The sequence below is a fragment of the Pseudomonas saponiphila genome (assembly GCF_900105185.1).
Lineage (GTDB): Bacteria > Pseudomonadota > Gammaproteobacteria > Pseudomonadales > Pseudomonadaceae > Aquipseudomonas > Aquipseudomonas saponiphila.
The window spans coordinates 1-56284 of sequence record NZ_FNTJ01000003.1 but is presented as its reverse complement, the minus strand read 5'-3'; the positions used below and the strand labels follow the sequence as shown (position 1 = coordinate 56284).

Here is a 56284-nt window from a genome sequence, read left to right as displayed (position 1 = left end):
TTCACAGCGCTGGTTCACTCCATAAAGCAGGCACCAGAGGGCTCGGTGTTCTTCCTGGAGAACGTCCACGCGCTGGCACCGCTTCCGGATTGCACCCTGACCGCTTCCCTTCGAGAGCTGCGGAACTTGGCCTACAGCCACAATTGCTATTTCTATGCAGGCTGCGCAACGGCCGGGACGTTCCCAAGCAGCGCGATCGCAGAGGGTAAGTTCCATTCTCTGCACCCTGACGTTTCAGGCAGTGAGACCTTCAGTGACTGCCTGATCAATATGCGGGTGGATGCTGATGACGATGTTGTTTTCGGCTACGCCGAGTCGCGTTGGTTTGCATGGTCTGAGGTTACACTCTGACGGTCGCTGTGCCTCCGGTACCTCACACAAGTGAACATCTCTTCTGACAAGGACTAAAGATGGCAAATCAATACACGATCAAGAATTTGCGCCCGACTACGACCGCCCTGCGAGCAACCTACTGCACGCTCTTCATCTTGATGGTGGCTTCAGTGACCTACCTGGGTTTTACTATTGCAGTTCAACCGGAAGGGACGGAGATCTACAAGCACGCCATCGGCGTTTTCCCAATTTGGATGCAAATAGTCGTGGCGGGAGTAATTGCGATCACGCTCCTGTTATTGGGTCTTTTCAGCTGGCAAACACTACCAGCCCCCGCCAGCAAGGTTGCGGAGCTGAATGCAACAGCAGACAGCTTTCTGTCAGAGCACATCCAGCGTCTATCCAAAGACCGTAGCATTACCCGCAGCGAGCTGAAGCTACTGCGCAGCTACCAACCACAGGCCTGACGCAGCACCAGCGCCAGCACCGGATACTGACTGTTCTCGATGCGTTGAGACAGTCAGTCCCATCCCCCAAGCGTCACCCACACTCCCCCGCCTCGCTCCCTCTCGCGATTGCCTTCTACGCTGAAGCGCTACCAGTTTCGCCCGCCCTGCACCGCTCGATTCCGCCGTTACAGTGACTATCACTTCAGTCATAAACGCCAGAGGGCACGACCATGAATGACATGCGCAAGAAAGGCCTGGCAGCGGCACTGTCTGCTGTCGAGAAACAGCTGGGCAAAGCCCCCATCCGTTACACGACCAGCGATGGGTCAGTAAAGCGTCCGCTGGTGTACTCCACCGGCTCTCTCTCTCTGGACATTGCTACCGAGTGCGGCGGCCTACCTGCCGGGCGCTTCGTGGAAATCTATGGGGGCGAATCCAGTGGCAAGACTACCTTGTGCCTCCAAGCAATCGCTCATGCACAACGCCTCGGCGCAACGTGCGCCTTCATTGATGCCGAACACGCTCTGGAACCCAGCTATGCCCAGCGAATCGGTGTGAACCTGGAAGAAATGCCTGTCATTGCTCCTGATACTGGTGAGCAGGCTTTCCAGATCATCGAGACCCTGATCCTTTCGGGTAGCGTGGACATTATCGTGGTCGACAGTGCTGCCGCCCTGCTGCCCAAGTCGGAGGCCATGCACATCACCCCCGAGATGAGTTCAGCTCAAGCAACCATGATCGGGTTCGCCGTCAAACGCCTGACCCCGTTGGTGGCACGGCACAACACTCTGGTCATTTTCACAAACCAGATCCGCTCGCACTTCGATGGTATCGACGGAGAGACAGAGGTGACCCCATGCGGTCACGCGCTGAAGCACTACCTGAGCATGCGAATCTGCATGCGCGCAAATACACAGCAGCACAACAAACCTCTGCCTGGCTCCGAAGTCCTGTGCACCATCGTGAAGAACAAGCTTGGACCGCAGTTTGCCGAGGCCACGCTGTACCTCAACTATGGGGTTGTGCGTGAGGTCGAGCTGGCACGTATCGGCCTTGAGTACGAGGTGCTGACCAAGAAGCACGGCGTGCTCTACTACGGGGACGTGTGCCTGGGCAGCAAACCAAGCGAGATGCGGGCTGCTTTGGCTGAAAACCCGCAGGTGGCCACCCAAATCGAGATGGATATTCGAGATCGAGCTGGGATCACCGGCGATCTCAAGGAAGCAGCGTGACAAGGGGGGCAATGCCCCCCTTTTCTATTCAGAAATCACGTTGTTTGTCGTTATCTATGTCTCGATCAGGGCCTCCAAACTTCGCGTCTTTCTTCCCATCGTTGTCCAAGTCCGTATCCCAGCCGCCCTTGTCCTTGTCGATTTTATTGTCGTTATCAACGTCACGGTCATACCCGCCGCCCCAAAATCCTGCTTATGATCATTGTCGAGGTCGCGGTCATTTCCTCCTGCCCCGTGATCGGTCTTCCCGTCATTATCGAGGTCACGGTCTGAGCCGCCGAACTGATAGTCCGTGCGACCATCGTTATCGAGGTCAACGTCCGCAGCGAATGTGGGCAACGACATAGCGCACACCAGCATGGCAAGGCTAATTAAGCGCAGCATCAACAAAGACTCCTTCCTGAATATCCGTAATGTCTGACACCGGTTATGCATGCTCGTTCGTTACTGTAAAGTTGCGTTTTCAGAAAGCTTTCGCCTGGTGCCACGCTGAAGCATCAGTCTTATCGGATAGGGAGTATCGACATGGGTTTGCGCTTTTCCAAGCGAGTGACATTGCTGCCAGGTGTGCGGGTCAACCTGAGCGGCTCTGGAGTTGGGCTTTCTTTGGGCCCTCGCGGCGCTTCTGTAAGCGTCGGGCGAAGCGGGGTTTATGGAAACCTTGGCATCCCAGGAACAGGCCTTTCCTACCGTACCAAGTTATCGGGCGGCGCTGCTCAGGGACGCTCTTCCTCCAGGCAAGCCACTCAGCCGGTTCAGGTCATCGTCACACTCAGCGATGATGGCGAACTCAGTTTCAGAGACGAGACTGGTGCGCCGGTACCACCAGCAATCGTTAAGCAGTTCAAGGCCGAGAATCGGGATGCTCTCCAGGGCATGCTTGAAGCTGCTGCCGTGCGGATGAATGAAGACCTCGAAGCCTGCCTGAATATCCACATGGGCACCCCGGCCCCTGGCTCCGTCGTCCCGGCTCCAGCGGCCTTCGATGAATCGAGCAAACCGGTAGAGCCTCCGCACCAGAAGATTGGCTTCTTCGATCGATTGTTCGGCAAGGCTGCTGCCATCGAAGAGCTTAATCGTCAAATCTCCCAGGGCTATCAGGAGAATCTTTCTGAGTGGTATCAGGAGCAGCGGGCGCATGAAACGCGCCGGGCTCAAATCGTAGATGCGATGAAGCGACTACCTCAGAATGATGTTCCGGCAATGGAAGTCGTCGCTGAGTACCTGCTAGACCGGATCACCTGGCCGAGAGTGACAAACATCGGCTTCGGGATTTCAGCTTGTGGCCGCGTAGTAGGCATCGACCTTGACCTTCCGGATGAAGACGAGATCCCAGCCACCTCAGCTGTGGTAGGAAAAGACCGACTCAACTTCAAGAAGCGCTCAGAAGCTCAATCCCGGCGTGATTTCGTTTTCCTCGCCTATGCCTCTGCATTCCGTGTAGCTGGCGAGCTTTTTGCCGGACTGCCGACCATCGATAAGGTCGTTATCTCCAGCTACGTCCAGCGCCAGTGCACCGGTACCGCTCAAATCCGCGACGAGTACGTCATGTCTACCATCATCGACCGAGATGGTTGGAGCCTGATCAACTTCAGCCAACTGAGTGATATCGACCCGGCCTCTACCATTGGGATGTTCCCGCTGCGCGTGAAGCTGGATCGGTCATCTCGGCTGCAAGAGATCACGCCGTTCGAGATGTCCGACTCTTACGCCTGAGCCAGCAAGCGCTCAATTCTCAGCGCCATCTACAAGCGCCCTGCTGCCTCCACTTGGCAGCAGGTTCTCTACCCCGCGCCATCCCAATCCGCCCCTGCGCCTGAATCCCTTGCCGTTACTGTATGGCTAGGACTAGGACTCACCGCGATTTGGCAACCCCCACTTACGTCGTGGATTGCGGATTTCGGAGCACCGTGACCGGCCGTTTCGGTTGATCGTGACCGGTCATTTCGCTAACGCGTGACCGCTCATTTCGGTAGCAACGTGACCGATTTTCCGCCTGTTCCGAAACAGGTGGTCACGGCTTACCGAAATCGCCGGTCACGACTTAGCGAAAGCCTTCCCCTTCGTTGCGCATGACCTGATGCGCCGCCATCCTCGACCGATTTCGGGAGAGGAAGATGGCGGCGCCGCGAGTAGCCATGCGAAACATCAAAGAATGTCTGCGCCTCAAGTTTGAGGCCGGCTTGTCCCACGAGAAGATTGCCCGTGCCTTGCAGCTGTCCAAGGGCGTGGTTAGCAAGTACATCGCGGCGGCGCGGGTGGCCGGGCTGGACTGGCCGGCGCTGGTGGCCATGGACGAGGCCGCGCTGGCGGCCGCCTTGTTTGCACCGACGTCGACGAACAAGCCGCGCGGTGAGCGAGTGCTGCCCGATGTGCTGAGCATCCACCGCGAGTTGCGACGCAAGGGCGTGACCTTGCAGCTGCTGTGGGAGGAATATCTCGCCGCGCATGCGGGCCAGCCGACCTACCGCTACACCCAGTTCGTCGAGCACTACCGGCGCTACGCCCAGACGCTCAAACGTTCGATGCGTCAGCTGCACCGTGCGGGCGAGAAGCTATTCATCGACTATGCCGGGCCGACGCTGCCGGTGGTCGACCCGGCCACCGGCGAAGTGCGCCGGGCGCACATCTTCGTCGCCGCCCTGGGCGCCTCGAATTACACCTATGCCTGCGCGACGCCAGGCGAAACCCAGGTGGACTGGCTGACCTCGCTGGGCCAGGCTCTGACCTACTTTGGCGGCGTGCCGGAAATGGTTGTGCCGGACAATCCGCGCGCCCTGGTCGCCCAGCCGGATCGCTACGAGCCGGGCCTGAACCGGGCCACGCTGGAGTGCGCGCGTCATTACCAGACGGTGATCCTGCCGGCACGGCCACGCAAGCCTCAGGACAAGGCCAAGGCCGAGGTGGCGGTGCAGGTGGTCGAGCGCTGGATCATGGCGCGGCTGCGCCATCGGCAGTTCTTCAGCCTGCATGCGCTTAACCAGGCCATCGCCGAGCTGCTGGAGGATCTGAATCGGCGCCCGTTCAAGCGGCTCGATGGCTGCCGGCGCGACTGGTTCGAGCGCCTGGATCGCCCGGCCTTGCGAGCGCTGCCGGTGCATCCCTACGAGGTCGCCACCTTCAAGCGCTGCAAGGTCAGCATCGACTACCACATCGAGGTCAATGGCAGCTTCTACAGCGTGCCCTCCGCCCTGGCCCGGCAGAACGTGGACGTGCGACTGACGGCACACACCCTGGAAGTGCTGCATGGCAACCGGCGGGTGGCCAGCCACCTGCTGCTGGGGCGACGCGGCGCTTACAGTACCCAGCGCGAGCACATGCCCGCGGCGCACCAGGCGCATCGCGAATGGACGCCACAACGCCTGCTCGACTGGGGCGCGCGGATCGGCCCCTACACGCGCCAACTGATCGATCACCAACTGACCCACAAGCCGCACCCGGAGATGGGCTACCGCGCCTGCCTCGGCCTGCTCTCGCTGGCCCGGCGCTATGGCAATGCACGCCTGGAAGCCGCTGCCGAACGTGCCGTACACCTGCGCGCCTTCACCGGGCGCAGCGTGCGCAACCTGCTCCAGCAAGGCCTGGATCAACAGCCGCTGCCCCAGCGTGCCGCCGAAACGACCTTACCCGGCGACCACGAGAACGTCCGTGGCGCCGACTACTACCAACCCCCGCAACAGGAGCTGTTCGATGATGCCGCAACACACCCTGAATCAACTGCACCAGCTACGCCTGGACGGCATGGCCCGCGCCCTGGAAGAGCAATGGACGCTGCCGGCCAGCCACAGCCTGAGCTTCGATGAACGCCTCGGCCTACTGCTCGACCGCGAACTGGCCTGGCGTGACAACCAGCGCCTGGTACGGCTGCGCAAGAAGGCCAAGCTCAAGTACGCCAACGCCTGCCTGGAAGATCTCGACCGCCGCACCGGACGCGCCCTGGACGAGCGTCTGATCGCCACCCTGGCCAGTGGCGACTGGATCCGCCAGCAGCACAACCTGCTGCTGACCGGCCCGACCGGTGCCGGCAAAACCTGGCTGGCCTGCGCCCTGGGCAACCAGGCCTGCCGCCAGGGCTATAGCACCCTGTACCTGCGCACCCCGCGCCTGCTGGAACAACTGCGCATCGCTCATGGCGACGGCAGCTTCGGCCGTACCCTGCAACAGCTGGCAAAGGTCGACGTCCTGGTGCTGGACGACTGGGCGCTAGCCCCGCTGGAGGAAGGAGCCCGGCATGACCTGCTGGAGGTGATCGACGACCGCGCTGGCAGCCGCTCCACCATCCTGACGAGCCAACTGCCCATCGAGCACTGGCACGGCTGGATCAACGACCCGACCCTGGCCGATGCCATCCTCGACCGCCTGGTGCACAACGCCTACCGACTGACGATGAAAGGCGAGTCGCTGCGCCGAAAAAAAGCCGAGGAACAAGCCGCATCGTGACCGATGCGATTACAATCCAGAACCCGCGCAACCGGGGTGGAAGCACCGGTCACGTATTAGCGAAACGCTCGGTCACGTTCACCGAAATCCGCAGTGGATCGCCGTCAAAGCGTGAGATACTTAGAAAAGTAGGGTTTTTTATGCGAGCGGATGAAATGATCTGGTTTCTACAGGGACAATCGAGTCAGCGTGATGTTATTGCTGGTGCCATGGAGGCCATTCAGGGGCGCGTCCCCGTTATGGCATCGCACCGCCAAGTCCGCCCCGAGGTAACCGAAGGTGCGGATATCGTCCTTAAAGAGCCTGACAGCGACAGTGATCGCGTCCAGTGGGCCATCGATGTCGCCAAGCACCGCGGCGTGAAGGTCATGCACGTAGGTCGCGCAGGGCGTGAGTTTGAAGATCGCCGGGGCGAGTTCGAATCCTTGGGGATTGATCTGGTAACTGGCGGGCTCTCGATCAAGACATTCGATCAGGTTGATGACAAGTCGGTATTCACTGCCGAAGCCGAAGCCGCTGGGCTGGCCGTCATCCCGGCAGTGACCGTCAGCAATGCTGCTGAGCTCAAGGCTGCAATTGATAGCATGCGGGGCAAGCACCAGGTGTGCGTAAAGCCAGCTCGCGGCATCTATGGCATGGGCTTTTGGCGGCTCGACGCAGAGGCTGATCCTTTCCGTTGCTTTGCCAACGCCGGCGATCACACCGTCAATGAGTCGGTCTTCGTACAGGCCTATGGTGACAGTGCCAACCAGAAGCCTCTGCTGGTCATGCCCTATATGGCTGGTTCCGAGTGCTCTGTGGACATGGTGCTGCACAAAGGGAAGGTCATCGCCTATTGCGGGCGTCGCAAGGAAGGCATGTACCAAACCTTCAGCTTCGAAGGCCCGGCCGTAGAACTTGCGATTCAAGCTGCCGAGCACTTCGGGTGTGATGGGATTATCAACGTCCAGACCCGTGATGATAGCGAGGGCACTCCCCACCTCCTGGAGATCAACCCGCGTTACTCGGGTGGTATCGGCTATACCCGGCTTGCCGGTATCAACCTGCCAGGCATCTTCGCGGCCTCTCGGCTGGGGTTCGATCACCCGCCTGTCGAAATGCTCACCGGGGTGATGCTTAAGGGCATTCCTACGCCTGTTCGCGTAGATAACCTGTTTCCAAAGTCAACTTTGACTGCATAATGCCAGTACAGGTTGGCACCATCGTGTCTAATTCGATTAGCTAGAGAGTTCAGGGAAGATGCTCAATTTGCCTGCCGGCGCAAATGCGCCAGTCAACACCTCTGCCATAACATTTACGCTGAGCAGCCAAGATCCCCAAGCCTGGGATCGAGCTGGGGTCGCCCTAATCCCTGTGGATGAGAAGCGTAACCCCTGTGGGCCGGCAGCTTTGCTCGCCTCCGAGGCGCATTGGAATGACTGGTTCGAGAGTGCTGGCAACGTCGGGTGCAACTTGCGCCTGGCTGAGCTGCCTGCTGAAGCCAGCCGGGTTCTGGTGGTGGTCTACACCTACGACGCTGCATGCCCGTTGGAGTTTGTTCGAAGCCTCGAACTCAAAATCAATGAAACCATCAGCATCCAGAACTCGCTACAAGGGATGGGCGAGGCTGCGCTGATCATTGCTGAGTTCTACCTGCGCAACGACCAGTGGAAAGTCAGATCGCTGCATGAGGCCAGCGCCTATGGCCTTGCTGCCTTTGGTCGCCGGATTGGCCTGAGTGTGGATGACTCGCATCCCTCTAAAGGCAGCTCTGGCCCAGGCCGACCGCGCGACAACGAAAGCTGCGCCTCTGCTACAGGCACTGGTTTCGCCGTCTCCAAGAACCACATCATGACGTGCGCCCACGTCATACGAGATATGCGCCGTTACCGGATGCGCTCTCTGGCTGGCAACTATGACCTGGAATACGTCATGGTTGATGAAACCAACGACCTCGCACTGCTTCGAGTCGTTGGCAAGGTGGACCTTGAACCTGTCGTGTTCAAAGATGGGCCTAGCATCAATCTGGGCGAGGCAGTGGTAGCCGTGGGCTATCCGCTCTCTGGGCTCACTGGTGGATCTGTTGCCGTGACTCAGGGCGGAATTTCGGCCCTGACCGGCGTCCGTTCTGACTCCAGCGTCTTGCAATTCACAGCGCCCATCCAGCCTGGGTCGAGTGGGAGTCCTCTGTTCGATATGGCTGGCCAGGTCACGGGGATGGTCACATCGGCTGTGACTGATGCGCAGAACATGAACTTCGCCGTGAAAGCCTGCCTGGCGATGTCCTTCCTCGAAGCGGCACATCTTGTACCTCAGCGATCACACTCTGGGCCCAGCATGGCCGCCCATGAGCTGGTCCGGAAGGTTCAGTCATCTCTCTGGATGATCGAGGCTCAGGCTTAAGTAGCCTCCCTTGAATTGAGATTGGCCGCCGTTACGTTCATTGAACACCCATTTTGGATGTCTGCTGTATGAATGAAGTTTCCCACAACGCACGAGTGCTAAGCGCCGACCTTTTGAGAGGCCGGCTCTCTGTGCGAGTCACCGCCGCAGATGCTTCGCCTGAAGCCCTGTTCGGTTTCGCTGAGCGCCGCAATCCAAAGCGTGCCTTTCTATTCGTGTCCAAAGTGCTTGGCCGCCATATCCCGGTCGCGCCTTCGGTAATGCAATCGAGCTTCGAATCGCTGGCGAAGAAGATCCCATCTGACCTCCCTGGCCCTGTTCTGTTTATCGGCATGGCAGAAACTGCCGTTGGCCTTGGTGCAGGTGTTCATCGCGCATATTCCAAAGGTCGAGATGACACTCTGTATTGGGTCAGCACCCGCCATCCGGTAGGGACTGAGCTGTTCGCTCGATTCGAAGAAGAGCACAGCCATGCGAGTGCTCACCTGCTCCACATGCCGATCGATCCCGAGCAGCGTGAGTTGCTGATGTCAGCCCGGTCTGTCGTTCTGGTCGATGATGAAGCCTCAACTGGCAACACCTTCATCAACTTGCTCTCGGCACTTCAGGAGGCGGGGCTCTCTCAGGTAGAGCGAGTGGTAACCGTCACCCTGACGGACTGGTCCGAGGGCGCTGTAGCTCGCCGTATCGGCTCTCATGCCGAATCGGTGTCCCTGATGTCGGGCTCGTTCCAGTTCGACGAAGATCCGGAAGCACCAATGCCGGAGATGCCCGAGGTTGGGACGGTTGCAGCCGGGGAATGGCCGCTGGTCCCATCAACAGACTGGGGCCGTCTTGGTGTTACCCAGCACATGGACACCCTCGCGCCTGATTTTCGTGCAGCGTCCGGTGAACGCATCCTAGTGATCGGCACCAGTGAATACGTCTGGCGGCCATTCCTGCTGGCAGAGCGCCTTGAGAAGCAAGGTGCACAGGTTCACTTCGGTTCCACAACCCGTTCCCCTATTGCCCTGGGGCACGCCATTGGCCATGCGCTGTCGTTCTCCGACAACTATGGGCTGGGCATTCCGAACTTCATTTACAACGTGGCACCCGGTCAGTACGACAGGGTGATCATTTGCTGCGAAACCCCTGTGCAATCAGTCGATCCGCGACTTGTTGAGACACTCCAAGCCGAGGTTATTTCTGATGGCCAATAACAAACCGCTCATTTTCGTCGACCTGGACGATACCCTTTTCCAAACCGCCCGGAAGATGGGCCAGGGAGAGCGTTTCCCGGCAACTCTGGACGTTGATGGCAACCCCAACGGCTACATGAGTTCGGTGCAGAAGCAATTCGTTGAGTGGCTGATCGCCAGCGCTGATGTTGTTCCTGTAACAGCCCGTAGCGTTGAGGCCTACAGCCGCGTCAAGCTGCCATTTACACAAGGTGCCATCTGTTCTCATGGTGGGGTGATCCTTACTCCAGATAACCAGCTGGACGAGCAGTGGCACGCCCAGATGGAGAGCGACCTCGCGCACATCCAAGGTCGCCTGCAAGGGCTCAGCGACACCACCTTGCAGATTGGTACCGATCTGGGCCATTCACTGCGTGGCTGGGTGGTTGAGGAAGCAGGCCTTGAGCACTACGTAGTGACCAAGCGCAATGGCGATGACGATGCAGTGCTTACTGAGGTACTAGGGGTCGTTAAGTCCCGCGGGCTCCTGGAAGATTTCTATGTCCATGGCAACGGCAACAACCTGGCCTTCCTTCCCCATGCCCTGCAAAAGCAACGCGCAGTTCAAGAGTGGATTTCCCGTGATCTGAAGATCAACGGTGAACGCCCTCGACTGGGCTTCGGTGACTCCGTTTCTGATCTTGGTTTCATGACCGAATGCCACTGGTGGGCAACGCCGCGTGTTGGCCAGCTTGCAAGCCGAGTTGTGGAGGCGCTTATCCATGATTGAATTCGCAACTGTGGGTTCCGGCTCCTATCACCCGTCTGACGTTCACTTTCTGCTGCGTCCGATGCAGATCGACGCAACGCCGGTTGAGGAAAAGGAACGCCTGATCCAGACCAATCAGCGCCACTACTCGGAAATGATCAGCACTGAGTCTGCCCCTACGCAGACTCACATGGACCTCTATGCCCGAGCCCTTGCCCAGAATGGGCAGAGAATGGCGACCGATGTGGTATCCCTCGCTATGGCGCTGAACGCGCTATACACCGGGCCCACGATTGCACTGGTCTCCTTTGTGCGTGCTGGCCTCCCGCTGGGCGTGCTTCTGAAGCGCTGCCTCAATGATCTGGGCCGCGATGCCTCTCACTATGGGTTGAGCATCATTCGGGACCGTGGCATCGACACGGTAGCCCTCGAAGCGGTCATCAAGAAGCATGGTGCCGAGAACATCGTCTTCGTAGACGGGTGGACCGGGAAGGGAGCTATCTCTGGCGAAATTCGCCGCAGCCTCGCGGGTGACGCCCGTTTCCCTGCCGATCCACGCCTCGTTGTGCTGGCTGATCCTTGCGGTAAGGCCTGGCTGTCGGCATCTGCTGAAGACTGGATTATTCCGTCTGGCATCCTGGGGGCGACTGTCTCAGGTCTGGTGTCGCGTTCGATCTGGCCACAGGACGGTGGCCTTCATGGGTGTGTGGTCTATGAGCACCTGAAAGATTGCGATGTCACCCGCGGCTTCGTTGATGACATCCATGCGCTGACCGAGAAGGTAGAGAGCGCTCCCGTATCGATGCCGTGGACTGCCGAGCAAGCTCAAGCACTCCAAGCCAGTGCGCTAGGCGTCGTTAATGGCCTGGCTGCCAACCATGGCATCACGAACCTCAATCGCGTAAAGCCGGGCATCGCTGAAGCTACGCGAGCCGTCCTCCGTCGCGTTCCTGACCATGTACTGGTCCGGAGCCGAGATGATGAAGACGTTCAACTGCTGATGCACCTGACGGAAAACGCGGGGATCGCGGTCGAAGAAGCCGGTGAACAGCTTGGGCCTTACCGGGCAGTGACGATCATAAGGAAGGTGAACTGATGAAGAAGGTATCCCCATTTGCACTGGGTGCCACCCTGTACATGCCCGCTACTCGCACCGACCTGCTCAGCGTGGTGATGGGTGAAAAGCTGCAAGGCCTGCGCTCACTGGTTGTCTGCCTGGAAGATGCCGTATCTGAGATCGACCTGGATGTAGCTCTGGCGAACCTCGGAACGCTCCTGATGGATATTGACCGCCGCGGCGGGCGTCCAGAGGATGGTCCGATGATGTTCGTCCGCCCTCGGAATGCTGATATGGCTGCGAAGCTCTCCGCCTGGCCGCTCATGCGCCATGCAGATGGCTACGTCATGCCGAAATTGAACCTCAACAACATTGACGCATGGGCAAAGTCGGTCGAAGGCACCGATCTGTATCTGATGCCTACCTTGGAAACCAAGGAGGTGTTTGACCCAACCGCAATGGTAGAACTCCGAAATGCGCTTCTGGAAACCATTGCTGATCGCGTCATCGCTCTCCGCATTGGCGGGAACGATCTGATGGGTTGCCTTGGCCTGCGCCGGCCGCAGTCCACCACCCTCTACCAGACCCCGATGGGTTATGTCATTCCCATGCTGGCTGGTGTTATGGGGGCAGCCGGCTTCGCGCTCACCGCCCCGGTGTTCGAGCAGATTCACTCCCAGGACCTGCTCAAGGCGGAACTCGACCTGGATATGGCACACGGCTTGGTAGGCAAGACCGCCATTCATCCGAGCCAAGTAGCCATCATCCATCGCGCCCTGCAAGTCAGCATTGATGACTTGAACAGCGCGAAGGCGATCCTCAGCGATGCTGCGCCTGCCGTCTTCCAGTTCAACGGGGCGATGTGCGAGCCAGCGACTCATCTGAAGTGGGCAGAAAATATCGTTGAGCGTGCCCGCTGGCATGGGCTCCGGACGGATAAGACTGCCAATCTCTCGGGCGCACCCCTGACTCTGATCGAGGCAGCTGGCTAATGCAGTATCAGCAGCCCAATAAGCCGGTTCTATCGGTGTTCGATTTCGATGGGACACTGACCTACAGAGATAGCTTTACGCTGTTTCTCAGGAGGGAATTTGGCATCCGCACTTATGCAATTGGGCTGCTGCGAATGACATTGCCTTCGCTGAAGTTTTTACTAGGTATTTCAAGTCGGGATGAATTGAAGCAGCGGCTGATCAATACCTTTCTATGCGGCATTTCGGCCGATAGCCTGGCTCAGCTTGCTGAGGATTTTTGCGAGAAATCTTGGCCGACTCTCATGCGCAGCAAGGCTTGCGCTGGTGTTAGCGAACAGGTGAACGCGGGGGCAACTGTCACCCTGTGTTCTGCCTCACCAGAGATTATCCTTCGGCCATTTGCACGAAGACTTGGGGTTGAGTTAATTGCAACCCGCCTGGAAGTGAGTAATGGAATTCTGACGGGCTTAATTGACGGGCAGAATTGCCGGCAAAGTGAGAAAGTATCGCGTCTAATTTCGGCTTATGGTGACCTGAAGAGTTTCCATATTCGGGCTTGGGGAGACTCTGCCGGCGACAAGCAATTGCTTGAAGCCGCAGACGAGCCTTATTACAGGTGGTTTCACTGAATACCGCTGCTTTTATGTGGGGAAAGCGGCACTTGCATCGTCCCACGCAATGGAGAGCAATAAAGATGGCACTTACTCTGACCAAAAATCAGTCGATCTCGCTGGCCAAAACCGCTGGTTCTTCTCTGACACAAGTCAGCATGGGACTGGGTTGGGACCCAGTGAAAAGCAAGGGGCTTCTGGGCAAACTGCTGGGCGGTGGCGGTGAGATCGACCTGGATGCTTCCTGCCTGCTGCTGGATGGCAACAAAGACCCGATCGACGTTGTGTGGTTCCGCCAGCTGGCCTCTAAGGATGGCTCCATCAAGCACAGCGGCGACAACCGCACTGGTGAAGGCTCCGGTGACGACGAGACGATCCATGTGGATCTGAGCCGTCTCCCGGCCGGCGTTCAGTACCTGATGTTCACGGTCAACAGTTTCACTGGGCAGACGTTCGACAAAGTAGAGAACGCTTACTGCCGCCTGATGAATCGCTCGAACAACACCGAGCTTGCCCGCTTCAATCTGAGCCAGAAAGGCAGCCACACCGGCGTCCTGATGGCTTACCTGTCGCGCAATGGTGGCGATTGGCAGCTGACCGCCCTCGGCAATGTGGCTTCTGGCTTCACTGTCCAGGAAATGGCCTCTGACGCTCGCCGGTTGATTGCGTAATGGCGTCCCTGGTACCGGGGGGCAATGCCCCCACTCCCAATGGCGAGCTAACCGTATCGGTCACTTACACTCCGATCTCTGGGGCTGACATTGATGTGTCGGCCTTCCAGTTGACCGGTACCGGCAAGGTGCGTGGTGATACCGACATGTGCTTTTACGGCCAGAAGAGCGTCTCGAACGGAGCGCTCACTCTGGTCGAAAGCAGCCCTGGTCGGGCTGTGTTCAAGGCGAACCTACAACGCCTTGATTCAGCCATCGAGAAGATCGCCCTCACTGCAACCATCTACGAGAACCGGGCCAAGTTCTCGGCCTGCCCATCGCTGAGTCTTCGGATCGAAGGCTCAGCAGGTGGTGAGCCTATCGACGCCTCCCTGACTACCACCGGAATGATGGAAACCGCCCTCATCTTGGGCGAGTTCTATATCCGCAATGGGCAGTGGAAGTTCCGAGTGGTTGCTCAAGGCTTTGCTGGTGGGCTGGAGCCTTTGGCCAAGAATTTCGGCATCGAAGTAGCAGCGGAACCCGCGGCTCCAGCACCTGCGCCAGCGCCAAAGCCTGCTCCTGCTCCTGCTCCTGCTCCTGCTCCTGCTCCTGCACCGGCACCGGCACCGGCACCGGCACCCAGCAAGATCAACCTCAGCAAGATCAGTCTCGACAAGAACCAGCGCTCGATCAGCCTGGAGAAGAAATCCGACTTTGGCGAGATCAAGATCAACCTGAACTGGAACCGTGGCAATTCAAAGGGCGGCCTGTTTGGCCTCGGCAAGGTAAAAGGCATCGATCTCGACCTTGGCTGTCTATTCGAGCTTCAAGATGGCTACAAAGGCGTCGTTCAAGCCCTGGGCAATGCATTTGGCAGTTTCAGAGATGATCCTTTCATTGAGCTAATGGGGGATGACCGTACCGGTGCTGTTTCAGATGGGGAATGGCTCCGCGTCAACGGCAAGCACTGGAACGAGATCAAGCGTATCTGTGTATTCGCCTACATCTACGAGGGTGCGCCGAATTGGGCATCCACTGATGGTGTTGTGACGATCTACATCCCGGATCAACCTCCGATCGAAGTTCGCATGAACGAGGAAGGTGGTCGTTTGGGCATGTGCGCTGTCGCACTACTTGAAAATGATCGAGGGGCCGTTAAGGTCAGTCGAGAAGTACGTTTTGTCAAAGACCACCTGGTGCTCGACAAGACCTATGGTTGGGGCCTGCGCTGGTCGGCCGGCTCTAAGTAACTGAACTGCTGAAAGGGGAGCTCATCCCCTTTCGGATGATGAGGAAGAAACATGCTCGATTGGCTGAAAAACAACGTCGAATCGGCCCGCTCCAAGCTCGCCCTTGAGGTCACTAAGTTTAAGAACCGTGACTTCATGGATGCTTTGGTTGCCGGTTGTGCTCTGGTCTCTGCTGCTGACGGGAACATCAGCGCAATCGAAAAGCAGCGCATGGCCGGGTTCATTCAAAACTCGGATGAGCTCAAGGTCTTCGATCTGAAGGACGTAATCACTTCCTTCAATGGCTTCTGCCAGAAGTTCGAGTTCGACGCCGAGATTGGCAAGGCTGAAGCGCTCCGTGCTGTAGGCAAGATCCGTAACAAGCCTGACGCCGCTCGCCTGCTTGTGCGGGTTTGCTGCGCCATTGGTAGCTCTGATGGACAGTTCGACGAAAGCGAGAAAACTGTCTGCCGCGGCATCTGTGTAGAGCTGGGTCTTAACCCCGCTGACTTTGGACTTTAAGGACTCATCATGGAAACAACTAGCACCGCTATCGGCTTTCCGCCGGCGACCCTTGCGGTATTCATCGGCCTGGCTGTGATCGCTCTTGCGATCGACCTGCTGACGCACAACAAGGACAAGCCCGTCACTCTTGCCAACGCCTCGATGTGGTCGATCTTCTGGGTTGCCATTTCGATGGTCTTTGCCGGTTATCTCTACATGACTCACGGGCCGGCAGTCGCGAGCCTGTTCGTCACTGGCTATGCCCTTGAGAAAGTGCTGTCCGTCGATAACCTGTTCGTGTTTATGGCAATCTTCGCCTGGTTCAAGATCCCTGACGGCTTGCGTCATCGTGTCCTGTACTGGGGCATCATCGGCGCAATTGTCTTCCGTGGGATCTTTGTGGCCATCGGTACCGGGCTGCTTGCTTTCGGTCCGTGGGTCGAGATTGTCTTCGCGGCAATCGTCGCCTGGACTGCGGTCATGATGCTTCGCTCTGGCGATGATGAAGACGAAGAAGAAGACTACTCGCAGCACATTGCCTACCGTTTCGCCAGCAAGCTGTTCCCGGTATGGCCGAAGCTCTACGGACACAACTTCTTCGTGAACCGCAACCAGCTTCAGGTTGAGCTTCAGAAGCCTGAGAACAAGGGCATGACCCTGGTTCAGAAGGGTTTCTGGTTCTCTACCCCGCTGTTCCTTTGTGTCTGCGTCGTTGAGATCTCGGACGTACTGTTCGCCTTCGACTCGGTACCGGCAATCATTGCCGTCAGTAAGGAACCGCTGATTGTTTACAGCGCCATGCTGTTTGCGATCCTCGGCCTGCGTACCATGTACTTCGTGCTGGAAGCTCTGAAGCGCTATCTGGTGCACCTGGAGAAGGCTGTGATCGCCCTGCTGTTCTTCATCGCTGGCAAGCTGGCGCTGAACGCAACCAATCACATCTGGCACCACGGTTACAGCATTGATCCGAATACCAGTCTCGCAATTGTCATGGGTGTACTGGCGATCGGTATCGTTGCAAGCGTTCTGTTCCCAGAGCGCGAAGAAGAAGCGAAAGAAAACGCTTAATCACAACAGCCATGTAAAGGAGTTGTTTCTATGGCACTTTCCCTGCAAAAAGGCGGCAACCTGTCGCTTGATAAAGTTGCCCCTGGCCTCGTAGAGATCATGGTCGGCCTTGGCTGGGACCCGCGCGCCACTGATGGTGCGGAGTTCGACCTCGACGCCAGTGCATTCATGCTCGGCGCGAACGGCAAGGTTACCGCTGAATCCGATTTCATCTTCTACAACCAGAAAGAATCGGTCTGTAAGTCGGTGATCCATACCGGCGACAACCGTACCGGTGCTGGTGATGGTGACGACGAAAGCCTGGTGATCAACCTTCCGAAGGTTCCGGCTCATGTTGAGAAGATCGTTTTCACCGTTACTATCCATGACGCTGATGCCCGTCGTCAGAACTTCGGCCAGGTAGGCGGCGCGTTCATCCGCGTCGTGAATCAGCAAGGCGGTGCCGAACTGGTTCGCTTCGACCTCGCTGAGGACTATGCAACCGAGACCGCCATGGAGTTCGCCGAGCTGTACCGTCATGGCGGCGAGTGGAAGTTCCGTGCCGTTGGCCAAGGTTATGCCGGCGGCCTGAAAGCCATGTGCGCTCGCTATGGCCTGAACCTGTAACACAACCGTACTCAACAAGGAGCAACAACAATGGCAGTAAGTCTGAGCAAAGGCGGTAACGTAAGTCTGTCCAAAGAAGCCCCTGGCCTGACCGAAGTGGTCGTTGGCCTGGCGTGGGATGCCCGCTCCACCGATGGCGCTGAGTTCGACCTGGACGCTTCCGTGTTCGTAGTCGGCGAAAGCGGCAAGGTACTGAACGACGGCTCCTTCATCTTCTACAACAACAAGAAGTCCCCGTGCGGCAACGTCGAGCACATGGGTGACAACCGCTCGGGTGCCGGCGACGGTGACGACGAGCAGGTCAACGTGAAGCTCTCCGGCCTCGCTGCTGACGTTAAGCGCCTGGTCTTCGCCGTGACCATCCACGAAGCAGAAGCTCGCAAGCAGTCCTTCGGCCAAGTATCCAACGCTGCCATCCGCGTCCTGAACAAGGCTGACGGCAAGGAACTGGCTCGCTTCGACCTGTCCGAAGATTCCGCTCTGGAAACCGCGATGGTCTTCGGTGAGCTGTATCGCAACGGTGATGAGTGGAAGTTCAAGGCCATTGGTCAGGGCTTTGCTGGCGGCCTCGGCCCACTGGCTTCGTCCTACGGTGTGAACCTCGGCTAATTGCCTGAAGTACAAAAAACTCCCCCACACCGGGGGAGTTTTTTTTGGGAGTACGCAATGTCCAGATTCTGTTACTCAATTGCTCTGGCAGGCCTTGTAGCTCTGTGCGGCCATCTCCAGGCAGCCAGCTTTGATTGCTCAAAAGCATCAACCTTTCAGGAAGATACGATTTGCCAAATCGAGACTCTCAGCCGCCTGGACGAACAACTCAGCGCCGCGTTCAAAAATGCGTTGGCGGTGAGTGATGACCCAGAGGCCCTGAAAAGCTCTCAGCGCGGCTGGCTTCTTGAGCGCGATCAGTGCTTCAACGAGATTTGCCTTCGGCAAGTAATGGAGTCGCGCATAGGAACGCTTGAGCGTCAGGTGGCAATGAAGCAACCGGCACCTGAGCCTGTAGTGACCGAGCCTGAGATCGCGCCCCCAATGCCAGAACAAGAGCAGCCTGTAGAAACCCACCAGCCGACACCCAGTCCATACCAGGCACCTGCAATCAGTGAGGGTCAGGACTACGGCTACTCATCAAACCTTCCTCCGGAAGGACACCAATCAGAGAAGATGCCGCTGGCGCTCAAGATATTCTTGGTCTTCATTGCGGTGGTCTCTATTGCCTCGATTATCTTGCACCACCAGGGCCGCCTGACCATCTATCAGGACTACACGGACGCTACCTTCACAAGCCTTATCCCTCTTCTGTCAGTCGCCCTAATGTGGCTCCTGGGCTGGCTCGAAGTGCCTTCACCTTACGGCACGTACGCGGGGTACGGCCTGGGCATCATCATGGCGATAGTGGTGATCCGAGCGACCTATCTCGCGAATGGGCCCTCACTCTGGTTTGTCATGGCACTGATCACCAAGACGACCATGATCTCGTTGTTCTATCTACTGATGATCGCCCTGATGGCTGGCAATTCTGCGCGTAAGCCGGGTGAGTCGAGACGCGCTTTCGAGAGCCGCAGTCGACGTGAGTCACGAGAGCGCACCGCGGCGATGATCGCCATCACCGCCCTCTTCACTTGGCTATCTGCGTGGCTTTGTCGAGACAGGTACTTCTCCCCGCTGGGAGACTACCTGGCAGGCCGTAATCAGCAACAAGGTTAAAACGATGACCACTTCATCTCAGTTAGCGGTAGCCACCCAATCCAAGGAAGAGTTGCTTCAGTCGCGCCTACGGCATGACATATGGGCAACGGCAGCTGCTTGCCTGGCGATTGTCTGCGGGGTTTCCATGGGCATGCTCAAATCCGGCATGCTCTTTGGAGTGGCAACGGTCGCACACGTAATTATGGCGTATGCCTTCGCAATGATCATGGACTCTGGCAACCAGGTTGAAGGGAAGCTCAGAGCCCTCAGACGCGCCACCGCTCCAGATTATTCTGGCGATCAGGATTTGAAGCACGAAGCCTGCGGCGGCCTCTAATGTGCCAATCTTCCGCAATGCGGAAGAAAAAAACGCACCGAGGGTCCCCCCCCGGTGCGTTTCTTTTATTGGTCCAACCAGTGTTACTTGAATGTCAGCCCGATGTGATCTCGGCCCGTTGTAAGCGACTTGATCCAAGCTTCCTGTTCGGCTCTGGACGGGAAAATCTCCGCATCAGAACTCAGGTAGCTGTACCAGTTCTTACCATCACCAAGCGGCTTTCTGCTAACCAGTAATCCTCGCGCGGTCACTGTGTAGAGACGGCCGTTTACGGTGAGGTCGACTTGCCGCTTCAAGGGGTTGTAAGCCGGAACCCCAGAAATTTCCGTCACCCAAGATCAAGCCCCGCCACGAGAGCATCGAGGTCGATCATCTTGCCATCGCTCTGGAAGGTGTAGTGCCCGTTCAGCAGGATGTGCCGCCATGCCGCTGGCGATATCTGGGTGATGAGCGCGAGTACCTTGGCATTGGCGCTCGCCTCGTACTTCATCAGCAGCCGCGACAGGATGGCCGAGTTGTAGTAGATGACCGCGCTGGCGATCAGCCTTGCGCACTGGTTGCTGATTTCGATCTCGATGTCGGTGCGCCCGGTCAGCTCCTTCTTGCCGCCAACTTGGGCAATGGCCCCGCGTAGCTGGTGGTAGGACTCGATCCGATTCTGTGAGCGGTGCACATTGCGCTCCAGTTGTGGATCGCGCAGGTAGCGCAACGTATAGATGCTGCGGATGAGCTTGTCGAACTCGAACACCGCCCGCCGCGTCGGGTTCGACGTGGTGTAGGTGCACAGCTTGCGGATCAGCGCGCCCTGCGTCATCTCCTTCAGCCCGAGCGTAGCCACGATCTGGTCGAGGTTTGGCTTTTCGCTGACGATGAGTTGCCGGTCGACTTGGCCGATCGGCTGGATCAGGCACTTCTCGTACAGCGCCGGATCGTCGGCGCAATACAGTTCCTGCAACTGGCCTTCCATGTCGGTAAAGCGCGGCTCGAAGCGCAGGCCGAACCAATGCAGGATGGCGAAGTTGGCTTTGTTGACGCTGTGCATATCGCCGGTGATCGCAGTCGGCACGATGTCCGACGTGTTGCGATACCAGATGTCGAACACGTGATGGGCCTCGTAGTCGTGCGCGCCGATCAGGTAGCCGTTGAGCGGCACATGGTTGCACAGCAGCGTGTAGGCAACCACGCCCTTGCCGCGCCCGAAATACTTTCGGGAGTAGCGTGCCTTCACGGTCGGGCGCTCGACACCGAATTTCTGACCATCGACGGCACCGTACAGCACATCGAGGTCGAACGAGTAGTGAGGGAATATTGGTAGCGCGGCGATGGCGTTGCTGATGCCGTCGTTGGCCGCGTGCAGCGTTGCGTGGCGCAGGTACTGCTGGTAGGTGCTCTCCAGCACGTGATACGGGATGTCGCTGGTGCGCGCCATGACCTGATTGCCGTGGTTCATCGCCTGCGCGATGATGACCGCCATCAGGCTGTCTGCGTCGGCGACCTTCTTCGCATAGCGCGGCTGCAAGGGCGTCAGCACCGACAGGAACTGGCACTGGGCGTTGACGAAGCGGAACACGTCGGCCACGTCGCAGAACGGCAATTGCTCGTAGAACACCTTCTCGCGCGCCTTCGGGTTCTCACCCTTGGGCTTGCGCCAGGTCAGCTTCTGCGTGTCCTTGTTGTATTCCAAGTGCGTCAGCTTGCCCTGCTTTAGTTCGCGATTGAAGGCCAGCCATTGCGTGTGCAGCTCAGCCCCTAGCGCATCGAGCTGGGAATTGACCGGCTGCCGCAGGAATGGGATGTCCATCTGAGCGAGCACGTCGGCCTTCTCGTCCATCGAAACCAACTCGTCGGAGAAATGTCGGTGCTGCAAGCTGTCGTCGAGATAGAGTTCTCCCGACTGAAAGCGCTTCCTGACCTGGCGGTACAGCCAGAACTCGTAGCGGTCGGCGTGCAGGCCCGTTGGCTTGCCATCGGCATCGAATGTCAGCAGGTACGACCGCAAGCGTTTCGGCAGTGTGGCCGCTGGACATTCGGCGAGCGGCCGTTGCGACAGGCGCTGCTGTTTGGCGAACACGCCCTTAGTCCAGGCCAGCGCTGCGAGCCACGGGCTGTCCGGATCAGTGCTGGCGAAGTCAAGCGCGACGTACAGCGGCCGTAAATGGCGGCGAATGCGCTCGGCCAGGATGTCCACTGCCTGCCAGTGCAGCGACAGCTTGCTCACAGGCTTGACGCTCATGCGCTGCGCGGTGCTCTGCAACGCGTCCTTGGCCATGATTTTGTACGCGCGCTGGCGCACCTCACCGAACGGCGTCGGATCAGTCACGCTATCGTCGACGTACAGTGACAGTAGGCGGCCAACCTGCGGTGTGTCTTGCTGCCGGCGCGCCTGCTCGGCGACGAAGGACTGCTTCGCGCCCGCGCTGCTTTCGTCCTCCAGTTGTTTCATGTGGTATGCCATCGCATCGACCAGGTTGTCGGAGAACTGCCGGTAGCGCACCCAGGCATAGCACAGCAGATAGAGGTGGGTCTGATCGGCCTTCAGGTAGCGCAGGTCGTGGATGGTGTAGAAGTTCGCCAGGCTCGCGTAGTAAAGCAGATTTTGCTGCGAGATGCCGAGCTTGGGCAGCAGCGCCTTGGCGATGCTATGCAGCGGTTCCAGCGTGGCGCGCTTTTCCCGTTCGCGGGCCATCTGCCGCCAGCCGAAGTCCTTGGCGTCCTGCTTGAGCGCTGCCAGTTGCGAAAGGGTGTCATCTCGTACCAGGAGCTGGCCAAGCGCAGTCTTGGCCGGTTCGTCCAACACCTCCGCCAGCAGGCCACCCAAGCGCCGACGTTCGGCGGACAGGGCTTCGCTGACCAGCGCTTGCAGGGTGGTGTAGCCCGGCCGGATGATCTTGTGCTCATTGAGCCAGACGATCAGTTCAGCGGCGATGAACCCCGGCATCACGTCGCGCCGCACGGTCTGGGCGGCCTGTTGCGCGAGCTGGGGCAGGAAACCGGCCACCCACGACCGGTAGCCGAACAACTCCGCGATCCGCTCGCGCTGGGCATAATGCTCGTGTTTGGTGATCGGCTTGTGCTCGAATGGCTCACTGTGGAAATACTGGCTCAGTACGAAGGCGCAATCGTCCACAACTTCGCTCCAGGCGAAGCGAAAGAAGGCGTGCTTGGCCTTGAAGTAACCGATCTGCAAGATGCAATAGACTTGGGCAGGAAGGCCGGGACGGCTGCTGGCAAACGCCAGTTCCGTTTCAGTCAACGCCAAGTATTCCAGCCGCTGGACGTCATCGAAATCTGGCAAACCGTACAGGGCTTCCTGCTCGGCGTCCGAGAGGACGGTGAGCAGCTTATTCTTGTTGCTCATCGGCAGCCTTTCCCGCGCCACGCCAGCCCACTCGCGCCAAGGTTTCGATCAAGGTGGTGCGCTTGACGCTGAAATTACGGCACACCGCTGCCTTAGACATGCCGCCATCGAGCGCGGCGACGATAGCATCCAGCTTCTCGCCGACGATGGCGGGTGGGCGTCCGCCGATCCGGCCACGTTTGCGGGCGGCGGTTAGTCCCGCGACGACGCGCTCCTGGATCAAGGCGCGCTCGTATTGTGCGAGGGCGCCGAACACCTGAAACAGGAACTCGCCCGATGGCGTCGTGGTGTCCAGGTTCTCCGTCAGCGAGCGGAACGCAACCTTATTATCCTTGAGCGAGGTCACGATACCGAGCAGATGCGACAGCGAGCGGCCGAGCCGGTCGAGCTTCCAAACTACCAGCACATCGCCGGATCGGACGAATTCGAGGGCCCGAGCCAAGCCTGCGCGGTCATCCTTTGCGCCAGAGGCTCGATCCTCGAACAGGTGCCGAGCATCGACGCCAGCGGCGAGCAGCGCATCACGTTGCAAGTCCGTGCTTTGGCGGTCGGAATCCGACGACACGCGCATGTAACCAACCAACATAGGCGGATAACCATCAAAAATAGGTTTCCGTATGGTAGTGCATGGCGACATGGTTTTCCGCACAATTTTGAGGCCATTCAGCGGGAGGTGCACACGACTGTTGAGGGTGTGTCGTAAAACAAGTGTTTTACGACACCACAAATGCGCCTTGCGTTAATGCAGTCGTTGTCGAATAATGATTGCATCGAATGCATTATTGCGAGGTGATTCTATGGCGATGCTGACAGTACGCAATTTGCCCGACGACGTGCACCGCGCATTACGGGTGCGGGCCGCACTACATGGGCATAGCACCGAAGCTGAGGTGCGGGAGATTCTGGCGGTAGCGGTCAAGCCAGAGTCACGTGTTCGCATGGGTGAAGCCCTCGCAGCACTGGGTCGTACAATCAGTCTGACAAACGAGGATTTCGAGGTATTCGACCAAGTGAGAGACAAGACGCCGGCCAAGCCGCTGGGGTTTGAATGATCGTCCTCGATACCAACGTTGTTTCCGAAGCGATGAAGCCCGAGCCGCACCCGGCCGTGCGAGCATGGTTGAACGATCAAGCCGCCGAAACACTGTACCTGACTAGCGTAACACTGGCCGAGCTGCTGTTTGGCATCGGTGCGCTTCCAGCCGGTAAACGCAAGGACATGCTGGCACAAACCCTTGACGGTCTGATGGGGCTGTTCAGGGATCGGGTATTACCATTCGATACCGATGCAGCACGACGCTTTGCCGAGTTAGCTGTGACAGCCAAGAACGGTGGGCGAGGATTCCCAACGCCTGATGGCTATATCGCCGCGATTGCGGCTTCGCGAGGGTTCATCGTGGCGTCACGTGACACAGCACCTTATGAAGCTGCCACCGTGGCCGTCATCAATCCGTGGAAAGTATAAGAGCATCGGAAATGCTGCAATGCAATAGATACCCAGGGTTGGATGCCAATGAGATTATTCGTCTAACTTCGGCAATCGGCCAGCTGCGGACATAGCGACAGTGAAAAATCGTCAAGCTCGAACGACAGGTAACTGATCCCTAAGCCGCCATCAATCACTTTATTTGTCAGTCTCTTGGTCGGCCAAAGTGGTCAGTCACGGCAATAGCCGACAGCGTCCGCTCTCGCTCAAGAAGCAGCCTGTCACCGACTAAGAGGGTTGGCTCTACGTTTGAGTTCAGGGACGGCCCGTCGGTGTCCAACCACTGTTAGGCCATATCCGCTCGGATGTGCCTGCCCTACTCATCGTTACCGAACCTGCGCCGTAGTCCCTGAATGATTGATTGATAAGTATACATTCTAGAATGTATACTAAATGACTCTGCAACTCTTGGCACTAAATATGACAACCCCAAAAGGCCGACGGTGGACCCTCCTTGTGACCGTCGCAGCAGCGCTTCTTCTGCTTACCCTGGACAACTCGATCCTGTACACCGCGTTGCCCACTCTGACGCGTGACTTGGGGGCCAGCAGCCTGCAAGCGCTGTGGATCATCAACGCCTATCCACTGGTGATGGCCGGGATGCTGCTCAGCACCGGAACGCTTGGTGACCGCATCGGGCACCGGGAGATGTTTTTGGGCGGGCTGTGCGTGTTCGGCCTTGCGTCAATAATAGCCGCGTTCGCGCCAACTGCCTCCGTGCTGATTGGTGCGCGTGCGTTGCTGGCTGTGGGTGCGGCAGCCATGATGCCCTCCACGCTAGCTCTGATCTTCATCACTTTCAGGGATGAGCGCGAGAGGAATCTGGCGCTCGCCATATGGGGGTGCATGGCCATTGTCGGAAGCGCGCTCGGCCCCATCGTGGGTGGATTGTTGCTCAATCACTTCTGGTGGGGCTCGGTCTTCCTGCTCAACGTACCGGTGGTCATCGCTGCACTCGTCAGTGCATTGGTCGTGACGCCGCGAGTGAAGCCAGATACATCCAAACCATGGGATCTGATCTCTGCAGTGCAGGCCTTGTTTGCACTGTCCGGTCTGGTTGTCACCATCAAAGAGGTTGCCCATGTGCGGATTTCGGAGCACCGTGACCGGCCGTTTCGGTTGATCGTGACCGGTCATTTCGCTAACGCGTGACCGCTCATTTCGGTAGCAACGTGACCGATTTTCCGCCTGTTCCGAAACAGGTGGTCACGGCTTACCGAAATCGCCGGTCACGACTTAGCGAAAGCCTTCCCCTTCGTTGCGCATGACCTGATGCGCCGCCATCCTCGACCGATTTCGGGAGAGGAAGATGGCGGCGCCGCGAGTAGCCATGCGAAACATCAAAGAATGTCTGCGCCTCAAGTTTGAGGCCGGCTTGTCCCACGAGAAGATTGCCCGTGCCTTGCAGCTGTCCAAGGGCGTGGTTAGCAAGTACATCGCGGCGGCGCGGGTGGCCGGGCTGGACTGGCCGGCGCTGGTGGCCATGGACGAGGCCGCGCTGGCGGCCGCCTTGTTTGCACCGACGTCGACGAACAAGCCGCGCGGTGAGCGAGTGCTGCCCGATGTGCTGAGCATCCACCGCGAGTTGCGACGCAAGGGCGTGACCTTGCAGCTGCTGTGGGAGGAATATCTCGCCGCGCATGCGGGCCAGCCGACCTACCGCTACACCCAGTTCGTCGAGCACTACCGGCGCTACGCCCAGACGCTCAAACGTTCGATGCGTCAGCTGCACCGTGCGGGCGAGAAGCTATTCATCGACTATGCCGGGCCGACGCTGCCGGTGGTCGACCCGGCCACCGGCGAAGTGCGCCGGGCGCACATCTTCGTCGCCGCCCTGGGCGCCTCGAATTACACCTATGCCTGCGCGACGCCAGGCGAAACCCAGGTGGACTGGCTGACCTCGCTGGGCCAGGCTCTGACCTACTTTGGCGGCGTGCCGGAAATGGTTGTGCCGGACAATCCGCGCGCCCTGGTCGCCCAGCCGGATCGCTACGAGCCGGGCCTGAACCGGGCCACGCTGGAGTGCGCGCGTCATTACCAGACGGTGATCCTGCCGGCACGGCCACGCAAGCCTCAGGACAAGGCCAAGGCCGAGGTGGCGGTGCAGGTGGTCGAGCGCTGGATCATGGCGCGGCTGCGCCATCGGCAGTTCTTCAGCCTGCATGCGCTTAACCAGGCCATCGCCGAGCTGCTGGAGGATCTGAATCGGCGCCCGTTCAAGCGGCTCGATGGCTGCCGGCGCGACTGGTTCGAGCGCCTGGATCGCCCGGCCTTGCGAGCGCTGCCGGTGCATCCCTACGAGGTCGCCACCTTCAAGCGCTGCAAGGTCAGCATCGACTACCACATCGAGGTCAATGGCAGCTTCTACAGCGTGCCCTCCGCCCTGGCCCGGCAGAACGTGGACGTGCGACTGACGGCACACACCCTGGAAGTGCTGCATGGCAACCGGCGGGTGGCCAGCCACCTGCTGCTGGGGCGACGCGGCGCTTACAGTACCCAGCGCGAGCACATGCCCGCGGCGCACCAGGCGCATCGCGAATGGACGCCACAACGCCTGCTCGACTGGGGCGCGCGGATCGGCCCCTACACGCGCCAACTGATCGATCACCAACTGACCCACAAGCCGCACCCGGAGATGGGCTACCGCGCCTGCCTCGGCCTGCTCTCGCTGGCCCGGCGCTATGGCAATGCACGCCTGGAAGCCGCTGCCGAACGTGCCGTACACCTGCGCGCCTTCACCGGGCGCAGCGTGCGCAACCTGCTCCAGCAAGGCCTGGATCAACAGCCGCTGCCCCAGCGTGCCGCCGAAACGACCTTACCCGGCGACCACGAGAACGTCCGTGGCGCCGACTACTACCAACCCCCGCAACAGGAGCTGTTCGATGATGCCGCAACACACCCTGAATCAACTGCACCAGCTACGCCTGGACGGCATGGCCCGCGCCCTGGAAGAGCAATGGACGCTGCCGGCCAGCCACAGCCTGAGCTTCGATGAACGCCTCGGCCTACTGCTCGACCGCGAACTGGCCTGGCGTGACAACCAGCGCCTGGTACGGCTGCGCAAGAAGGCCAAGCTCAAGTACGCCAACGCCTGCCTGGAAGATCTCGACCGCCGCACCGGACGCGCCCTGGACGAGCGTCTGATCGCCACCCTGGCCAGTGGCGACTGGATCCGCCAGCAGCACAACCTGCTGCTGACCGGCCCGACCGGTGCCGGCAAAACCTGGCTGGCCTGCGCCCTGGGCAACCAGGCCTGCCGCCAGGGCTATAGCACCCTGTACCTGCGCACCCCGCGCCTGCTGGAACAACTGCGCATCGCTCATGGCGACGGCAGCTTCGGCCGTACCCTGCAACAGCTGGCAAAGGTCGACGTCCTGGTGCTGGACGACTGGGCGCTAGCCCCGCTGGAGGAAGGAGCCCGGCATGACCTGCTGGAGGTGATCGACGACCGCGCTGGCAGCCGCTCCACCATCCTGACGAGCCAACTGCCCATCGAGCACTGGCACGGCTGGATCAACGACCCGACCCTGGCCGATGCCATCCTCGACCGCCTGGTGCACAACGCCTACCGACTGACGATGAAAGGCGAGTCGCTGCGCCGAAAAAAAGCCGAGGAACAAGCCGCATCGTGACCGATGCGATTACAATCCAGAACCCGCGCAACCGGGGTGGAAGCACCGGTCACGTATTAGCGAAACGCTCGGTCACGTTCACCGAAATCCGCACCCATGCACCTTCTTCCTGGGCACTTGCCGGGACGGCTTTGGCCGTCACCGTTGTTGCGGGCATGCTCTTCGTCCGTCGCCAGGCGCGTCTTACTTACCCTCTGCTGGATTTCGCTATTTTTCGCAATTCAGCGCTTATGGCAGGTGTGTTGGCCTGTGCATCTGCCTTGTTCGGCGTTGCCGGTCTGCAACTGATCGTTACCCAGCGTTTTCAGCTTGTCGCAGGGTTTAGCCCTCTGGAGGCTGGACTGTTGGTGTCAGCCGTTGCACTAGGAGCACTGCCCAGCGTAGTGCTCGGTGGCGCATTTGTGCACCGGATCGGCTTGCTTGTGCTCATCGGTGGTGGTCTTGCGTTGGGTACTGTAGGTGTCTTCTTGACCAGCTTCGGCTTGCATGTCAGCCTGGGATGGGTCATTGCCGGCCTGGTAGTGACCGGGTTTGGACTGGGTTCGGTGATGTCAGTCGCCTCCAGCGCGGTCGTCGGTAATGCACCCTCTTCGAGAGCAGGCATGGCTTCTTCAGTCGAAGGCGTTTCCTATGAATTCGGCGCGTTGTTGGCGGTCGCACTGCTTGGCAGCTTGTTGGCGGGTCTTTATTCTTCTGGCGTGGTTTTGCCCGCAGGCGTCTCCGATAATGCGCGTGACAGCATGGACCAAGCGCTCGCGATAGCGGCCCAAAACGGCACAGATAGTGCCGCCCTCATTGCAGCCGCCTCCACAGCGTTTGATCGCAGTTTTGAGATTGTTATCGTTGTCATTGCCGCCGTACTGAGCATCAGCGCATTGGTGACGTCTGTCTTGCTCCGAAACCACGGACCGGGGTCGTCAGCCTTCAGCAGCGATTCACACTGAAAGAAAGAGAAGACCATGCGCCCCAGCAATCGCAGCAAAATTTTGGATGCCGCCGTACGCGTCATTCATCGTGACGGCTTGATCGGCGTCACCTTTGATTCCGTTGCGGCGGAGGCCAGCGTGACGCGGGGCGGAATGATGTACCACTTCCCTTCGCGGGAAGCGCTTGTTCAGGCAATCCACGAGCACTTGGCCGCGCAATGGGAGGCCAGCCTGGAATCAGTCGCAGGCAGACCGAAGTCAGAGGCAACACCCACAGAGCGGGCCATTGCGTATGCACGTACTAGCGCACGAAGCGCTAATCGCGCGGAATTGCTTTCTGCACTTCAATCGAGTGAAAGCACTGCGACAGCGGCTGCCTGGGACACGGTGCTTGAAGGCTGGGCTTCTCCAGCGCCGGAGCATCTCGACGACCAGGCCGTTCTTGATCGATTCATTGCGCGACTCGCAGCGGATGGACTCTGGGTATATGAGTCATTGACGGGGAAGAAATTGCCAGACCAGATCAGGGATGCTATTGCCGCGCAAATCGTGAGCGTCATTGAATCGGCTTCGCTCAGGGTATCGAACAAGTAATTCGGTAAATGCACCGTCCGTTTTGCGGCTCTGATTTTGAACACAGCAGCTTCCGCTTTGAGTCGATAGCGGCAGTCGTCGATTGTCACCGCGACAGGCCGCTTTGGCCGAGGTGCTGACGGATTACTGGTTCAGGTGAGCGGCTGGTTTAGGTTCAGAAACCTGCCGTAGCCCATGAAAATATCATCAGGCCGTTAAGGGCACCGAAGCGACGCTCGGGCTGCGACCAATATCAAGTGTCACTCTCTATCGCATTGCACAATATAAAATTCCATTAGCTTTCAATGCTCTATATTTCCCGTATTCTGAAACAACCCACTTGTTTGGAGTCAATAGCACGGATTAACTCAATGGCGGCTGGTGAAACGACTGTTAGGTCTACCCCTGCGAGCGGGTAATGCGACGGTGACGGAAATTTCTGGGGTTCCGGCTTACAACCCCTTCAAACGGCGCTCAAAGAATCCCTGGAAGAGGCTAGGGGTTTCGTTGAACTGGCTTTCACTCGCAGCTATAGCTAATTGCATTTTCTCGCTCCTGAGGGAGCCACCCCATTGGGCGGCTGTCCCAATGGGTTGTTCGGTTTCCCGAAGAGTTGGTTTGTCGAGTGCTTACAGTCAGCAGGGAAGCTCGAACTCTGCTGCTCCGAACCGCTCCATCAGCGCGCTATCGTGCTTCTCTGCGCTGTATGGGTTGGCCGGCCCGTACTTGATCCCATCTTGCGTGAAGCAGCCGTTGTAGCCATCCAGCCACGCACGATGAATCTCGGTGCGCGCCAGAAGTCTGCGGATGCTTCGTGGGATTTGCTTCTTGGCATAGCCGGTGAAATACGCCTGCTGGAGCAGACGGACCTTCAAACGGCAGTACAGGGTAGAACTAGGTTTGGTTGGAGATTGACTCTCCAGTTTGTCGTCCATCGATCAGCTCCAGCACCTGTTGAGCAGCAGGTAATTTTTTGGGGATCACCAAGTGCTCAAGGGCTTGGTGTGTTGGGTTAAAGACACACCAAGCCAGGCCTGCGGGCAGGCCTGGTAGGTTACTGAGGGAAAGCTTCCGGTGTTACGCCGCCAACAGATAGTCTTCGGCGTGAGCAGCAATCCAACTTGCCGGATCAGGCATTTCGGTTTGCGCATCAACGCCTAGCTGGCAGATATTGCCAAGACCACAGTTTTTGCCGAGATCACCGCACACCTGACCACAGTAGCTGGTTAGCTCACCGAAGTTCAGGGTGTACTGGAGCATCATCCCTACAGCAAAGGCGAACGCCTCGAACTTCGCGAAAATCACGCTTTGGCCCAGGATCTCGTGCATCACGGTTTCGGAATTACCCTCCACCATTCCGTACGGGATCGTCTTAGCCGCTGCGTGCTCCTGCGGCGTGAACAGACGGCTAAGCGCCGACTGAAGGGGATGGATCAGCATCGGCTCGGTAGACCGATACTTGGCATAGGACTTCCCGATTGTTCCGCAAGAAGCTTCATCACCAGTCAGCAGCTGACGGGTAAATCCTTTCCCTGCGGCTTTATCGCGCTCTTCCTTCTCCGCCAGATAAGTCAGATCCTTCCAGCGATCAGAATCCAGAGGAATGTCCTCCATAATCGCTTTCAGGGTTTCCGGCTTCTTGCGAAGAGGCACCACATTATCGAACTCAAACTCATCAGCAATTCCCGGAGTTGTGGCAAGCACAACTAGCCGCTCGCGACTTTCAAGAGAACCGAAATCGGTACCCTGGAGAACTGCTTCTTTAATTCGATAACCGAGCGAAGTCAGAACACTGCGAATAACCATCATGGATGCCGTGGACGCATATTGCTTCACGTTCTCCAAGATAACCATTGCAGGATTACTAGCCTTGACCCAATCCAGCATATCGACGAACATAGAACCAGCAGCAGAGTGTTCCTCAGCACAACTGATCTTATTTTTTGAGCGACCTGCGACTGAAGCTCCTGTGCAGGGCAAACCGGCCACCAGGATATCCGCCTGCGGGATGTTTCCACCTTGCAGATTGATCTCCTTAATGTCGCCACAAATAGCGATCGATTCCTCGCTCCAAAGTTCTTTGTTATTCCGGAGTGAAGACTCCAGATAAGCATCTTCCAGTTCAACACCAACCTGGATAAAAGAACCCACACCGGCTTTTTGTAAGCCGCTATGAATGGACTTGTCGAGCACCCCGCCGCCGTGGAACAAACTTACGGTTGCGAGCTTCTGGCCATTCTTCAACTTTTCCATAAAGCGCTTAACGCGCTCTGCAATCTTAATGTCGATTTGCGAACGAGTAATGATGATCCGAGCATCCCGGATAATCACCCTCAACTTAGCCGACACCTCGAACAACTTACGGAAAGTTTCGGAACGGATCTCGAACAGCGGGAAAACGATGCCGTTCTTTTCACGCCGACTGACCGTGAAGGTCTCGCCAACGTAGTTTTCCGGAACGGGGCGAAGCTCAAAACGCTGGAAGCCTTCCTGCATGTGCAGGGCATAGCGAGCACCAACATTGACACCACCGCGGGATAATTTCTGACCTTCCAGCCAGACACGAGCCACGTTGCGGTTTTCACCCAGTTTCGTATTGATGATGGACGTTGCCATTTTTTGTTACTCCGTCTGCCGAGCACAGACACAGGTTTGATAAACACCTGGGCTCGGGGCCAGGTGTTGAGTGCGAGAACTCAAATACCTAGCCGAATGGCGAGATATGAGTCTCGCCATAGAGGGAGTTGGTTGTGCTCGATCCGAAACGGATGAGCTTTTGGTTGGACCTTGTTGTCGACCCGTTTGACGACGCGAGTGCGCGGAATCATCGGGTCCCAGTGAACAGCCCTAGAGAGCTAGTCCGTACACTGGGTGCCAAGACATACGTCAGAGGCAGAGAACGGTTTGAGTATATCAGCCGCCTGGTGCGCGTCTATCCAATGCAAGCACTCGTTCATCACCACACTCCCCTAGCGACAGATCTGGTACCGAGGCACTGTTTCGACACCCCACTTTGGCTGGCAATGCTGGAGGCTGCCCTTATCCTGATCACTCAAATCCAGTGCCCCGGCCAAAAGGAGCAAGAGCACATGAGACCGATGGAAGTTGATGTCCTCTATGTTGGGGCCGCCCAGGTCGAATGCCCGGAGTGTGGCGCTCGCACAAAGCTAGCCGGAGACAAGCTCCGCGGGGTGGAAGTGACGTGCACTAACTGCAAGGTCAGCCTCTACGTGGCAGAGGATGCAGATATCGAAATGTCTGAGGACGAATTGCTCGATGCAGACAGCAGTGAGGGGTAACTCGATGGGGGCCTGCCAGGCGCACGCCTCAAGAGATGTGGATATGCCATTGCTGGGCATTCTGGGCGACTCATTCATCGAGGCGTTTGGTGAAGCGCCTGATCGCGACCGCGCAATGAGAGTCGTGATCCTCGAAGGGATGAAGCAGGGTCTATCGCTGTGCGCCCTACGACCTCAGCATAAAGCCGGGCCAGCGGCGGCGCTGTTTAGTCTTAAAACCCAAAACACCTTTCTGGTTACGCGCGAAGGGGTGTCGATCGCCTCAGAGACACCAACCTCTTCAGGCTGGGAGCCGGTGCGCGGCCAGACGGACCTTCAAGTGGTATTCCGCGTTCTGTTCAGCGCCAGCAAGGTCAGTTGAGGTAAGTACGTTACCAGTTCAGCAGTGTCATCCTGGAAGCCCCAATGACTGGGACTCCCAGGATGAAGTCAACAGGAAGAATAGAAGCATTCGACCTGCTGACGGTTCCAAACCGCCTATGCGGCGGCGTGCTGTGCATCTCACTTCTCTAGCTATCAACCGCCTGTTCGGCGGCAAGATGATCAGCGAACGCGGTTATACCACGAAAGAACCTCGTACTCGCCGGAGCCCACCTTCAGAGGCAGTCTGCACAGGGCAAGCAGCGCGGGCTTGAGTTCAGGGGTCTTCTCAAAAGCTTTTTGCAGCTTTTTGTTCTCACGCTCCATTTTGGCTTCGTCGCCGATGCTGCTGGCCAGTTGCCGCGACTGGAATGTGTGGAGCGCAGTCGCAATGTCCTTCTTCCAGTCCAGTTCGCCAATGATGGCTACGGCTTGGCGAACAATGCCCAAGTCAAAATCGAAGCCGGAGCTGGCCTCGCAAAAACAACAGAGCGCGAGCGGGTGTGACACCTTCATGCTTGCGTTCGGGCTGGCGTTTCCGATCACGCCAATCATCCAGGGCTCATCCTCTGGAGCGTGGTTCACAAGCCACTGCGCGATGTACTTCTCACCGCTGACATCTTCACTCGGGACGAATTCAAGGCCCGGCAGGTTAGGCATTTCGATCTTGCCGATCAGAAAGCTCTTCCTCTTGCTGGCGATGTAGTAAGCATCGATACCCGCTCCGAGCGTGTGCTGTCCAACACCCTTTGTCATCCGAGTCATGACGCCAGCTTTGGTGGAACTTGCTGGGTCGCTTTCAGGGGCCAGGTACTGTCCGATGCATTCGTACCAGAGTTCTATTTCTTGCATATCACTTCTCTAGGGGATAATTTGCTGTTAGATTACTCACCGACTCCCACACTGTCCACCTGGAGAACGAACAAATGACCGTGACTCACTATGTACTCGAAGGCGAAATCAAAGCAGAGCAGCCGCTCGCCACTTGCAGCAAAGCACTGAAAGATGCTGAAGGCGGGAGCGATCTGCCAATCCCGGTACCGCACATGATGACTCCGGAGGGCAACCGTCTGTATTTCCCCGCAACCGGCATTCGCGGAAAGCTGCGCCGGGCCCTGCGCGATGTTCTTCGCGAGAACGAAATCAAGCGCACAGGTAATGACAAGCCCCTGTCACTTGATCAGCACTATCTGCTGACCCTCGGCGGGATTATGGGAGAGGACAAGAAAGATAAGGCCACTGTCGATCAGGAGGCCATGTGGCGCGAGCGCAATGTACTGCTGAGCCTGTTCGGCGCGGGTGATGCGGGCTATATGGGCATGGTCCATGGCCGCCTGGCTGTCGGTAACGCTATCTGTGAGTCGGTCAGCCAGCCTCACGTATTCAGCGGTGTTCGCTCGGACGACCTCTACCGTGACCGCAGCCAAGTGGCTTTCCTGTCTCACGAAGACATCAATGCCTTGATTGCTCAATCTGAGGGCAATCGTGATGCCTCAGCGATCAAGAAGGAGATCGCTACGCTCGACAAGGCGCGAAAAACCGCTCGCGCTGCGAAAGACACTGACCGCGTTAATGAGCTGAGCGACAAGATCGAGCAGCTCAAAGCCAGCATTGAAGCCGTCAAGGTTGAAACCGGAGCAAAAAATTCGGTAGGCATGCCACTGGCAGGCTGGCAGGCAATCCCAGAAGGCGCTGTGATGCGTCACCGCTTCATGATCAACAATGCGAATGAAGTCGAACTGGGCGCACTGCTCGTGAGCCTCGACCGTTTTGCTGCGATGCCGACACTGGGCGCTCACATCGCAGCAGGCTGCGGTCTGATCAGCGCACGCTGGGAGCTCTTCGAGGTAGTGCCGGGTGCTGGCAAAACCTCACTGGGGGTGCTGGTGCTGGAGCCTTTCGTCGGACTGAATGTCGACGCGCCTCCTACTAGCGAGATTTTCAGTGCTTGGCAGGCATTCCTAGACTACCTGGCAGGGGATCAGTTCAACCTGTCGATTCCGAGCGCAGCCGCATGCTAATAACTCACTACGCTGACCTTGCCCCCGGCTCTGGCCGGATTCTGTTGGAGGTCTACGGGCGAATTCTCATGGTCGTTCACCTGACCGCGAAAGCTGGACTCCCCGTAGTCGTGGACTGGCCGATGATGAAGGATCAACGGGGCGGCTTCGGGCCGGTTATGCGCCTTCTCGGTGAGCAGGACGCAGTTGAGCGCTGCCTGGGCTGTCTCTCTCCGCTGGTTACGGCAGGTCTCGTGATCAAGCTCAGCGGGACTGAGCCAGTGCCAGCTGATGCCACGTTTACCTACGGCTATCGCCGCAGCCGCAAGGCCGACAAGGGCTCTCCCAGCCACCTGCGCCGGCTTGAGCGTCGCGCTCTCGCTCGCGGGGAACCCAGTCAAGACATCAGCTGCGACTGGATTCAAGCGCGGTACGCGGTACCGATGCAAAGCCGAACCTCCGGCCAGAACTTCCACCTTTTCATCAAGCGCGTACCGGCAGCCAGCCTTACTGAAGGCAACCCCTGCTCATACGGGCTGGGTGTGCTTATTCCACGCTTCGACGGACGAGGTGCTTGATGGACGATCTTGAGAAGAGACTGCTGCACGTCGTCGACAGCGTGCTGGGACCGAACGGCAGAATGGTGCGCGGCCGGTCTGGTGACGGCGAAAAACGCACTTATCGCTACAACAGCAAGCAACACGAGTTCGCGAAGGTCGCCGCCCGCGGCTTCTGCCGATACGACGAAGCCGAGAAAGCTGCTGCGGTGAACATGCTGCAAGGCGCTACCGGTACGGGCAAGACGCTTGGCTACCTGGTGCCCGCTTTTGCTTACGCCGCGCTTACCGGCGAGCGCGTGATCGTTTCTACCTTCACGAAGGCATTGCAGCAGCAGATCATCAACAATGATGCGCCTCGTGCGCAGCGCTGGGTGAATGACGAGCTGGGTGTAATAGTTCGCTATGCGCGCCGTGTCGGCCGGAGCAACTACCTTTCGCTGTCGTCGTGCCTCAACCTAAAAAGCATGCTCGACAGTAAAGATGACGACGATGTAAAGGCATTCGTCAATGACCTGACTGAATGGCTGAAACGCGATCATCACACCCTGCCGACAGTCGAAGATTACCTTTCAGAAGTGGGCAATGGCTGTCAGCTGCCTGCCGGCCTGGATGCCAAGTCGCTCTGCCTGTGCGCCGACTCACCGACTGAGGAAATCGAGGCTTACGAGCTGGCTCTCGAAGAAAGCCACAACGCAGACGTTCTGATCGTCAACCACGCACTCGTAATGCTTGACGCCTCGCGCTGGACGAAGATCCTCAACCCGTCGCGCCCGGCGAGCATCCTGATCTGCGACGAGGCTGACCGGATGACGGATGCTGCGGAGTCGGTGCTGGGCGCTGACGTTTCGATGCACCGCTTCAATGGGCTGACCCAATCCGTTGCCGACGCTTTCAACCTGCCCGATATAACTGGCTGCGTCGGAAACCTCTACTCGGCGGTCCAATCTATTGATCCAGGGACCGCGAAGATGGCCGCGCTCAACGAAAATATCGCGAAGCGCATCGATGGTGTTTTGTCCGCTCTTGAGCCGCACGTCGCCAAGTTTGCCGGCATGCTTTCCTCTCCACAGGGCGAGCTAGAAGACCACTCGAAGGCGCTGCTTGCTGATTTCTGCGACAGCTATAACGATCTGGCCAATGTGCAGAAAGCAAGCCGGTCGAAAGGCAATACAAGCATCATCAGCTGGTCGCCTGTCCGGCATTTCCCTTCACTGCGCGTTGGCCATCCAGAGCCCGCGCGAATCATCACGCGCATGCTCGCCCCTATGCAGTGGGATGGCGAAGACAATGAAGACGTGATGCCGCCACGCAGTTACCTGAGAGCTGCGCTGTTCACTTCGGCGACACTCGCGACTCCAGGCAGAAGCTTGCCAATCGCTTTCGACGCTTTTGCCGATTCGATCGGCGTGGTGCGCCATTGCAAACGTGGCATGACTCGCCCGATTCACAACGTCACTGCTGATCTTTACCGGATCTTCGATGCGCCGCCTGACTTCGGTGAGATGTTCTTTGTGCTGCCAGCGCCGAACGCCCCCCTCCCGACAGGGCTGGCCGCAGAAGATGAGGATTACGCCACCGCCTCCAACCCCGCTTGGCTCGATTACGCCGCAGCAATGGTTCGTGAAGCTGCCGCCGGCGACGGGAAAACCTTGGTCCTGACATTGAGCCACGCCGACACGCAAGCCATCGGCGAAAGGCTCAAAGACCTCGACGGCCTGATTGTTGCCAAACCAGGTGACAACATGAGCATGCTCAAGCAGCAATATCAGTCGCGCGATAACGCCGTCATGATTACGCCAGGCGGCTGGGAAGGCCTCGACCTGCCCGGTGAAGTTCAGAATCTGGTGATCACCCGGCTCCCGTTCGGCTCGATCAACAGCTTCCGCCTGAGCCTCAAAGAAGCGGTGCTGCGCCATCGTGGCTACAGCGATGACAAGATCCAGAGCATCAAATTCGCAGAGCTAAACGCTGACGCCCGTCGTCGCCTTGTGCAAGGTCTGGGTCGTGGTATTCGCCAGCGAAGCGACCGGGTTGAAGTTTGGATCGGTGACCCCCGCTTCCCCTACCCCGCGTCGTTCGCGACGGCACTTGATGACGTGCTGATGATTCGTCGGCCGCGGGTGCTCAAAGCATTCTCCGGTTGCATCCCCGAGCGCTTTGAAGACAGCTTCAATGCCTCCCGGATATTCCTCACGGACGGGTCACTTCACACTGCGGAGCTGGTCTGATGTCGACTGCATTCAAACTCGTGATCAAGCTGGCCACCCCCTTTGTCATGAGCCGCCCACGGACAACTCTCGATAGCCTGCTGTCCGCAGCTGTGTTTCGCGAGCAGGGCCTGATGGGGGCTGACACCATTGCGCATATTCCGCTTGAACGCGAGGACGGCATTTTCAAAGCGAGCTGCGCCTTCGTCTCCGGCGGCTACAGCCACACGGTTGTTCAGCGCATCATGAACTTGCGGGGCCTGGCCGACATGACTGACGAGCATTTCGCTCCCCAGTCACGCGGCAAGGTGAAGCGCTACCTTGCAGTTACTACTCAGCGCGGCCCGTACAAAGCAAACATGAGCAGTTACGCCGGCATTGACGCAAAGACTGTTGTTTTCTTCGGCAAGGGCGACCCTGAACGAGTCGTCGAGATGATACGAAACAACATCCCAGGGCTCGGCCGGAGGGCCAACGCCGGCGCGGGCGAGATCCTTGATGTGAGTTGGGTAAAGATGCCTGCTGAGCGTGACTGCTCATGGATCATGCCGAACGGCACGCCTGCACGGCCACTCCCCCTGGACGTTTGGAACCGGATCAGCGGCCACCGCAAAGTTCCAGTAGCTGAACTGACGGTGCAGGTGCCGTACTGGTCAGGTGATCTGGTTCCAGCGGTTTACCCAACCGACGTATCTGCTTAATTCGCCGCCGGACAGGCGGCTTGAAGGCTGAGGGCTTTGCCGCCGTATAGGCGGCTTGAAGGCAGTTGATCATGTCTACCCGAATATCCTTGATTGTTTGCCGCCGCGCAGGCGGCTTGAAGGTTGATCATAGGGTCCCAACTGCATCGATTGAGGTTTTGCCGCCGTACAGGCGGCTTGAAGGATTGAAGGTGCGCTGCCGCGTACGCTGCCAGGATTTGCCGCCGCATAGGCGGCTTGAAGGAGTCGTACCCCGCCACGTCGGCGTAAACATCCATTTGCCGCCGAACAGGCGGCTTGAAGGTTCAATCTCACGCATCACTTCACGTATATGCAATTTGCCGCCGTATAGGCGGCTTGAAGGAGAGTTCTGCATCGCGACCTCGATGCGTTCGAGTTTGCCGCCGTATAGGCGGCTTGAAGGCCACCAGGAGCGCTCACCCGCCGCCCGCTCGCGTTTGCCGCCGTATAGGCGGCTTGAAGGTCAAAGCATACGCCCCAAAACCCGCATAAATGGTTTGCCGCCGTATAGGCGGCTTGAAGGTGTGCCTCACGCTCGCGCGCAGCTTGCTCTGAGTTTGCCGCCGTATAGGCGGCTTGAAGGGCCGCATCGACTCACGCACGCCAAGTCGGCACGTTTGCCGCCGTATAGGCGGCTTGAAGGCTGGAAGTGCGATTTGCTTGCTGACAACCTGCGGTTTGCCGCCGTATAGGCGGCTTGAAGGGACATACGCGGGCAACAGCGTGTTGAGGTCGAGTTTGCCGCCGCACAGGCGGCTTGAAGGTATATGGGTTACTGCACGAGTGTTTGACTCGGGTTTGCCACCGTATAGGCGGCTTGAAGGAGTTGTTGCGCTTGTCGCGGGGGACATGCACCGTTTGCCGCCGTATAGGCGGCTTGAAGGTATAACCAGTTCACGCTAATGGAGCTGAGGAAGTTTGCCGCCGTATAGGCGGCTTGAAGGGCCCGCAGGGCTGCCAGCTAGCCTGTATCGAAATTTGCCGCCGCACAGGCGGCTTGAAGGTGAATTCGGCCTAGCACCTGCCGACGCTCATCATTTGCCGCCGCACAGGCGGCTTGAAGGCAGACCTGCGAAGGCCTCACCTCGCCGCCGTAGTTTGCCGCCGGACAGGCGGCTTGAAGGGCAGTGCTAAATGACTGGCTGAGCGCCTGTCCGTTTGCCGCCGTGTAGGCGGCTTGAAGTATCAAGGGTGCGCTTCGTCTCGATCCTCACCTACTCGCCACCGTGTAGGTGGTATGAAAATCAAGGTGGGCGATTGACGATTGCCATGTTCGAACATGCGGTGATGTCAAAGAACGCAGAGGAAAACACTTCACATTGCGCCGTTACACTGAATCTACCGACACCACAACGCAGAGTTTGAAGATGAGAAACGCCGCAATCGATTCGATTTATGGGCCAGCAGCACACAGCCTGGTTGACCACCTCGACTTCCTGACCACGCGACAGACTGGTATCAGCCCGACAGCCTGGAACGTGGTTGTCGACGACAGCGGCGTCAGCGTGATCGTGCCATTGGCGTCGACCGTTGAGGCCAAAGAAAAATTCGAAACCCTGAATCACACCCTGAACTTCCGGAAGGCGGTTCAGCGATCTATCGAAGCAATGAGCTCTGTAGGCTGCACTGCGGAAGACTGCCCGGCCCTGTGGGAAGCGGCGACCAAGCTGGCAAACAGCCAGGCGTCCAAACCTGATTCAGCATGACTTGCGAGTGCTATGATGTTGCTGAAGAACCGCTCCATGCAGGAGAGAACAGACATGCGCAATCAACACACTGAAGATGATTCCACCCCGGTCGTTCAGGTTGGTCCTTTCAGTTTTACGCCTAACCTGATCATGGCCCTGATTGGCGCTTTGAGTGTGCTCGCGCTGGTGATCGCCCAGATGCTCGGTTCTCCGGCAGGAGCTGACGGCTCCCTGATCGAGCAATTGACCGCTACGAACGTGATCTGGACCTTCCTGGTCATGTGCTTCTGCCTGCCCATTGCCCACCTGTGCAAGAAGGCTGAGATGGAGTTCTACCCGCAAGCCATCCGGCTCATGGGTGTAGGACTGTTCGCCGGTAGCATCCTCTCTGCCGTGATTTGACGAGTCCGACTTGGCTGGGATGACATAAGGCTGCCATTTATCATCCGGGCGCACCCCTGCCCCGGACATTGAATGAACGCCAAAGCCCCGGCCTCTGCGGCACCTTCCAGCAGCCCAAAACTTGCGACAATCACAGCGTACCTGGCCCAAAGCCCCGGCCGTCTTTTCCTCTTCGCTTTAGCCTGGGGTGCATATCTCGCCCTCTTTGGCCTTATCCCCGGCATTCTTCGGGATGCATCGCTTGTATCGATCACCTTCGACCTGCGCGACTATCTACTGCGCGCATTCGTGGTCTTCATGGTTGCGCACCTGATAGCCAGGCAGACCACCCTGCTGCTACTCGCGGCGATCCCACCGGCGACATTTATCCTGTGGCAGGCAATTGATGTCTATGACTTCTCCGAGTGGTACTCACAGAACTACCGGGTGAACCTCCATGAATTGAACGCACAGCTCTTCGTCGTGCCAATCCAGGTCGCGATCGCCATCGCCGGCCTTTGCCTGTGCCTGAAGCGCTCGACCAAGACGACTTCGCGGGTCTTCGCAACGATCATGATCTGGGGCAGCTTGATCAGCACCCTCATGTTCCACCTATCGATCGTCGAAGTCTCATACAAGCCGGTGGAGACAGTATTTGCTGACATGCTCGAACGTACCGCCACTGCCGACGACTATGCAGCGACCTGCAAAACCATGCGTTCGGCCTGCGCTGCCAGCCCCGTCGATCAGGCCAAGTTCGAAGAGGCTTGGGCCCTAGATCCGCAGTTGCGAATCCACCTCCCCTATGCGCTGCGCATTCTTGCAATCGACCACATGTGGGTAACACGAGACGCTGATGGTGTCATGCATGCGGGACTGGCCTCAGTGAATGGCAAGCAGATCCGTTACTCCGAAGACCCGCTTCCTGTCTCGCTCACCATGCCGATGGAGCGCTATGCACTAGACGGTGCAACCTGCCCTGCTGGGGCCGTTTGTCACGGTGACGTGGCGGACATGAAAGCAAGTGCATCGAGCAGGCTACTGGCGACGCTCGACACAGCTGCTCAAACTGAGTTCTTTGCGCACGCCTGGATCGAAGGAATGGAAGGTGAGGATGCCGGTCTCTGGCTCCGCATTCTCGGTAAAGTTGATGATCAGTTCCGACTGGTATCGACCCCGCTGGCCGCACATACCCCCATCTTCCCATCACACACCAGCAGCGACTGTGACGGTTCAAGATGCAAATCAGCCGAGGCCGAAAGCCTTTCGGTCGCTACAGGGATAAGCCCTGGCCTGCGCGACCTCGCACGCACGGTAGCGGCAGGGACGTATCAGCCACTCTATCTGCCATGGGTTGATAAGGCCCTCTCCCGCAACCCGGTCAAATACATTGATCGCCCGGAGTTTCTTCGCGCCATCACCTACCGGGATGGGCAGATGCGAATGACCACCACGCCTCCAAGCTTCAGCTCAATCACCCTGGACATGAAGGTCACCTTCAACTTGATCATCACAGTCTTCTCGACTTCGTGGCTGATCCTCGGGGTGTATCTGATCCTTTACCACACCCGCAGAGCCTTGGCTTCCGGAAGGGCTATTTGAGTTGGACTTCTCGGCCTGCTCGTTATACTCACCCTCGTTCAACACAAACACTCAGGAGTTACCCCTATGAACAAGTCCGAACTGATCGATGCCGTCGCGGCCAAGACCCAGCAGAGCAAATCTGCCACTGGCGAGACTCTGACCGCCCTGATCGACGTAATCACCGATGCCATGAAGAGCGGCGATTCCGTCACGCTGATCGGTTTCGGCACCTTCCATGTCAAAGAGCGCGCAGCTCGCGAGGGTCGCAACCCCTCCACCGGCAAGCCGATCTCCATCGCCGCCGCCAAGGTGCCTGGCTTCAAAGCCGGCAAGGCCCTGAAGGACGCTCTGGCGTAACTTCACACCCTCGCCGGTCATCAAGAAAAAACCCGCTTCGGCGGGTTTTTTCGTTCAACATGGGTCGTTTTGGACACTACAAAGACACTATTAAGATTAACCAAGTCTGGTAACGCACCCATGCAACTGATCTATACGCCAGAAGCTCAAGCCTTCGTATTGCCGCGCTTTGAAGATGAAAAGAGCCGGCCGCCAATGCTCGGATACTTCCTCAGCTCAGCGACTGGCCTGATGAGTCGTAAACCGCTGAAAGAGCAGAAGGTCATCGCCTCACAGGTTATGTGCAAGGTTGAAGACCGGCATGACCACATTCTCCGCCTGCTCCGACCATTCCTGTTCGCCAATGGTGACGGGCTATTTGACGGGCTCAGTGGGATTCCCGCTTTTGATGATCACCTCGTGATTAGCCACCTGGTCATGCCGGCTGTTGATCTGGTAGCGGACTACGACATCCTGGTCGCGCTCATTCGCCGCTACCCCGATGTGCATGCCGATAACGCGGCCGTACTGGATTCAGCTCAACGAGCCGTGTTTTCCGCGATCAAATCGACGAAGAAAGCGGCCCGCAGCGTGAACAGCGGCAGACTGCTCGGCGATGGGCACGAGGACTGATTGAGCATGTCGGATATCGGGGGCATTGGAGCTGAGCTTTCGCAGGAGCGTGGCACCTTGGTTGAGATCATCTACAGCGACCCTGACAGCCCGTGGTCGATATGCCGCTTCAAGCGCACTGACGGCAGCACCTTCACCGCCATTGGTGATTTCGGCATGCCAATCCTCTACGAGGACTTTGTGCTGCAAGGCAAGTTCGAACCTGACGCGCCGAATGCCGACTTCAATGCACGTCGCTTCAGCTCCATGCCACCGTCTTCGGTGGAATCCTTGCCAGGGTACCTTTCTTCACTGGCCAAGCTCTCGCGCTCAGTGACGAACAAAGTCGTCGGGTTCTTCGGCGAAGACGTGATCAACATTCTCGACCGCCACCCGGAAAGACTCACTGAGGCGGGGATATCCGAAGCAGACGCCCGAAAGCTTGGTGATATCTGGCGCGATCAGAAGGCGGATCAACTGGCGCAGGCCAAGATCGATATCGAAGGCATACCGGAAGATAAGCTGACGGGCCTACAGCGGATTATCGGGTTTACAGAAGACCTCAATGAGCGCCTCAGAGCTGACCCGTACCTGCTCTACGTCCACTTCGACGACATCCTCTTCGCGACTGCACTTCGCCTGGCTCACCGTTTTGGCGTGCCTAACGCTTCGCTTTCGGCAGTGAAGGGAGCCGTTGTTGCTGTCCTTCGCCGTGACACCTGGGCCGGTCATAGCTACGTCGAGGCCCATCCACTGATCGCCGGCGTGATGGAGTTGCTCAACCTCAAGCGCGAGCAGGTGCGCCCGCTGATTGCTGATGCCGTGAAAGAGCTTGCAGTGGCTGGCGTGATCACCGTGGCTGACAGCAAGTGCCAGTTGAAGAAGATTTACCAAGCAGAGAGAGGCCTGATTGCCCTGCTCGATGAATGGAGCACATTCACGACAGAAGACTGCGACGACCTTGTTCCCTCGAACAACATGGCAATCTCCCTTCTCGAACCCCTGATGAAGGGCGCAGCTGCAAAATCTCTCGCCGCCGGTCTCAAGACGATGCTGAGCGAACGCCTTGCGTTGGTTCAGTGTGAAACCATCGAGGACCAGTTCGCGATTGCCCGCGGCATGACTCTCTGGATGAAGGCTTATGGCGCTGACCTGACGATAGCCACATATACCTCCGAACTGGCCCGAGAGTTGAGCAGCCAGGTCGGCGATGACGCGCCGGTTGTCACCTATGGCGCACTGGTCGGACTAGACCCGACATCAGGGGTTCCTGCATTTCACGACAAGCGCCCAGTCGAAACCGATGTTCTGCTTCTCGTGGGAGCTGATTCCTTCGGTACCGAAGAGCTCTACAGAACCATCCTCGCGATGCCCATAAGCGGCCGCATCTATATGCTGGGCCTCCCCCGCGATTTGCCAGCTCCGACGATTGGCCAACCGTTCGAGACGATCTTCGAGCAGCCCAAGTACAAGACGCTCCAGGCGAGCTTTTGGCTGCCGGCCAGATCGGATAGAAGGCTGATTGCAAACCGTCTTTGGAGTGGTGCACTTGGGCAAACCGGTGGCGAGTTTGACCCACGCCGGCCACTCAGCTGGATTGAGGCCCAAGCCGACCTGATTCCAGAGGTCATCCCAGAGCTGCTCAAGGCATTTGCCGATCAGCTAGGGTGCGACCCATTGCTCGACATTCGAACTGTCGTACCCAGCGCGAAGGCACAGTCAGTCGGTGGCGACCTCACGCAGTGGCTTGCGAGGCCAATCGCCAAGGCATTCACCAGCAACGACACGCCCATTGCCTTCAATGGAAAGGAGCTTTTCCAAGGCTTGCCTGTGGTCGTGAAGCAGGTGTTCTGCCATGAGAACCACCCGGCCTTCTCGGTATTCAAAGCAAATTCGATCACCGGCGAAGCTATCAGCCTTTCTGACAGCAACGGCCAACAGTTTGACCTCTCGGTGCGCAAGCGAGTCGACGTATTCCAGGGCGCTGTTGTCCCTCCGAAATTCGTCCGTGGCCGGATCTATGAAGTGGTCATCCTTGTCGTGCTCAAAGAGCACCACCCGCTTATCAGCCCCGAGCTTCTGGCATCCCTGATCAACACCACGAAAACAAGCCTTGTCGTCATCGGCGAGCTCGATGGGTTGGAAGTTGGTTTTGCCGATCGCAAAACACCTCGATGCCGCACACGCATCCCTGATTGGATTGAAAACGATGTCGATCAAGTCGGTACGCAAAGACACGCTGAATAAGGAACTGGCGGAACTCAATCGCCAGCGCAATATCGCAATCAGCTTGCCTCTGGTCGGTGCGGCAGTCCCGTTCCTGCCCCTCCCTATCACCCTGGCCGTTGCCGCCGCCACAGCGTTCTGGGTTCTGGTGCTGGACCGGAAACAGGCGGAAGCCGAGAAGCCGGTCGTTTGGGACAAGTCCTACACAGAGGACGAGATCCCCGACTGCGACATTCGCCGCTCAACCTTTCTTGGGCGTGCTATGCCCTGGTCTGAGTGGAAATCCAAGATCGAGGAAATCAACAACGTAGAGGGTGCCGCAACGGCCGACTCCGTGCGCAAGACCCTCATTGAGGCGTATCCGAGCATGATCCCCTTCATGCTCACCGACGACATCATGACGCGGCATATGGCGCTTCTGGCTGCCACGGGTACCGGTAAGACCGAGCTGCTGTTGGCGATCATCCAACAGCAGATTCGCAAGGGTGCCGGCCTAATTTTGGTCGAAGCAAAATCAGACTCCGACCTTTCAGGTGCCATCTACGCGATGATGAAGGAAGCGAATCGGCTGGACGAACTCCAGCTGATCAACTTCGAGTTCCCCGAGGTATCACACACCTACAACCCGTTCTTCTACGGCGGCACGCGGGCCTCGATCTCGACGGCAATGCGCCTACAGGCCAACTCCAAAGAAGAATTCTGGAAGGACATCGCCCGCTATTCCCTGACTGCGGCGATCCTCACTATGAAGCTTCAGCCAGGCGCTCCGGCTTTCCACATCAAGGACATCATCGCGCTGCTGTCTGATTTCGACATTCTTCTGGACATGATCAGAAGCATCCGCGAATCCGACTCACCAGCTCATGCTGACGGCAAGGAATGGTTGCACTCGTACTTGCGCTACTGGCGTGACGAGGTGAAGGAGCAGTGGAACCTAACCCAGTTCAAGAACCTGCTGGGCGGTCTGGTTTCCAAGCTCTCGGCGTTCGCACACTCCGAATACTCGCGGATCGTGAATACCTACAGCCCAGATGTAGACATCAAGGAATCGATCCTCTCCAACAAAGTCGTCGTGCTGTCGATGTCATCTCTGGCTGACAAGGACGGCGTGGAGTTGTTCGGCAAGCTTTTCATTGCTGACCTGGCCCGAGCAGTCGGTGAAATCCAGCTCTCCAAAGAGAAGCCACTGACCATGTGCCCGGCTATCTTCGACGAATACCCGAGCTTCATGGACGAGGGCCAGGTATCGCTGTTCCAGCTCGCTCGAAGCGCAAACGTGCCGATTATCATCGCGTTCCAGGGCGTGGGCTTCCTGGAGAACATTTCAGCCCCCTTCATTGAGATGGTGCTGGGCAACTGCTGGACCCACGTGTACTGCGACATCCGCGATTCCAAGACACGGAAATTCGCCATTGAGCTCGCCGGCACAATGGTCAAACGGTTTGAGTCGGAGTCCACAGGCTCAAGCACGGGGCAAAGCTATGGATCAGACCAGACAGGTGCACTCACCAATGACAGTGAAAGCGCCAGCGTCTCGACCGGATACAAGGCAACGCGAGAGGAAATCCTGCAACCGGAGGACTTCTCCACTCTGGACCAGGGCGACGGGATCATTGTCGCCAAATCCGGCACCTACCGCGTCCGTATGCCACTGGTTCGTAACGACTTCCCATCACCGCACTTCTCCGAGATGCGCCTAGTGAAGAGGCCTTCGCGATCACGCCCAGGCATTCACGCTTGGGACAGGCTTTATGAGAAGAACCGCCATTTGCTTGCAGAACGATAGTGAGGATGCCTTATGGGCTGGCAGGACAAGCTTAGAAACTGGAACTACGACCTTGGCCCTATCTGGGAGTGGTTCCTTAACATCACCGAGTTCCACGTCACCCGAATCGGCTGGCCGGCGTATCTCGGCATTGCGTTGACCATCATCGGGATCGGCCTCGCTATCCCAGCTACCCGCGGCATGACGGCTCTTATCGTCAGCGGGACCATTCGCATGGTCTTTACCTACATCCAGATCGTCGTTTCCCTGCTAACTGTTCAGCTGGCCGGTTACCTGGCAAAGGTATTCCTCTCTCAGCTCAACCGCCTCAAGCGCTGGTTTGCTGATCACGTCGGCAGCCGCTGATCCTCTGCGGGCTGTCATTCACAGCCCGCAACCCCCTCTCACCTCTCCGTCTATCTCTGGTCTTTCAGGCCAGGGTGCCTTCTGCTGACTTTTTTTCGAATACCTGCCCGTTTTTGTTCAGTTCGTTCTCGCTATTACCTGTAGGAGGACGAATCCGAATGAACAAATCCCGTCTCAGCTGCACCCTCGCCATCACGTTTGCGCTAGCAGGCACCTGCACTGCCAGTGAATACGTGATCGATCAGCGTGACAGCAAATACCAAAAGGCTACCGAGCACCTTGCCAATGCGCAGCGTGCTCTGGCTGTCGCCCAGGCCGAACTGAAACTGGCTGAGGCGCAGCACCCACTTCCTGGGCTTGATCTTGTAAGGATGCTTAGCCAGATCAAGCCCGTGGAGGAAACCATCAGCGTGATTATCTGGCCTGAGCAGAAACGCTTGCAGTACCAGACGGCCACTCCTGATGGGCTGTTTTTTACCCCCACTCGCGCTGGAGAAAAGTGATCATGATTCAAACCTATCCTGGCTGGATAAACACGCAGAGCGCGGACTTCCGTCGCTTCGCACAAGTTGCGGATTTCGGAGCACCGTGACCGGCCGTTTCGGTTGATCGTGACCGGTCATTTCGCTAACGCGTGACCGCTCATTTCGGTAGCAACGTGACCGATTTTCCGCCTGTTCCGAAACAGGTGGTCACGGCTTACCGAAATCGCCGGTCACGACTTAGCGAAAGCCTTCCCCTTCGTTGCGCATGACCTGATGCGCCGCCATCCTCGACCGATTTCGGGAGAGGAAGATGGCGGCGCCGCGAGTAGCCATGCGAAACATCAAAGAATGTCTGCGCCTCAAGTTTGAGGCCGGCTTGTCCCACGAGAAGATTGCCCGTGCCTTGCAGCTGTCCAAGGGCGTGGTTAGCAAGTACATCGCGGCGGCGCGGGTGGCCGGGCTGGACTGGCCGGCGCTGGTGGCCATGGACGAGGCCGCGCTGGCGGCCGCCTTGTTTGCACCGACGTCGACGAACAAGCCGCGCGGTGAGCGAGTGCTGCCCGATGTGCTGAGCATCCACCGCGAGTTGCGACGCAAGGGCGTGACCTTGCAGCTGCTGTGGGAGGAATATCTCGCCGCGCATGCGGGCCAGCCGACCTACCGCTACACCCAGTTCGTCGAGCACTACCGGCGCTACGCCCAGACGCTCAAACGTTCGATGCGTCAGCTGCACCGTGCGGGCGAGAAGCTATTCATCGACTATGCCGGGCCGACGCTGCCGGTGGTCGACCCGGCCACCGGCGAAGTGCGCCGGGCGCACATCTTCGTCGCCGCCCTGGGCGCCTCGAATTACACCTATGCCTGCGCGACGCCAGGCGAAACCCAGGTGGACTGGCTGACCTCGCTGGGCCAGGCTCTGACCTACTTTGGCGGCGTGCCGGAAATGGTTGTGCCGGACAATCCGCGCGCCCTGGTCGCCCAGCCGGATCGCTACGAGCCGGGCCTGAACCGGGCCACGCTGGAGTGCGCGCGTCATTACCAGACGGTGATCCTGCCGGCACGGCCACGCAAGCCTCAGGACAAGGCCAAGGCCGAGGTGGCGGTGCAGGTGGTCGAGCGCTGGATCATGGCGCGGCTGCGCCATCGGCAGTTCTTCAGCCTGCATGCGCTTAACCAGGCCATCGCCGAGCTGCTGGAGGATCTGAATCGGCGCCCGTTCAAGCGGCTCGATGGCTGCCGGCGCGACTGGTTCGAGCGCCTGGATCGCCCGGCCTTGCGAGCGCTGCCGGTGCATCCCTACGAGGTCGCCACCTTCAAGCGCTGCAAGGTCAGCATCGACTACCACATCGAGGTCAATGGCAGCTTCTACAGCGTGCCCTCCGCCCTGGCCCGGCAGAACGTGGACGTGCGACTGACGGCACACACCCTGGAAGTGCTGCATGGCAACCGGCGGGTGGCCAGCCACCTGCTGCTGGGGCGACGCGGCGCTTACAGTACCCAGCGCGAGCACATGCCCGCGGCGCACCAGGCGCATCGCGAATGGACGCCACAACGCCTGCTCGACTGGGGCGCGCGGATCGGCCCCTACACGCGCCAACTGATCGATCACCAACTGACCCACAAGCCGCACCCGGAGATGGGCTACCGCGCCTGCCTCGGCCTGCTCTCGCTGGCCCGGCGCTATGGCAATGCACGCCTGGAAGCCGCTGCCGAACGTGCCGTACACCTGCGCGCCTTCACCGGGCGCAGCGTGCGCAACCTGCTCCAGCAAGGCCTGGATCAACAGCCGCTGCCCCAGCGTGCCGCCGAAACGACCTTACCCGGCGACCACGAGAACGTCCGTGGCGCCGACTACTACCAACCCCCGCAACAGGAGCTGTTCGATGATGCCGCAACACACCCTGAATCAACTGCACCAGCTACGCCTGGACGGCATGGCCCGCGCCCTGGAAGAGCAATGGACGCTGCCGGCCAGCCACAGCCTGAGCTTCGATGAACGCCTCGGCCTACTGCTCGACCGCGAACTGGCCTGGCGTGACAACCAGCGCCTGGTACGGCTGCGCAAGAAGGCCAAGCTCAAGTACGCCAACGCCTGCCTGGAAGATCTCGACCGCCGCACCGGACGCGCCCTGGACGAGCGTCTGATCGCCACCCTGGCCAGTGGCGACTGGATCCGCCAGCAGCACAACCTGCTGCTGACCGGCCCGACCGGTGCCGGCAAAACCTGGCTGGCCTGCGCCCTGGGCAACCAGGCCTGCCGCCAGGGCTATAGCACCCTGTACCTGCGCACCCCGCGCCTGCTGGAACAACTGCGCATCGCTCATGGCGACGGCAGCTTCGGCCGTACCCTGCAACAGCTGGCAAAGGTCGACGTCCTGGTGCTGGACGACTGGGCGCTAGCCCCGCTGGAGGAAGGAGCCCGGCATGACCTGCTGGAGGTGATCGACGACCGCGCTGGCAGCCGCTCCACCATCCTGACGAGCCAACTGCCCATCGAGCACTGGCACGGCTGGATCAACGACCCGACCCTGGCCGATGCCATCCTCGACCGCCTGGTGCACAACGCCTACCGACTGACGATGAAAGGCGAGTCGCTGCGCCGAAAAAAAGCCGAGGAACAAGCCGCATCGTGACCGATGCGATTACAATCCAGAACCCGCGCAACCGGGGTGGAAGCACCGGTCACGTATTAGCGAAACGCTCGGTCACGTTCACCGAAATCCGCACACAAGTTGCGTTCTTCCTGCTGCTGACTGCTCTGTTCACCCTGGTACCCGGCGTTTCTGAAGCCGCTACCACCGGTGGCAAAGGCGGCGGCTTCAACGGCCAATTCGGCCCTGACACCACGCTGGTGACTAATACCTCCGATTCGTTGAAAGGTTGGTGGAAGGCAATCGCCACCTGGGGTCTGTGGCTCAGCATCGCTGGCTTCCTGTTCTCGATCATTTTCGCCGGCGGCCGCTGGTGGTGGATTCCGGTCGCTGTGATGCTCATCTGCCTGTTCGGCGAGCCGGCAATTACCAAAGTCGCCGAATGGGCTGACCTGAGCTAAGGGAAGGAACTTGTCGGCATGCGCCTGAATGTCACCAGCGAGTCAGACACATACGCGATGGCAACCTCGCCACTCAGTTTTGGCGGGATTTCCAAAGAGGACCTTTTGTTTTGGATGATCCCAATGGGGATCACCAAGCAAATAACCGAGGGCAGCATCCTTGCTTTCGGGGTTGGCCTCTTCTGCTTGTGGCTCTACAAAAAGGCGACTGCCGACAAGCCTCAGGGGCATTTGATCCTGAGCATCTCTTTGAAGATGGGGGAATGGGAGCAGTCCGATTTCGTGACCAGAACGCCCCCACTCAAGGTAACTCTCAGAAAGCTGAACAAGCTACTTGCCTCTATTTGGCTAGAGGTGGGGCTTATTCCCTCCCCTACCTTCTGCAACAAATACGAGCCTTGATATGAAAAATACGCATCCGGAAGTCCCTCTCAAATTCTTCAACCTCCTTGGTGCGAGCGAACTTCGCTCTAACCGAGCAGTTGTGACTTTGATTGCCGTCTCTGTGGTTCTGGGCCTCGTGATTTACCAGCTCGCCAAGATGAATATGGATCTGCAAGAGACCAACAGGACTCTGCAAAACGAAAGGGTCATGTACGGTTTCCCAACGGCGGAAGGCGTATTTGTTAGCTCCAAGCAAATCCCCGAAACGCACATGAAGGGGTTTGCAAGCGTCTTCGTGGACAACTACTTCAACTTCACACCCGAGTCTGCGCATACCAATGCCGAAGAAGCACTGCGGATGATGTCGAGTCGCCTGCGAGCCTTGCAGGAGGACAAGCTAAAGACACTTTCAAAGCAGGCATTTGAGCAGCAGATCACCCAGGTATTTGCTAAAACGGGCGAGTACAAGATCGAGCCCTACAAGAACCTTGGTTACGTTCTGTCTTTTCCAGCGAAGCGACATCGCGTGACGCTGAACGATGTGTACGACAAGCGCACATACGTCGTGAAGTTGCTGATCAAACCAGTGAAGCCTTCCAAGCATTTTGAATGGGCCGTCGTTGTCGACGACTTCCAGATTGAGGAAACAAATCAGTGAAATCAGTCACCCTGGCCGCGCTGGTTGCCGCGGCCATAGCCACGAACAGTTACGCCGAAGAGGAATGCAACCGCTCGCCTCGCACCGTTATTTATCAGAACTCCCCTGTCGAAGTGTTCATCTCAAATGACAGCCAGCGGGCCGAGGTGACTTTCCCGGAAGAGTTTCTGGAAGGCATTTACGTCGAAGTTCCTGATGGGATGAATTTCTATCGCACCCCCATTCAGAACAAGCTGGCATTTCAGTCATCAGACCCTCTCTATACCGGTCTGGTGACTATCGATGGCCCCTCCAAGGCTACATACATCATCAAGCTGGTGACTCGCCCTGGTTGTGCTGATAGCCAAGTGACCATCCAGCATCAGCCCCTGGCGGATAGATCCAGCTTGGATAGGGACGGCAAGGGCCGAATCAAAGGCCTGATGAACTACCTCTTCGACGGTAAGACTCCTTCTGGCTATCGAGCGGTTGATTTCAAGAGCCTCAGTAAGGAAGACAAGTTGGTTTTCCGCCAAGGGTCTGTTGAGTTCTACCTACAGTCTCAAGTGGTTGGCCCGAAGTACATCGGTACAACCTACGAAGTGGTCAACACCGGGCGTACAGCGACCAAAATCGCTACAGACCAGATCGACTACTCCAATAAGGCCATCCGCGAAAGCCTGGGTGTAGCTCGCCAAGTGAGCATGCTGCCGACCTCGCGCATTCTCGGACCGTCCCCTGAGTTCATCACCGAGGTCTACGGCGACTCGCATCGCGGCCTGCTCTTCATTGTGTCGGAGAAGAACTAATGGCCGATCAGCAGAACCCACCAAACAAGAAGGTCATCTTTGCTCTGGCAGGCATCGGCATCGCATTCCTCGTGTACAGCATGATCTTCGATGATAGCGGCGATGAGAAAGGCTCCGAGGGCGGTGCTCCAGTAGCAATTGAGCGCGGCTCAGAACCCGATACTGACATCTCTTCCATTGACCGTGACGCTGCACTCGCCCAGTTCGCGAAGAAGTTCCAGTCCCTTGAGGAACAGTTGCAACTCGCTGAGCGGCGCAACGAAGAAGACCGCAAGGAATTTGAGAAGCGCCTCAGAGAGCAGTCCCAGCAGAACAACACTGAAGTCAGAGCACTGGCCGACGAAGTGGCTGCTCTGCGTAAAGAGCGTGTAGACGATGCGTATAACGCGCTGAACCAGGTTGATGGCGGTACCAACATCGATACACCTGGCAGCATCCCGGACTCTGGCCTGAGCATCGATGACTTCAACCTGAATGACGGCTCACAAGATGCTGGTCAACAGCAGGTCCTGAGCAATCCCTACGGCCCGAACTACTTCATCCTGAACCCAAAGCGCCAGGGCTTCCAGAGCACCCCAGCAGGGGGTTCGGAGATCACCGCGACCGAGGACGACCTCTTCAATTCGTTCTCAGCTCCGGACACCAAAGCCTTTGAGCGCGCCGCAGTGAACTCGGACAACAAAATGACCGAGGCCATGGATGAGATCCACAATCGCCCGAAGCAGGCCGCAAAGCCTCTCCCTGAGGCCGCCCCGGTCACCTATGACGCAGACGGTAATCTCGTTCAGCGCGAGAAGTACGTTATTCCGGCCTTCTCCTATGTAGAGGTCACCACGCTCCATGGCGCGGCCTGCCCGATTGGTGCCAGCTCGCCAAATGCGCGAAGCGCTGATAACGAGACCGCCCTGCTTGCTCGCCCAATTGTCCTCCCTGTCCGTGGCATTTTCCGCGGTCCAAACGGTGCGGAGAGAGACCTGGGGAATATCCACCTCGCAGGACTCTGCTCGGGTAATCGCACCAGCAGTTCCAGCACTGGCCGCGCCACCATCCGTGTCGAGCAACTGAGCTACTGGGATGAATACGGCGAGCCTCAGCATGTAGCTGCGCTCGGCTACATCGTGGATACCCGCGATAACGCACAGGATGTCTATGGCCGACTGGATCAAGCGAGCGGCAGAACGCTTGCCCTTCAGTCAGCAGCGGCTGCCGCAGCGGCTTATGCAACAACCCTCTCCCAAGCCGAGTTCACCAACAGCACGACCATCGGTAACGAAGGCAGCACCACCAGCCAGTCGACCCTTACCGGCGATGCCAGCAAGGCGGCTGTTCAGCAGGGTATTGCAGCAATGTTCACCAAGATTTCGGAGCGCTTCGAGCGCGAGGCTAACGCTATGGTCGACACCATCATTGTTGAGCCTGGCATCAAGCTCCAGTTCATCACTGAACAACCGATCGAGGTTTACAAGCCCTCCGAACCCTTCGATATCGATGCAAGCCGCTACGACGTGCTGATCTAAGACTTACTGGAACCGACCATGAGAACGATCACTGCCCTTGCCCTGCTCGCCCTTCTGACAGGCTGTGCCCAAGAAGAGCCATTCCGTAATGCTGCATCGATTGACGAGATCTACAACGCAGTCCATGGAACCGCTTCCCGAGAAACGGTCTCGCTACTGCGTGAAGGCCTTCGAGCCCGCCCCGAACTCGGCTCCAATGAACCCTACTACCCGATCCGTCAGCCGGACGTAGTGGCCCCGGTGTGGGTGGTCCCCTACGCGGACAAAAAGACCGGCATCAAGCATGGCGGCCGTTGGGACTACATCGTGGTTGAGGAAGCAGATTGGGCAAACTGACTTTTGCGACCCTGATCATCCTGCCCTTGTCGTGCCTGGCCAGCGATTTGCCACAGGCATACAAGGACGGGATACGGGAGCACCACACGCAGCGCATCCTCGGTACGTCTGAAGAGATCACCAATCTTCAGCCTGACGTAAGGCTCTACCGTGAACTGTTCAAGAAGCCCAACGTGGTTGATCGCCGGGAGACCCTTCCGCCAGATCCTGTTCCTTGGGCGCAACTCTTCAAGGGGAGCGATCTAACCCTGGGCGAAGTTATCAGCCTTGTTGGTGGGGCCTCTGGCTATGACCCGAAGTTTGATCCGCAGGTCAACCAGAACCAACTGGTCAAGCTCAACTCGCACCCCAACAGCCTCTCAGACATTGCCGAGTATCTGACGCGAGTAACAGATGCTCACGTGATGCTCTATCCGGATTCCCGCACCATCACCGTCACTAGGAAGGTCCGCTGATGTCCGTTGAACACCTGCACTTGTTCGATTCGGAGCTTGAGGGCCTTGCTCGGCGAGGCTACCAGGGCGGCATGCCGATTGAGCTGCTGAGCGACGCATTCCTGTACGAGCCCGAAGGCGAATACTTCCATACAGTGGACGGTCGTTTTGCGAAGATTTGGCGCATCTCTGGCATTGACCATGCACTGTTGAACGACGACGACTTCACGGTCATTTCTAGGCAATTCGCCGAGGTGCTCAACAAGTACCCTGAGGGCTCATCTGGCCAGTTCATTCGTCACACCCATCGTGACATTCGCCCAATCCTGTCCCTATTCAGAAATGGCGTTGACCCAGAAGCCGGTGAGTTCGCCCTGGAGATCGCAGACTCCATTGTCAACCGTCAGTCTGACGCTGCCATTTCACCAAATGGCTTTTTCTCGCGGCTCTCCACTGCAACCATTGAGAAGATGCAGAAGGACATGCTGGAGGAAATGGATGACGAAGAAATTCGTGAACACGCCAGCGTTACCATTCAAAGAGAACTGCGCGAAGGTCGTTTCCCCTTCGTAACAGATCTGTACATGGTGATCTATTGGAGCCCTGAGTACCTGTTCGGCAAGATGATGGACTCCGTGATCAAGACAACTCTGTCTTCTGTCGGCTTGATCGATCCGAACAAAGTGGCGCATGAGGCTTACAACAAGCATGTAAAGCAGTTCCACCAGGTCTGCTACGACGTTTCGCAAGCCATGGCAGCGTTCAACTTCCAGCCGGAAATCATTACTGGTCGTGGCTTCATGAATCTCGCGTACCAGATCATGAACCCCATCCGTTCTTACCTGATGGAAGCGCCGGCATATCGACCAGACCTACCGGTATTGGACGCCATTTCGAATACTGGATCAGTAGCGCGCAGTGATCGCATAGGGAACTCGGTTATGTTCTCTGTGATAGAGACTGAACCTACTGGCTGGACTATTCATGACCACAACCGCGAATACTACATTCGCCCCGTATCACTGATCGGCAAGCCAAACACCAGCAACGCTGGGATGC

Annotated in this window: 58 protein-coding genes and 1 pseudogene (1 of these 59 cut by a window edge); 53 read left to right on the top strand and 6 right to left on the bottom strand. The window is 58.2% G+C overall.

From position 1 onward, the window contains the following. From BLV47_RS32675 to BLV47_RS32665, 3 genes are all read left to right on the top strand, one after another. Window positions 1-351, top strand: partial view of a hypothetical protein gene (locus BLV47_RS32675; RefSeq protein WP_143038342.1) — the end only. Its footprint begins 444 nt before the window's first position; 351 of the gene's 795 nt are visible here — the last part of the coding sequence; its start codon lies off the left edge, out of view; the stop codon is at window positions 349-351. A gap of 59 nt (window positions 352-410) precedes the next feature. Next, the gene (locus tag BLV47_RS32670; protein WP_092320653.1) at window positions 411-800 is read left to right on the top strand and encodes a hypothetical protein; all 390 of its coding nucleotides are present in this window, start codon (window positions 411-413) and stop codon (window positions 798-800) included. Between the two features lie 212 nt (window positions 801-1012). Beyond that, a complete protein-coding gene (locus BLV47_RS32665) occupies window positions 1013-2014 on the top strand; it encodes a recombinase RecA family protein (protein WP_092320652.1) in 1002 nt (333 codons plus the stop codon). Window positions 2015-2068: 54 nt separating this feature from the next. Here the strand turns inward: BLV47_RS32665 and BLV47_RS32660 are convergent, their stop codons facing one another. Beyond that, complete coding sequence (locus BLV47_RS32660) at window positions 2069-2398, bottom strand: hypothetical protein (RefSeq protein WP_341865642.1); 330 nt, start codon at window positions 2396-2398, stop codon at window positions 2069-2071. A gap of 141 nt (window positions 2399-2539) precedes the next feature. On the opposite strand from BLV47_RS32660, the gene BLV47_RS32655 reads away from it, so the two are divergent. The 18 genes from BLV47_RS32655 to BLV47_RS32570 all read left to right on the top strand — a co-directional run bounded on the left by BLV47_RS32655 (window position 2540) and on the right by BLV47_RS32570 (window position 19490). Further along, the gene (locus tag BLV47_RS32655) at window positions 2540-3730 is read left to right on the top strand and encodes a DUF4236 domain-containing protein (RefSeq protein ID WP_092320651.1); all 1191 of its coding nucleotides are present in this window, start codon (window positions 2540-2542) and stop codon (window positions 3728-3730) included. Between the two features lie 401 nt (window positions 3731-4131). Then, window positions 4132-5817, top strand: coding sequence for an IS21 family transposase (istA, locus tag BLV47_RS32650; RefSeq protein WP_062838241.1), 1686 nt, complete (start codon window positions 4132-4134; stop codon window positions 5815-5817). Then, a complete protein-coding gene (gene istB, locus BLV47_RS32645) occupies window positions 5705-6454 on the top strand; it encodes an IS21-like element IS1474 family helper ATPase IstB (RefSeq protein ID WP_062838242.1) in 750 nt (249 codons plus the stop codon). Before istA (BLV47_RS32650) ends, istB (BLV47_RS32645) begins: the two co-directional genes overlap by 113 nt. Window positions 6455-6609: 155 nt before the next feature. Further along, window positions 6610-7635: an ATP-grasp domain-containing protein gene (locus tag BLV47_RS32640; protein WP_092320988.1), complete on the top strand. Its 1026-nt coding sequence runs from the start codon at window positions 6610-6612 to the stop codon at window positions 7633-7635. Window positions 7636-7693: 58 nt separating this feature from the next. Next, window positions 7694-8836, top strand: coding sequence for a trypsin-like peptidase domain-containing protein (locus BLV47_RS32635; protein WP_092320650.1), 1143 nt, complete (start codon window positions 7694-7696; stop codon window positions 8834-8836). 68 nt (window positions 8837-8904) lie between these two features. Then, window positions 8905-10035 (top strand): phosphoribosyltransferase domain-containing protein, encoded by a 1131-nt coding sequence (locus tag BLV47_RS32630; RefSeq protein WP_092320649.1) that lies wholly within the window; start codon window positions 8905-8907, stop codon window positions 10033-10035. Beyond that, the gene (locus BLV47_RS32625; RefSeq protein WP_092320648.1) at window positions 10025-10783 is read left to right on the top strand and encodes an HAD family hydrolase; all 759 of its coding nucleotides are present in this window, start codon (window positions 10025-10027) and stop codon (window positions 10781-10783) included. Before BLV47_RS32630 ends, BLV47_RS32625 begins: the two co-directional genes overlap by 11 nt. Continuing rightward, entirely contained in the window at window positions 10776-11858 is a 1083-nt protein-coding gene (locus tag BLV47_RS32620) for a cysteine protease StiP family protein (RefSeq protein ID WP_092320647.1), read from the top strand. Before BLV47_RS32625 ends, BLV47_RS32620 begins: the two co-directional genes overlap by 8 nt. Continuing rightward, on the top strand, window positions 11858-12811 hold the full coding sequence (locus tag BLV47_RS32615; protein ID WP_092320646.1) for an HpcH/HpaI aldolase/citrate lyase family protein: 954 nt from the start codon (window positions 11858-11860) through the stop codon (window positions 12809-12811). Before BLV47_RS32620 ends, BLV47_RS32615 begins: the two co-directional genes overlap by 1 nt. Then, a complete protein-coding gene (locus BLV47_RS32610; protein ID WP_092320645.1) occupies window positions 12811-13422 on the top strand; it encodes an HAD-IB family hydrolase in 612 nt (203 codons plus the stop codon). Before BLV47_RS32615 ends, BLV47_RS32610 begins: the two co-directional genes overlap by 1 nt. 65 nt (window positions 13423-13487) lie before the next feature. After that, window positions 13488-14075, top strand: coding sequence for a TerD family protein (locus BLV47_RS32605; protein WP_092320644.1), 588 nt, complete (start codon window positions 13488-13490; stop codon window positions 14073-14075). Next, window positions 14075-15307, top strand: coding sequence for a TerD family protein (locus BLV47_RS32600; protein WP_092320643.1), 1233 nt, complete (start codon window positions 14075-14077; stop codon window positions 15305-15307). The genes BLV47_RS32605 and BLV47_RS32600 overlap by 1 nt, the downstream gene beginning before the upstream one ends. 51 nt (window positions 15308-15358) lie before the next feature. Continuing rightward, a complete protein-coding gene (locus tag BLV47_RS32595; RefSeq protein ID WP_092320642.1) occupies window positions 15359-15808 on the top strand; it encodes a tellurite resistance TerB family protein in 450 nt (149 codons plus the stop codon). Between the two features lie 9 nt (window positions 15809-15817). Continuing rightward, window positions 15818-16858, top strand: coding sequence for a TerC/Alx family metal homeostasis membrane protein (locus tag BLV47_RS32590; protein WP_092320641.1), 1041 nt, complete (start codon window positions 15818-15820; stop codon window positions 16856-16858). 30 nt (window positions 16859-16888) lie between these two features. Then, entirely contained in the window at window positions 16889-17464 is a 576-nt protein-coding gene (locus BLV47_RS32585; protein ID WP_092320640.1) for a TerD family protein, read from the top strand. 30 nt (window positions 17465-17494) lie between these two features. Next, window positions 17495-18073, top strand: coding sequence for a TerD family protein (locus BLV47_RS32580; RefSeq protein ID WP_023101950.1), 579 nt, complete (start codon window positions 17495-17497; stop codon window positions 18071-18073). A 57-nt stretch (window positions 18074-18130) separates the two neighbouring features. Beyond that, window positions 18131-19171 carry a lysozyme inhibitor LprI family protein gene (locus BLV47_RS32575; RefSeq protein WP_092320639.1) on the top strand — a complete coding sequence of 347 codons (1041 nt, stop codon included), beginning with the start codon at window positions 18131-18133 and terminating at the stop codon, window positions 19169-19171. Between the two features lie 4 nt (window positions 19172-19175). Beyond that, the gene (locus BLV47_RS32570) at window positions 19176-19490 is read left to right on the top strand and encodes a hypothetical protein (protein WP_092320638.1); all 315 of its coding nucleotides are present in this window, start codon (window positions 19176-19178) and stop codon (window positions 19488-19490) included. A 328-nt stretch (window positions 19491-19818) separates the two neighbouring features. Here BLV47_RS32570 and BLV47_RS32565 read toward each other — a convergent pair whose 3' ends face one another. After that, window positions 19819-22848 carry a Tn3 family transposase gene (locus BLV47_RS32565; protein ID WP_092320637.1) on the bottom strand — a complete coding sequence of 1010 codons (3030 nt, stop codon included), beginning with the start codon at window positions 22846-22848 and terminating at the stop codon, window positions 19819-19821. After that, window positions 22832-23434: a recombinase family protein gene (locus BLV47_RS32560; RefSeq protein WP_092320636.1), complete on the bottom strand. Its 603-nt coding sequence runs from the start codon at window positions 23432-23434 to the stop codon at window positions 22832-22834. The genes BLV47_RS32565 and BLV47_RS32560 overlap by 17 nt, the downstream gene beginning before the upstream one ends. Window positions 23435-23645: 211 nt before the next feature. Between BLV47_RS32560 and BLV47_RS32555 the strand changes: the two genes are divergently transcribed. From BLV47_RS32555 to BLV47_RS32525, 7 genes are all read left to right on the top strand, one after another. Further along, the gene (locus tag BLV47_RS32555) at window positions 23646-23900 is read left to right on the top strand and encodes a FitA-like ribbon-helix-helix domain-containing protein (RefSeq protein ID WP_092320635.1); all 255 of its coding nucleotides are present in this window, start codon (window positions 23646-23648) and stop codon (window positions 23898-23900) included. Next, window positions 23897-24313 carry a type II toxin-antitoxin system VapC family toxin gene (locus BLV47_RS32550; protein ID WP_092320634.1) on the top strand — a complete coding sequence of 139 codons (417 nt, stop codon included), beginning with the start codon at window positions 23897-23899 and terminating at the stop codon, window positions 24311-24313. Before BLV47_RS32555 ends, BLV47_RS32550 begins: the two co-directional genes overlap by 4 nt. A gap of 414 nt (window positions 24314-24727) precedes the next feature. Further along, the gene (locus tag BLV47_RS32545; protein WP_244168994.1) at window positions 24728-25486 is read left to right on the top strand and encodes an MFS transporter; all 759 of its coding nucleotides are present in this window, start codon (window positions 24728-24730) and stop codon (window positions 25484-25486) included. A gap of 157 nt (window positions 25487-25643) precedes the next feature. After that, window positions 25644-27329 carry an IS21 family transposase gene (istA, locus tag BLV47_RS32540; protein WP_062838241.1) on the top strand — a complete coding sequence of 562 codons (1686 nt, stop codon included), beginning with the start codon at window positions 25644-25646 and terminating at the stop codon, window positions 27327-27329. After that, window positions 27217-27966 carry an IS21-like element IS1474 family helper ATPase IstB gene (gene istB / locus BLV47_RS32535; protein ID WP_062838242.1) on the top strand — a complete coding sequence of 250 codons (750 nt, stop codon included), beginning with the start codon at window positions 27217-27219 and terminating at the stop codon, window positions 27964-27966. Before istA (BLV47_RS32540) ends, istB (BLV47_RS32535) begins: the two co-directional genes overlap by 113 nt. Further along, window positions 27963-28910, top strand: coding sequence for an MFS transporter (locus tag BLV47_RS32530; RefSeq protein ID WP_208605336.1), 948 nt, complete (start codon window positions 27963-27965; stop codon window positions 28908-28910). Before istB (BLV47_RS32535) ends, BLV47_RS32530 begins: the two co-directional genes overlap by 4 nt. A 15-nt stretch (window positions 28911-28925) precedes the next feature. Beyond that, the gene (locus BLV47_RS32525) at window positions 28926-29486 is read left to right on the top strand and encodes a TetR/AcrR family transcriptional regulator (protein ID WP_092320633.1); all 561 of its coding nucleotides are present in this window, start codon (window positions 28926-28928) and stop codon (window positions 29484-29486) included. Window positions 29487-30100: 614 nt separating this feature from the next. On the opposite strand, the gene BLV47_RS32520 is transcribed toward BLV47_RS32525, so the two are convergent. Together BLV47_RS32520 and BLV47_RS32515 are read right to left on the bottom strand one after the other, a co-directional pair. Next, window positions 30101-30400, bottom strand: a complete 300-nt coding sequence (locus BLV47_RS32520) for a hypothetical protein (protein ID WP_092320632.1) — start codon at window positions 30398-30400, stop codon at window positions 30101-30103. 142 nt (window positions 30401-30542) lie between these two features. Continuing rightward, window positions 30543-32081 (bottom strand): DNA cytosine methyltransferase, encoded by a 1539-nt coding sequence (locus BLV47_RS32515; protein WP_092320631.1) that lies wholly within the window; start codon window positions 32079-32081, stop codon window positions 30543-30545. Between the two features lie 473 nt (window positions 32082-32554). Between BLV47_RS32515 and BLV47_RS35900 the strand changes: the two genes are divergently transcribed. Then, window positions 32555-32764: a zinc ribbon domain-containing protein gene (locus BLV47_RS35900; RefSeq protein ID WP_143038341.1), complete on the top strand. Its 210-nt coding sequence runs from the start codon at window positions 32555-32557 to the stop codon at window positions 32762-32764. A 43-nt stretch (window positions 32765-32807) separates the two neighbouring features. Further along, complete coding sequence (locus BLV47_RS32505) at window positions 32808-33125, top strand: hypothetical protein (RefSeq protein WP_092320629.1); 318 nt, start codon at window positions 32808-32810, stop codon at window positions 33123-33125. A 182-nt stretch (window positions 33126-33307) separates the two neighbouring features. Here the strand turns inward: BLV47_RS32505 and BLV47_RS32500 are convergent, their stop codons facing one another. Continuing rightward, window positions 33308-33976 carry a hypothetical protein gene (locus BLV47_RS32500; RefSeq protein ID WP_092320628.1) on the bottom strand — a complete coding sequence of 223 codons (669 nt, stop codon included), beginning with the start codon at window positions 33974-33976 and terminating at the stop codon, window positions 33308-33310. 74 nt (window positions 33977-34050) lie between these two features. Here BLV47_RS32500 and BLV47_RS32495 point away from each other — a divergent pair, with 74 nt between their 5' ends. The 23 genes and pseudogenes from BLV47_RS32495 to BLV47_RS32385 form a co-directional block, all read left to right on the top strand. Further along, complete coding sequence (locus tag BLV47_RS32495; protein WP_092320627.1) at window positions 34051-35145, top strand: RAMP superfamily CRISPR-associated protein; 1095 nt, start codon at window positions 34051-34053, stop codon at window positions 35143-35145. 68 nt (window positions 35146-35213) lie between these two features. Next, complete coding sequence (locus BLV47_RS32490; RefSeq protein WP_167365736.1) at window positions 35214-35702, top strand: type I-F CRISPR-associated endoribonuclease Cas6/Csy4; 489 nt, start codon at window positions 35214-35216, stop codon at window positions 35700-35702. Continuing rightward, on the top strand, window positions 35702-37912 hold the full coding sequence (locus tag BLV47_RS32485) for an ATP-dependent DNA helicase (RefSeq protein ID WP_092320625.1): 2211 nt from the start codon (window positions 35702-35704) through the stop codon (window positions 37910-37912). The genes BLV47_RS32490 and BLV47_RS32485 overlap by 1 nt, the downstream gene beginning before the upstream one ends. Further along, window positions 37912-38592: a hypothetical protein gene (locus BLV47_RS32480; RefSeq protein ID WP_092320624.1), complete on the top strand. Its 681-nt coding sequence runs from the start codon at window positions 37912-37914 to the stop codon at window positions 38590-38592. The genes BLV47_RS32485 and BLV47_RS32480 overlap by 1 nt, the downstream gene beginning before the upstream one ends. A gap of 1340 nt (window positions 38593-39932) precedes the next feature. Continuing rightward, complete coding sequence (locus tag BLV47_RS32475) at window positions 39933-40319, top strand: hypothetical protein (RefSeq protein WP_092320623.1); 387 nt, start codon at window positions 39933-39935, stop codon at window positions 40317-40319. A gap of 54 nt (window positions 40320-40373) precedes the next feature. Next, window positions 40374-40703: a hypothetical protein gene (locus tag BLV47_RS32470; protein WP_143038340.1), complete on the top strand. Its 330-nt coding sequence runs from the start codon at window positions 40374-40376 to the stop codon at window positions 40701-40703. 72 nt (window positions 40704-40775) lie between these two features. Further along, complete coding sequence (locus tag BLV47_RS32465; protein ID WP_092320621.1) at window positions 40776-42284, top strand: hypothetical protein; 1509 nt, start codon at window positions 40776-40778, stop codon at window positions 42282-42284. A 66-nt stretch (window positions 42285-42350) separates the two neighbouring features. After that, the gene (locus tag BLV47_RS32460) at window positions 42351-42623 is read left to right on the top strand and encodes an HU family DNA-binding protein (protein WP_092320620.1); all 273 of its coding nucleotides are present in this window, start codon (window positions 42351-42353) and stop codon (window positions 42621-42623) included. A 120-nt stretch (window positions 42624-42743) separates the two neighbouring features. Then, on the top strand, window positions 42744-43235 hold the full coding sequence (locus BLV47_RS32455; RefSeq protein WP_143038339.1) for a hypothetical protein: 492 nt from the start codon (window positions 42744-42746) through the stop codon (window positions 43233-43235). 6 nt (window positions 43236-43241) lie between these two features. After that, window positions 43242-45461, top strand: a complete 2220-nt coding sequence (locus tag BLV47_RS32450) for a helix-hairpin-helix domain-containing protein (RefSeq protein WP_143038338.1) — start codon at window positions 43242-43244, stop codon at window positions 45459-45461. Further along, window positions 45424-47226, top strand: a complete 1803-nt coding sequence (locus tag BLV47_RS32445; protein WP_092320617.1) for a type IV secretory system conjugative DNA transfer family protein — start codon at window positions 45424-45426, stop codon at window positions 47224-47226. The genes BLV47_RS32450 and BLV47_RS32445 overlap by 38 nt, the downstream gene beginning before the upstream one ends. 12 nt (window positions 47227-47238) lie before the next feature. Then, window positions 47239-47571: a hypothetical protein gene (locus BLV47_RS32440; RefSeq protein ID WP_092320616.1), complete on the top strand. Its 333-nt coding sequence runs from the start codon at window positions 47239-47241 to the stop codon at window positions 47569-47571. A gap of 158 nt (window positions 47572-47729) precedes the next feature. Next, window positions 47730-48074: a hypothetical protein gene (locus BLV47_RS32435; RefSeq protein ID WP_208605335.1), complete on the top strand. Its 345-nt coding sequence runs from the start codon at window positions 47730-47732 to the stop codon at window positions 48072-48074. A gap of 292 nt (window positions 48075-48366) precedes the next feature. After that, window positions 48367-50052: an IS21 family transposase gene (gene istA / locus BLV47_RS32430; RefSeq protein WP_062838241.1), complete on the top strand. Its 1686-nt coding sequence runs from the start codon at window positions 48367-48369 to the stop codon at window positions 50050-50052. Continuing rightward, window positions 49940-50689 (top strand): IS21-like element IS1474 family helper ATPase IstB, encoded by a 750-nt coding sequence (istB, locus tag BLV47_RS32425; protein WP_062838242.1) that lies wholly within the window; start codon window positions 49940-49942, stop codon window positions 50687-50689. Before istA (BLV47_RS32430) ends, istB (BLV47_RS32425) begins: the two co-directional genes overlap by 113 nt. Further along, window positions 50686-51108: a hypothetical protein gene (locus BLV47_RS32420; protein WP_092320615.1), complete on the top strand. Its 423-nt coding sequence runs from the start codon at window positions 50686-50688 to the stop codon at window positions 51106-51108. The genes istB (BLV47_RS32425) and BLV47_RS32420 overlap by 4 nt, the downstream gene beginning before the upstream one ends. 18 nt (window positions 51109-51126) lie before the next feature. Next, complete coding sequence (locus BLV47_RS32415) at window positions 51127-51510, top strand: hypothetical protein (protein WP_092320614.1); 384 nt, start codon at window positions 51127-51129, stop codon at window positions 51508-51510. A gap of 1 nt (window position 51511) precedes the next feature. After that, the gene (locus BLV47_RS32410) at window positions 51512-52150 is read left to right on the top strand and encodes a TraE/TraK family type IV conjugative transfer system protein (protein ID WP_092320613.1); all 639 of its coding nucleotides are present in this window, start codon (window positions 51512-51514) and stop codon (window positions 52148-52150) included. Then, window positions 52147-52938, top strand: a complete 792-nt coding sequence (locus BLV47_RS32405) for a hypothetical protein (protein ID WP_092320612.1) — start codon at window positions 52147-52149, stop codon at window positions 52936-52938. The genes BLV47_RS32410 and BLV47_RS32405 overlap by 4 nt, the downstream gene beginning before the upstream one ends. Further along, window positions 52938-54455, top strand: a complete 1518-nt coding sequence (locus BLV47_RS32400; RefSeq protein WP_092320611.1) for a TraB/TrbI/VirB10 family type IV secretion system protein — start codon at window positions 52938-52940, stop codon at window positions 54453-54455. Before BLV47_RS32405 ends, BLV47_RS32400 begins: the two co-directional genes overlap by 1 nt. Before the next feature lie 18 nt (window positions 54456-54473). Beyond that, window positions 54474-54791, top strand: a complete 318-nt coding sequence (locus BLV47_RS32395; RefSeq protein WP_092320610.1) for a TraV family lipoprotein — start codon at window positions 54474-54476, stop codon at window positions 54789-54791. Continuing rightward, window positions 54779-55246 carry a hypothetical protein gene (locus tag BLV47_RS32390; RefSeq protein ID WP_092320609.1) on the top strand — a complete coding sequence of 156 codons (468 nt, stop codon included), beginning with the start codon at window positions 54779-54781 and terminating at the stop codon, window positions 55244-55246. The genes BLV47_RS32395 and BLV47_RS32390 overlap by 13 nt, the downstream gene beginning before the upstream one ends. Continuing rightward, a pseudogene (locus tag BLV47_RS32385) lies at window positions 55246-56284 on the top strand (VirB4 family type IV secretion system protein); the annotation flags it as partial. The gene BLV47_RS32390 and the pseudogene BLV47_RS32385, both read left to right, overlap by 1 nt.

What these genes read in the sequence shown, in the direction of transcription:
- BLV47_RS32670 (WP_092320653.1), top strand. Translation starts at nt 411, where the DNA reads ATGGCAAATCAATACACGATCAAGAATTTGCGCCCGACTACGACCGCC.
- BLV47_RS32665 (WP_092320652.1), top strand. Translation starts at nt 1,013, where the DNA reads ATGAATGACATGCGCAAGAAAGGCCTGGCAGCGGCACTGTCTGCTGTC.
- BLV47_RS32660 (WP_341865642.1), bottom strand. Translation starts at nt 2,398, where the DNA reads ATGCTGCGCTTAATTAGCCTTGCCATGCTGGTGTGCGCTATGTCGTTG.
- BLV47_RS32655 (WP_092320651.1), top strand. Translation starts at nt 2,540, where the DNA reads ATGGGTTTGCGCTTTTCCAAGCGAGTGACATTGCTGCCAGGTGTGCGG.
- istA (WP_062838241.1), top strand. Translation starts at nt 4,132, where the DNA reads ATGGCGGCGCCGCGAGTAGCCATGCGAAACATCAAAGAATGTCTGCGC.
- istB (WP_062838242.1), top strand. Translation starts at nt 5,705, where the DNA reads ATGATGCCGCAACACACCCTGAATCAACTGCACCAGCTACGCCTGGAC.
- BLV47_RS32640 (WP_092320988.1), top strand. Translation starts at nt 6,610, where the DNA reads ATGATCTGGTTTCTACAGGGACAATCGAGTCAGCGTGATGTTATTGCT.
- BLV47_RS32635 (WP_092320650.1), top strand. Translation starts at nt 7,694, where the DNA reads ATGCTCAATTTGCCTGCCGGCGCAAATGCGCCAGTCAACACCTCTGCC.
- BLV47_RS32630 (WP_092320649.1), top strand. Translation starts at nt 8,905, where the DNA reads ATGAATGAAGTTTCCCACAACGCACGAGTGCTAAGCGCCGACCTTTTG.
- BLV47_RS32625 (WP_092320648.1), top strand. Translation starts at nt 10,025, where the DNA reads ATGGCCAATAACAAACCGCTCATTTTCGTCGACCTGGACGATACCCTT.
- BLV47_RS32620 (WP_092320647.1), top strand. Translation starts at nt 10,776, where the DNA reads ATGATTGAATTCGCAACTGTGGGTTCCGGCTCCTATCACCCGTCTGAC.
- BLV47_RS32615 (WP_092320646.1), top strand. Translation starts at nt 11,858, where the DNA reads ATGAAGAAGGTATCCCCATTTGCACTGGGTGCCACCCTGTACATGCCC.
- BLV47_RS32610 (WP_092320645.1), top strand. Translation starts at nt 12,811, where the DNA reads ATGCAGTATCAGCAGCCCAATAAGCCGGTTCTATCGGTGTTCGATTTC.
- BLV47_RS32605 (WP_092320644.1), top strand. Translation starts at nt 13,488, where the DNA reads ATGGCACTTACTCTGACCAAAAATCAGTCGATCTCGCTGGCCAAAACC.
- BLV47_RS32600 (WP_092320643.1), top strand. Translation starts at nt 14,075, where the DNA reads ATGGCGTCCCTGGTACCGGGGGGCAATGCCCCCACTCCCAATGGCGAG.
- BLV47_RS32595 (WP_092320642.1), top strand. Translation starts at nt 15,359, where the DNA reads ATGCTCGATTGGCTGAAAAACAACGTCGAATCGGCCCGCTCCAAGCTC.
- BLV47_RS32590 (WP_092320641.1), top strand. Translation starts at nt 15,818, where the DNA reads ATGGAAACAACTAGCACCGCTATCGGCTTTCCGCCGGCGACCCTTGCG.
- BLV47_RS32585 (WP_092320640.1), top strand. Translation starts at nt 16,889, where the DNA reads ATGGCACTTTCCCTGCAAAAAGGCGGCAACCTGTCGCTTGATAAAGTT.
- BLV47_RS32580 (WP_023101950.1), top strand. Translation starts at nt 17,495, where the DNA reads ATGGCAGTAAGTCTGAGCAAAGGCGGTAACGTAAGTCTGTCCAAAGAA.
- BLV47_RS32575 (WP_092320639.1), top strand. Translation starts at nt 18,131, where the DNA reads ATGTCCAGATTCTGTTACTCAATTGCTCTGGCAGGCCTTGTAGCTCTG.
- BLV47_RS32570 (WP_092320638.1), top strand. Translation starts at nt 19,176, where the DNA reads ATGACCACTTCATCTCAGTTAGCGGTAGCCACCCAATCCAAGGAAGAG.
- BLV47_RS32565 (WP_092320637.1), bottom strand. Translation starts at nt 22,848, where the DNA reads ATGAGCAACAAGAATAAGCTGCTCACCGTCCTCTCGGACGCCGAGCAG.
- BLV47_RS32560 (WP_092320636.1), bottom strand. Translation starts at nt 23,434, where the DNA reads ATGTTGGTTGGTTACATGCGCGTGTCGTCGGATTCCGACCGCCAAAGC.
- BLV47_RS32555 (WP_092320635.1), top strand. Translation starts at nt 23,646, where the DNA reads ATGGCGATGCTGACAGTACGCAATTTGCCCGACGACGTGCACCGCGCA.
- BLV47_RS32550 (WP_092320634.1), top strand. Translation starts at nt 23,897, where the DNA reads ATGATCGTCCTCGATACCAACGTTGTTTCCGAAGCGATGAAGCCCGAG.
- BLV47_RS32545 (WP_244168994.1), top strand. Translation starts at nt 24,728, where the DNA reads ATGACTCTGCAACTCTTGGCACTAAATATGACAACCCCAAAAGGCCGA.
- istA (WP_062838241.1), top strand. Translation starts at nt 25,644, where the DNA reads ATGGCGGCGCCGCGAGTAGCCATGCGAAACATCAAAGAATGTCTGCGC.
- istB (WP_062838242.1), top strand. Translation starts at nt 27,217, where the DNA reads ATGATGCCGCAACACACCCTGAATCAACTGCACCAGCTACGCCTGGAC.
- BLV47_RS32525 (WP_092320633.1), top strand. Translation starts at nt 28,926, where the DNA reads ATGCGCCCCAGCAATCGCAGCAAAATTTTGGATGCCGCCGTACGCGTC.
- BLV47_RS32520 (WP_092320632.1), bottom strand. Translation starts at nt 30,400, where the DNA reads ATGGACGACAAACTGGAGAGTCAATCTCCAACCAAACCTAGTTCTACC.
- BLV47_RS32515 (WP_092320631.1), bottom strand. Translation starts at nt 32,081, where the DNA reads ATGGCAACGTCCATCATCAATACGAAACTGGGTGAAAACCGCAACGTG.
- BLV47_RS35900 (WP_143038341.1), top strand. Translation starts at nt 32,555, where the DNA reads ATGAGACCGATGGAAGTTGATGTCCTCTATGTTGGGGCCGCCCAGGTC.
- BLV47_RS32505 (WP_092320629.1), top strand. Translation starts at nt 32,808, where the DNA reads ATGCCATTGCTGGGCATTCTGGGCGACTCATTCATCGAGGCGTTTGGT.
- BLV47_RS32500 (WP_092320628.1), bottom strand. Translation starts at nt 33,976, where the DNA reads ATGCAAGAAATAGAACTCTGGTACGAATGCATCGGACAGTACCTGGCC.
- BLV47_RS32495 (WP_092320627.1), top strand. Translation starts at nt 34,051, where the DNA reads ATGACCGTGACTCACTATGTACTCGAAGGCGAAATCAAAGCAGAGCAG.
- BLV47_RS32490 (WP_167365736.1), top strand. Translation starts at nt 35,214, where the DNA reads ATGGTCGTTCACCTGACCGCGAAAGCTGGACTCCCCGTAGTCGTGGAC.
- BLV47_RS32485 (WP_092320625.1), top strand. Translation starts at nt 35,702, where the DNA reads ATGGACGATCTTGAGAAGAGACTGCTGCACGTCGTCGACAGCGTGCTG.
- BLV47_RS32480 (WP_092320624.1), top strand. Translation starts at nt 37,912, where the DNA reads ATGTCGACTGCATTCAAACTCGTGATCAAGCTGGCCACCCCCTTTGTC.
- BLV47_RS32470 (WP_143038340.1), top strand. Translation starts at nt 40,374, where the DNA reads ATGCGCAATCAACACACTGAAGATGATTCCACCCCGGTCGTTCAGGTT.
- BLV47_RS32465 (WP_092320621.1), top strand. Translation starts at nt 40,776, where the DNA reads ATGAACGCCAAAGCCCCGGCCTCTGCGGCACCTTCCAGCAGCCCAAAA.
- BLV47_RS32460 (WP_092320620.1), top strand. Translation starts at nt 42,351, where the DNA reads ATGAACAAGTCCGAACTGATCGATGCCGTCGCGGCCAAGACCCAGCAG.
- BLV47_RS32455 (WP_143038339.1), top strand. Translation starts at nt 42,744, where the DNA reads ATGCAACTGATCTATACGCCAGAAGCTCAAGCCTTCGTATTGCCGCGC.
- BLV47_RS32450 (WP_143038338.1), top strand. Translation starts at nt 43,242, where the DNA reads ATGTCGGATATCGGGGGCATTGGAGCTGAGCTTTCGCAGGAGCGTGGC.
- BLV47_RS32445 (WP_092320617.1), top strand. Translation starts at nt 45,424, where the DNA reads ATGTCGATCAAGTCGGTACGCAAAGACACGCTGAATAAGGAACTGGCG.
- BLV47_RS32440 (WP_092320616.1), top strand. Translation starts at nt 47,239, where the DNA reads ATGGGCTGGCAGGACAAGCTTAGAAACTGGAACTACGACCTTGGCCCT.
- BLV47_RS32435 (WP_208605335.1), top strand. Translation starts at nt 47,730, where the DNA reads ATGAACAAATCCCGTCTCAGCTGCACCCTCGCCATCACGTTTGCGCTA.
- istA (WP_062838241.1), top strand. Translation starts at nt 48,367, where the DNA reads ATGGCGGCGCCGCGAGTAGCCATGCGAAACATCAAAGAATGTCTGCGC.
- istB (WP_062838242.1), top strand. Translation starts at nt 49,940, where the DNA reads ATGATGCCGCAACACACCCTGAATCAACTGCACCAGCTACGCCTGGAC.
- BLV47_RS32415 (WP_092320614.1), top strand. Translation starts at nt 51,127, where the DNA reads ATGCGCCTGAATGTCACCAGCGAGTCAGACACATACGCGATGGCAACC.
- BLV47_RS32410 (WP_092320613.1), top strand. Translation starts at nt 51,512, where the DNA reads ATGAAAAATACGCATCCGGAAGTCCCTCTCAAATTCTTCAACCTCCTT.
- BLV47_RS32400 (WP_092320611.1), top strand. Translation starts at nt 52,938, where the DNA reads ATGGCCGATCAGCAGAACCCACCAAACAAGAAGGTCATCTTTGCTCTG.
- BLV47_RS32395 (WP_092320610.1), top strand. Translation starts at nt 54,474, where the DNA reads ATGAGAACGATCACTGCCCTTGCCCTGCTCGCCCTTCTGACAGGCTGT.